Origin of the sequence: Pseudomonas sp. YL2 (assembly GCF_023063025.1) — a bacterium.
GTDB lineage: Bacteria > Pseudomonadota > Gammaproteobacteria > Pseudomonadales > Pseudomonadaceae > Aquipseudomonas > Aquipseudomonas putida_A.
Window position 1 is genome coordinate 82639 of the sequence record NZ_JAJSLU010000008.1, and the last position, 57671, is coordinate 140309.

The 57671-nt window shown below is 60.9% G+C and carries 51 protein-coding genes (1 of these 51 running past the window's edge); 24 read left to right on the plus strand and 27 right to left on the minus strand.

Annotated features, from left to right (window positions below):
- Positions 1–265: 265 nt before the first annotated feature.
- The 5 genes from gshA to tauD all read left to right on the plus strand — a co-directional run bounded on the left by gshA (position 266) and on the right by tauD (position 5672).
- Positions 266–1849, plus strand: coding sequence for a glutamate--cysteine ligase (gene gshA, locus LVD08_RS13760; RefSeq protein WP_247268395.1), 1584 nt, complete (start codon positions 266–268; stop codon positions 1847–1849).
- Positions 1850–2069: 220 nt separating this feature from the next.
- Positions 2070–3047 (plus strand): taurine ABC transporter substrate-binding protein, encoded by a 978-nt coding sequence (gene tauA, locus LVD08_RS13765; RefSeq protein ID WP_027611203.1) that lies wholly within the window; start codon positions 2070–2072, stop codon positions 3045–3047.
- A 16-nt stretch (positions 3048–3063) separates the two neighbouring features.
- Complete coding sequence (gene tauB / locus LVD08_RS13770) at positions 3064–3858, plus strand: taurine ABC transporter ATP-binding subunit (RefSeq protein ID WP_027611202.1); 795 nt, start codon at positions 3064–3066, stop codon at positions 3856–3858.
- A complete protein-coding gene (tauC, locus tag LVD08_RS13775) occupies positions 3855–4688 on the plus strand; it encodes a taurine ABC transporter permease TauC (protein WP_247268396.1) in 834 nt (277 codons plus the stop codon). The genes tauB and tauC overlap by 4 nt, the downstream gene beginning before the upstream one ends.
- Positions 4689–4829: 141 nt before the next feature.
- Positions 4830–5672, plus strand: coding sequence for a taurine dioxygenase (tauD, locus tag LVD08_RS13780; RefSeq protein ID WP_247268397.1), 843 nt, complete (start codon positions 4830–4832; stop codon positions 5670–5672).
- Between the two features lie 164 nt (positions 5673–5836).
- Here the strand turns inward: tauD and mgrA are convergent, their stop codons facing one another.
- The 3 genes from mgrA to LVD08_RS13795 all read right to left on the minus strand — a co-directional run bounded on the left by mgrA (position 5837) and on the right by LVD08_RS13795 (position 10611).
- Positions 5837–6874, minus strand: a complete 1038-nt coding sequence (mgrA, locus tag LVD08_RS13785; protein WP_115988448.1) for an L-glyceraldehyde 3-phosphate reductase — start codon at positions 6872–6874, stop codon at positions 5837–5839.
- 190 nt (positions 6875–7064) lie between these two features.
- Positions 7065–8384 carry an LLM class flavin-dependent oxidoreductase gene (locus tag LVD08_RS13790; protein WP_247268398.1) on the minus strand — a complete coding sequence of 440 codons (1320 nt, stop codon included), beginning with the start codon at positions 8382–8384 and terminating at the stop codon, positions 7065–7067.
- 1 nt (position 8385) lies between these two features.
- A complete protein-coding gene (locus LVD08_RS13795; RefSeq protein ID WP_247268399.1) occupies positions 8386–10611 on the minus strand; it encodes a TonB-dependent receptor in 2226 nt (741 codons plus the stop codon).
- A gap of 205 nt (positions 10612–10816) precedes the next feature.
- Here LVD08_RS13795 and LVD08_RS13800 point away from each other — a divergent pair, with 205 nt between their 5' ends.
- Positions 10817–11854: a LacI family DNA-binding transcriptional regulator gene (locus tag LVD08_RS13800; protein ID WP_027611196.1), complete on the plus strand. Its 1038-nt coding sequence runs from the start codon at positions 10817–10819 to the stop codon at positions 11852–11854.
- Between the two features lie 35 nt (positions 11855–11889).
- Here LVD08_RS13800 and LVD08_RS13805 read toward each other — a convergent pair whose 3' ends face one another.
- Both LVD08_RS13805 and LVD08_RS13810 read right to left on the minus strand, forming a co-directional pair.
- Complete coding sequence (locus LVD08_RS13805) at positions 11890–12291, minus strand: type II toxin-antitoxin system HicB family antitoxin (RefSeq protein WP_247268400.1); 402 nt, start codon at positions 12289–12291, stop codon at positions 11890–11892.
- Positions 12292–12350: 59 nt separating this feature from the next.
- Positions 12351–12533 carry a type II toxin-antitoxin system HicA family toxin gene (locus tag LVD08_RS13810; RefSeq protein ID WP_027611194.1) on the minus strand — a complete coding sequence of 61 codons (183 nt, stop codon included), beginning with the start codon at positions 12531–12533 and terminating at the stop codon, positions 12351–12353.
- Between the two features lie 395 nt (positions 12534–12928).
- On the opposite strand from LVD08_RS13810, the gene LVD08_RS13815 reads away from it, so the two are divergent.
- On the plus strand, positions 12929–13189 hold the full coding sequence (locus tag LVD08_RS13815; RefSeq protein ID WP_025110994.1) for a hypothetical protein: 261 nt from the start codon (positions 12929–12931) through the stop codon (positions 13187–13189).
- Positions 13190–13213: 24 nt separating this feature from the next.
- On the opposite strand, the gene betT is transcribed toward LVD08_RS13815, so the two are convergent.
- Complete coding sequence (gene betT, locus LVD08_RS13820; protein ID WP_166496387.1) at positions 13214–15175, minus strand: choline transporter BetT; 1962 nt, start codon at positions 15173–15175, stop codon at positions 13214–13216.
- A 402-nt stretch (positions 15176–15577) separates the two neighbouring features.
- Positions 15578–16504, minus strand: coding sequence for a serine O-acetyltransferase EpsC (gene epsC / locus LVD08_RS13825; protein ID WP_027611192.1), 927 nt, complete (start codon positions 16502–16504; stop codon positions 15578–15580).
- Positions 16505–16694: 190 nt separating this feature from the next.
- Between epsC and LVD08_RS13830 the strand changes: the two genes are divergently transcribed.
- The 12 genes from LVD08_RS13830 (at position 16695) to LVD08_RS13885 (ending at position 29174) form a co-directional block, all read left to right on the plus strand.
- On the plus strand, positions 16695–17693 hold the full coding sequence (locus tag LVD08_RS13830) for a D-cysteine desulfhydrase (RefSeq protein WP_247268401.1): 999 nt from the start codon (positions 16695–16697) through the stop codon (positions 17691–17693).
- 342 nt (positions 17694–18035) lie between these two features.
- The gene (gene tcyJ / locus LVD08_RS13835; protein WP_086794003.1) at positions 18036–18836 is read left to right on the plus strand and encodes a cystine ABC transporter substrate-binding protein; all 801 of its coding nucleotides are present in this window, start codon (positions 18036–18038) and stop codon (positions 18834–18836) included.
- Complete coding sequence (gene tcyL, locus LVD08_RS13840) at positions 18836–19501, plus strand: cystine ABC transporter permease (RefSeq protein WP_003220607.1); 666 nt, start codon at positions 18836–18838, stop codon at positions 19499–19501. Before tcyJ ends, tcyL begins: the two co-directional genes overlap by 1 nt.
- Before the next feature lie 3 nt (positions 19502–19504).
- Positions 19505–20254 (plus strand): L-cystine ABC transporter ATP-binding protein TcyN, encoded by a 750-nt coding sequence (gene tcyN, locus LVD08_RS13845; RefSeq protein WP_247268402.1) that lies wholly within the window; start codon positions 19505–19507, stop codon positions 20252–20254.
- A gap of 465 nt (positions 20255–20719) precedes the next feature.
- The gene (locus LVD08_RS13850; RefSeq protein ID WP_247268403.1) at positions 20720–21484 is read left to right on the plus strand and encodes a hypothetical protein; all 765 of its coding nucleotides are present in this window, start codon (positions 20720–20722) and stop codon (positions 21482–21484) included.
- 395 nt (positions 21485–21879) lie between these two features.
- Positions 21880–23121 carry an SfnB family sulfur acquisition oxidoreductase gene (locus tag LVD08_RS13855; RefSeq protein WP_247268404.1) on the plus strand — a complete coding sequence of 414 codons (1242 nt, stop codon included), beginning with the start codon at positions 21880–21882 and terminating at the stop codon, positions 23119–23121.
- A 23-nt stretch (positions 23122–23144) separates the two neighbouring features.
- Complete coding sequence (locus LVD08_RS13860) at positions 23145–24338, plus strand: SfnB family sulfur acquisition oxidoreductase (RefSeq protein ID WP_247268405.1); 1194 nt, start codon at positions 23145–23147, stop codon at positions 24336–24338.
- On the plus strand, positions 24338–25696 hold the full coding sequence (locus LVD08_RS13865; protein WP_247268406.1) for an LLM class flavin-dependent oxidoreductase: 1359 nt from the start codon (positions 24338–24340) through the stop codon (positions 25694–25696). Before LVD08_RS13860 ends, LVD08_RS13865 begins: the two co-directional genes overlap by 1 nt.
- Positions 25697–25818: 122 nt before the next feature.
- A complete protein-coding gene (locus LVD08_RS13870; protein ID WP_098966650.1) occupies positions 25819–26628 on the plus strand; it encodes a MetQ/NlpA family ABC transporter substrate-binding protein in 810 nt (269 codons plus the stop codon).
- A 2-nt stretch (positions 26629–26630) separates the two neighbouring features.
- Positions 26631–27752 carry a methionine ABC transporter ATP-binding protein gene (locus LVD08_RS13875; RefSeq protein WP_247268407.1) on the plus strand — a complete coding sequence of 374 codons (1122 nt, stop codon included), beginning with the start codon at positions 26631–26633 and terminating at the stop codon, positions 27750–27752.
- Positions 27742–28386, plus strand: a complete 645-nt coding sequence (locus LVD08_RS13880) for a methionine ABC transporter permease (RefSeq protein ID WP_027611182.1) — start codon at positions 27742–27744, stop codon at positions 28384–28386. Before LVD08_RS13875 ends, LVD08_RS13880 begins: the two co-directional genes overlap by 11 nt.
- A gap of 158 nt (positions 28387–28544) precedes the next feature.
- Positions 28545–29174, plus strand: coding sequence for a class I SAM-dependent methyltransferase (locus LVD08_RS13885; RefSeq protein ID WP_247268408.1), 630 nt, complete (start codon positions 28545–28547; stop codon positions 29172–29174).
- Positions 29175–29275: 101 nt separating this feature from the next.
- Here the strand turns inward: LVD08_RS13885 and LVD08_RS13890 are convergent, their stop codons facing one another.
- The 3 genes from LVD08_RS13890 to LVD08_RS13900 are packed head-to-tail and all read right to left on the minus strand — an operon-like array spanning position 29276 to position 34490.
- Positions 29276–32329 carry an efflux RND transporter permease subunit gene (locus LVD08_RS13890; protein WP_027611180.1) on the minus strand — a complete coding sequence of 1018 codons (3054 nt, stop codon included), beginning with the start codon at positions 32327–32329 and terminating at the stop codon, positions 29276–29278.
- On the minus strand, positions 32326–33390 hold the full coding sequence (locus LVD08_RS13895; RefSeq protein WP_247268409.1) for an efflux RND transporter periplasmic adaptor subunit: 1065 nt from the start codon (positions 33388–33390) through the stop codon (positions 32326–32328). The genes LVD08_RS13890 and LVD08_RS13895 overlap by 4 nt, the downstream gene beginning before the upstream one ends.
- Positions 33387–34490: an efflux RND transporter periplasmic adaptor subunit gene (locus tag LVD08_RS13900; RefSeq protein WP_096797448.1), complete on the minus strand. Its 1104-nt coding sequence runs from the start codon at positions 34488–34490 to the stop codon at positions 33387–33389. Before LVD08_RS13900 ends, LVD08_RS13895 begins: the two co-directional genes overlap by 4 nt.
- 202 nt (positions 34491–34692) lie before the next feature.
- Between LVD08_RS13900 and LVD08_RS13905 the strand changes: the two genes are divergently transcribed.
- Positions 34693–35889 (plus strand): AAA family ATPase, encoded by a 1197-nt coding sequence (locus tag LVD08_RS13905; protein ID WP_247268410.1) that lies wholly within the window; start codon positions 34693–34695, stop codon positions 35887–35889.
- 93 nt (positions 35890–35982) lie between these two features.
- Here LVD08_RS13905 and LVD08_RS13910 read toward each other — a convergent pair whose 3' ends face one another.
- From LVD08_RS13910 to LVD08_RS13980, 15 genes are all read right to left on the minus strand, one after another.
- The gene (locus tag LVD08_RS13910; protein ID WP_247268411.1) at positions 35983–36891 is read right to left on the minus strand and encodes a transporter substrate-binding domain-containing protein; all 909 of its coding nucleotides are present in this window, start codon (positions 36889–36891) and stop codon (positions 35983–35985) included.
- Positions 36888–37670: an amino acid ABC transporter ATP-binding protein gene (locus tag LVD08_RS13915; protein WP_247268412.1), complete on the minus strand. Its 783-nt coding sequence runs from the start codon at positions 37668–37670 to the stop codon at positions 36888–36890. The genes LVD08_RS13910 and LVD08_RS13915 overlap by 4 nt, the downstream gene beginning before the upstream one ends.
- On the minus strand, positions 37667–38326 hold the full coding sequence (locus tag LVD08_RS13920; RefSeq protein WP_095137883.1) for an amino acid ABC transporter permease: 660 nt from the start codon (positions 38324–38326) through the stop codon (positions 37667–37669). Before LVD08_RS13920 ends, LVD08_RS13915 begins: the two co-directional genes overlap by 4 nt.
- Complete coding sequence (locus LVD08_RS13925; protein WP_123375646.1) at positions 38307–38972, minus strand: amino acid ABC transporter permease; 666 nt, start codon at positions 38970–38972, stop codon at positions 38307–38309. Before LVD08_RS13925 ends, LVD08_RS13920 begins: the two co-directional genes overlap by 20 nt.
- Positions 38973–39569: 597 nt before the next feature.
- Positions 39570–40367, minus strand: a complete 798-nt coding sequence (locus LVD08_RS13930; RefSeq protein WP_027611172.1) for a MetQ/NlpA family ABC transporter substrate-binding protein — start codon at positions 40365–40367, stop codon at positions 39570–39572.
- Positions 40368–40534: 167 nt separating this feature from the next.
- Positions 40535–41467 carry a sigma 54-interacting transcriptional regulator gene (locus tag LVD08_RS13935; RefSeq protein WP_247268413.1) on the minus strand — a complete coding sequence of 311 codons (933 nt, stop codon included), beginning with the start codon at positions 41465–41467 and terminating at the stop codon, positions 40535–40537.
- A gap of 56 nt (positions 41468–41523) precedes the next feature.
- Positions 41524–42105 (minus strand): alpha/beta hydrolase, encoded by a 582-nt coding sequence (locus LVD08_RS13940; protein WP_003220572.1) that lies wholly within the window; start codon positions 42103–42105, stop codon positions 41524–41526.
- A 290-nt stretch (positions 42106–42395) separates the two neighbouring features.
- A complete protein-coding gene (locus tag LVD08_RS13945; protein WP_003220570.1) occupies positions 42396–42797 on the minus strand; it encodes an ExbD/TolR family protein in 402 nt (133 codons plus the stop codon).
- A 1-nt stretch (position 42798) separates the two neighbouring features.
- Positions 42799–43524: a MotA/TolQ/ExbB proton channel family protein gene (locus tag LVD08_RS13950; RefSeq protein WP_027611170.1), complete on the minus strand. Its 726-nt coding sequence runs from the start codon at positions 43522–43524 to the stop codon at positions 42799–42801.
- A 44-nt stretch (positions 43525–43568) separates the two neighbouring features.
- Positions 43569–44384 carry an energy transducer TonB gene (locus LVD08_RS13955; protein WP_247268414.1) on the minus strand — a complete coding sequence of 272 codons (816 nt, stop codon included), beginning with the start codon at positions 44382–44384 and terminating at the stop codon, positions 43569–43571.
- A 274-nt stretch (positions 44385–44658) separates the two neighbouring features.
- A complete protein-coding gene (locus LVD08_RS13960) occupies positions 44659–44994 on the minus strand; it encodes a hypothetical protein (protein ID WP_247268415.1) in 336 nt (111 codons plus the stop codon).
- A gap of 50 nt (positions 44995–45044) precedes the next feature.
- Positions 45045–45368, minus strand: coding sequence for a hypothetical protein (locus tag LVD08_RS13965; RefSeq protein WP_007963450.1), 324 nt, complete (start codon positions 45366–45368; stop codon positions 45045–45047).
- A 162-nt stretch (positions 45369–45530) separates the two neighbouring features.
- Positions 45531–45857, minus strand: a complete 327-nt coding sequence (locus LVD08_RS13970) for a hypothetical protein (protein ID WP_247268416.1) — start codon at positions 45855–45857, stop codon at positions 45531–45533.
- A 189-nt stretch (positions 45858–46046) separates the two neighbouring features.
- Positions 46047–47390 carry an aryl-sulfate sulfotransferase gene (locus tag LVD08_RS13975; protein WP_247268417.1) on the minus strand — a complete coding sequence of 448 codons (1344 nt, stop codon included), beginning with the start codon at positions 47388–47390 and terminating at the stop codon, positions 46047–46049.
- 23 nt (positions 47391–47413) lie between these two features.
- Complete coding sequence (locus tag LVD08_RS13980) at positions 47414–49774, minus strand: TonB-dependent receptor (protein WP_247268418.1); 2361 nt, start codon at positions 49772–49774, stop codon at positions 47414–47416.
- Between the two features lie 165 nt (positions 49775–49939).
- On the opposite strand from LVD08_RS13980, the gene LVD08_RS13985 reads away from it, so the two are divergent.
- Both LVD08_RS13985 and LVD08_RS13990 read left to right on the plus strand, forming a co-directional pair.
- Positions 49940–50884 (plus strand): LysR family transcriptional regulator, encoded by a 945-nt coding sequence (locus LVD08_RS13985; RefSeq protein ID WP_247268419.1) that lies wholly within the window; start codon positions 49940–49942, stop codon positions 50882–50884.
- 190 nt (positions 50885–51074) lie between these two features.
- Positions 51075–52691, plus strand: a complete 1617-nt coding sequence (locus LVD08_RS13990) for an alkaline phosphatase family protein (protein WP_247268420.1) — start codon at positions 51075–51077, stop codon at positions 52689–52691.
- Between the two features lie 110 nt (positions 52692–52801).
- On the opposite strand, the gene LVD08_RS13995 is transcribed toward LVD08_RS13990, so the two are convergent.
- Positions 52802–53722, minus strand: coding sequence for a TauD/TfdA dioxygenase family protein (locus LVD08_RS13995; protein ID WP_097086838.1), 921 nt, complete (start codon positions 53720–53722; stop codon positions 52802–52804).
- 181 nt (positions 53723–53903) lie between these two features.
- Between LVD08_RS13995 and LVD08_RS14000 the strand changes: the two genes are divergently transcribed.
- The gene (locus LVD08_RS14000) at positions 53904–54824 is read left to right on the plus strand and encodes a LysR family transcriptional regulator (protein WP_247268421.1); all 921 of its coding nucleotides are present in this window, start codon (positions 53904–53906) and stop codon (positions 54822–54824) included.
- Positions 54825–54946: 122 nt separating this feature from the next.
- Here LVD08_RS14000 and LVD08_RS14005 read toward each other — a convergent pair whose 3' ends face one another.
- Positions 54947–55960, minus strand: coding sequence for an ABC transporter substrate-binding protein (locus tag LVD08_RS14005; RefSeq protein ID WP_247268422.1), 1014 nt, complete (start codon positions 55958–55960; stop codon positions 54947–54949).
- 408 nt (positions 55961–56368) lie between these two features.
- Between LVD08_RS14005 and LVD08_RS14010 the strand changes: the two genes are divergently transcribed.
- A protein-coding gene (locus LVD08_RS14010; protein WP_247268423.1) for an ABC transporter permease crosses the window boundary here: on the plus strand, positions 56369–57671 show its 5' portion. The gene runs 296 nt beyond the window's last position; 1303 of the gene's 1599 nt are visible here — the first part of the coding sequence; it begins with the start codon at positions 56369–56371; its stop codon lies off the right edge, out of view.

The following is a 57671-nucleotide window of genomic DNA, read 5'->3' on the forward strand; positions in this document are numbered from 1 at the left end:
TGTGGGGGGGGGGGGCGGGGCCGGGGGGGGGGGTGGGACAGCAATTTTGTTTTGCCCCCCCCCCCCCCCTCGGGGAAAACCCCCCCTCCCACAGGGATCGCATAATCTTCGCGTGCATCTGCCAGATTCAGGGATTGAAGTCGGCGGTTCGAAAGGGGCTTCGTGAGCCCGAAAAACCAGGCGAAAACGCCAGTTTCAACTTCACCCTTGTAGACCGTCCTGCCCACCCCCATATTGGGGCGACTGACGCGTGAAGGAATCCAAATTGAGCGAACTTCTCAACCGCCGCCTGGCTCTGCTCGGCGAGCGCGCCAACCTCTCTCTGCTCGAACAGTGCCTCCACGGTATCGAACGTGAATGCCTGCGCGTGACCAGTGAAGGTCGTCTGGCGCAAACGCCGCACCCGGAAGCCTTGGGTTCCGCGCTGACCAATGAACAGATCACCACCGACTATTCCGAGTCGCTGCTGGAATTCATCACCCCTGCCCTGCCCGATCCGGCCGATACGCTGGCGAGCCTGGACAAGATTCATCGCTTTGCCTACAGCAAGCTCGGCAACGAGTACCTGTGGAGTCCATCGATGCCGTGCCCGTTGCCGGCCGAGGAAGACATCCCGATCGCCTATTACGGCACCTCCAACATCGGTCAGCTCAAGTACGTCTACCGCAAGGGCCTGGCCCTGCGGTATGGAAAGACCATGCAGTGCATCGCCGGGATTCACTACAACTTTTCCCTGCCGGAAAAGCTCTGGCCGCTGCTGCGCGAAGCCGAAGGTTTCGTCGGCACCGACCGCGATTTCCAGTCGTCGTCGTACATCGCGCTGATCCGTAACTTCCGCCGCTACAGCTGGCTGCTAATGTACCTGTTCGGTGCTTCGCCAGCGCTGGACGCAGGCTTCCTGCGCGGCCGTTCGCACCAGTTGGAACAACTGGATCCGGACACCCTGTACCTGCCGTACGCCACCAGCCTGCGCATGAGCGACCTCGGTTACCAGAGCAACGCCCAGGCCGGCCTGACGCCGTGCTACAACGATCTGGCGAGCTACACCGACAGCCTGCGCAAGGCCGTGGCCACGCCATACCCGCCGTACGTGGAAGTCGGCACGCACCAGGATGGCGAGTGGGTACAGCTCAACACCAACATCCTGCAGATCGAAAACGAGTACTACTCCAATATCCGCCCGAAACGCGTGACCTACACCGGCGAGCGGCCGATCCAGGCCCTGATGGCCCGGGGCATTCAGTACGTCGAAGTGCGTTGCCTGGACATCAACCCGTTCCTGCCGATGGGCATCGACGTCACCGAATCGCGCTTCCTCGACGCGTTTCTGCTGTATTGCGCGCTGAACGACAGTCCGCTGCTGACCAACACTTCGTGCGGCAATGCCACTTCGAACTTCCTCAGTGTGGTCAAGGAAGGTCGCCGTCCGGGCCTGCAATTGCAGCGTGACGGCGAAGCGGTCGAGCTGAAGGTTTGGGCAGCCGATCTGCTGGAAAAAATCGCACCGCTGGCGGCATTGCTCGATCAGAGCCATGGCGGCGACGCACACAGCAAGGCGCTGGACGCGCAACTGGCCAAGGTCAAGGATTCGTCCCTGACCCCGTCGGCCCAAGTGCTGGCGGCCATGGCCGAGCACAAGGAAAGCTTCGCGCAATTCTCCCTGCGTCAGAGCCAGGCGCATGCCGAGTTCTTCCGCAGCGAGCCGTTGGCTGCTGATGAACAGGCGAAGTTCGAGGAGCTGGCGCGCTCGTCGCTGGCGCAACAGGCGGAGCTGGAGCAGAACGAGGTCGGCGATTTCGATGTGTTTGTCGGGTCGTATCAGGCGAGTATTCTGGCGATCAGCAACTGACATCAGAAGGTTCTTCGAACCTTTTCGCGAGCAGGCTCGCTCCCACATTAGATTGCAATCTCCTGTGGGAGCGAGCCTGCTCGCGAATGACCGCGCAGCGGCCAGGCTTAGATTTTTCCGCTCATAAGCTAAGTCTAAAAAGTTATTTATTTTTAGATTCTTAGATCATTTAGTCTCCTTTCACGCCGATCGTCGGTCGCCTGATTTGGAGCACTCCCCCATGAAACTGAATTTCCCGCTTCGCCTGCTGGCCGTGGCCTCGTTGGCTGCTGCGAGCTTTCTGGCGCAGGCTGCCGACCTTACCGTCGCCTACCAGACCACCGTTGACCCGGCGAAAGTCGCCCAGGCCGATGGCGCCTACGAAAAAGCCACCAAGGCCGACATCAGCTGGCGCAAGTTCGACAACGGCGCCGACATCATCGCCGCGATCGCGTCCGGTGACGTGCAGATCGGCTACCTCGGTTCCAGCCCGCTGACCGCTGCGATCACCCGCAAGGTTCCGGTGGAAACCTTCCTCATCGCCACCCAGATCGGCGCCGCCGAAGCACTGGTCGCTCGCGACGGTTCCGGAATCAAGAGTCCGCAGGATCTGGTCGGCAAGAAAATCGCCGTGCCGTTCGTGTCCACCGGTCACTACAGCCTGCTCGCGGCGTTGAAGCACTGGAACATCGACCCGTCGAAAGTCACCGTGCTCAACCTCGCCCCGCCAGCGATCATCGCCGCGTGGAAACGCGGTGATATCGACGCCACTTACGTGTGGGATCCGGCCCTCGGTGTGGCCAAGGAAAACGGCAAAGTGCTGATCACCTCCGGCGAACTGGCCAAGTTCGGCGCGCCGACCTTCGATGCCTGGATCGTGCGCAAGGACTTCGCCGAGAAGCACCCGGAAATCGTCACCGCGTTCGCCAAGGTCACCCTCGACGCCTACGCCGATTACCGCAAGGATCCTAAAGCCTGGCTCGCCGACCAGTCCCACGTCGACAAGCTGGTGAAGCTTTCCGGCGCCAAGGCCAGCGACATTCCATCGCTGCTGCAGGGCAACGTCTACCCGCTGGCGGCTGATCAGGTGATCAGCCTCGGCGCGCCGACCACCAAAGCCATTACCGACACCGCCGCGTTCCTCAAGGAGCAAGGCAAGGTCGAAGCCGTACTGCCGGACTACGCGCCGTACGTCAGCGCCAAATACATCACTAACTGATCGGGAGTTGACTGCGATGGCCTTGCTACAGCTGGAGCGCATCAGCGCACAGTATCCCGGCAGCCCGGAACCGGTGCTGGCGGACATTTCCCTGACCCTCGGGCCTCAGCAATTGCTGGTCGCCCTCGGCCCGTCCGGCAGTGGCAAGACTTCGCTGTTGAACCTGATTGCCGGCTTCGTTGAACCCAGCGCCGGGCGCATCACCCTCGACGGCGTGCCGGTCAAAGGCCCGAGCGCCGAACGTGGCGTGGTGTTCCAGGATGATGCGCTGCTGCCTTGGCAGGATGTGCTGGCTAACGTGGCTTTCGGTCTGGAACTGGCCGGTGTTGCCAAGGACAAACGCGAAAAGATCGCCCGGGAAATGCTCGCGCTGGTCGACCTTTCCGGTTTCGAAAATCGCCGCATCTGGCAACTCTCCGGCGGCCAGAAACAGCGCGTCGGCCTGGCCCGCGCCCTCGCCGCCGACCCGCGCGTGCTGCTGATGGACGAACCCTTCGGCGCCCTCGACGCATTCACCCGCGAGCAGATGCAGGAGCTGTTGCTGCAAGTCTGGCAGCGCACTGCAAAACCGGTGTTCCTGATTACCCACGACATCGAAGAAGCGGTATTCCTCGCCACTGACCTGATTCTGCTGGCGCCGAATCCGGGGCAGATCGTCGAGCGTCTGCAGCTGGATTTCGGTCAACGCTACGCTGCCGGTGAGTCGGCGCGGGCGATCAAATCCGACCCGCGTTTTATCGAAACCCGCGAGCACGTGCTGAGCAAAGTGTTCTCGCAACGCAGCGCCGTACAACGGCAGGAGCGCGCATGAGCAGTTACGACGTTTCCGCCCAGGCAGTGAAAACCCCATCGGTGGCGATTCCCGTGCGGCGCAGCCTCAGCACGCGGTGGATCAGCCTGCTGACCCTGTTCGCCTTGCTGGTGATCTGGTGGGCCGTGACCGCCACTGGTTTGATCGAACCGCTGTTCCTGCCACCACCCTCCGCCGTGCTGCAAAAAGGCTGGTTGCTGGCGACCACGGGCTATATGGATTCAACTCTGTGGCAGCACCTGGGCGCGAGCCTGAGCCGCATCGGTCTGGGTCTCGGCTTCGCGATTCTGACCGCGGTGCCGGTGGGCATTGCCATCGGCGCCAACCGTATTGCCCGTGGCGTGCTTGATCCGTTGATCGAGTTCTACCGGCCGATTCCGCCATTGGCTTATCTGCCGCTGATCGTGATCTGGTGCGGCATCGGCGAGTTGTCGAAAGTGCTGCTGATCTACCTGGCGATTTTTGCGCCGATCGCCATCGCTACCGCGACCGGCGTGCGCACTGTAGACCCGGCGAAATTGCGCGCTGCGCAGTCGCTCGGTGCCACTCGCGCACAACTGATCCGCCATGTGATTTTGCCGAGCGCCCTGCCGGACATCCTCACCGGTGTGCGCATTGGTCTGGGCGTTGGCTGGTCGACCCTGGTCGCCGCCGAACTGATCGCCGCCACCAGCGGTTTGGGGTTCATGGTGCAGTCGGCTGCGCAATTTCTGGTCACCGATGTGGTGGTGCTGGGGATTCTGGTGATCGCCCTGATCGCCTTCGCCATGGAAATGGGCCTGCGCGCCCTGCAGCGCAAACTGGTGCCGTGGCACGGCCAAACCCACTGACAAATTTCATGTGCCCCCTGTGGGAGCGAGCCTGCTCGCGAAAGCGTCGGATCAGTCACCGCACTCTCGCCTGACACTCAGCATTCGCGAGCAGGCTCGCTCCCACAAAAGCATCACACCCCGAATTCGAAGAGAAAGACCATGAGCAGCCTGACCATCACCCCATTAAGCTCGGCCCTCGGCGCGCAGATCAGCGGCGTCGACGTCAGCCAGCCGTTGAACCTGGAACAGCGCGACGCCATCGAGCAGGCGCTGCTCAAGTATCAGGTGCTGTTCTTCCGCAACCAGCCGATCGAGCCTTCGCAACAGGCACGTTTCGCCGCGTACTTCGGCGACCTGCACATTCACCCGATCTACCCGAACGTGCCGGAGCAGCCCGAAGTGCTGATCCTCGACACCGCGGTCACCGATGTCCGTGACAACGCGATCTGGCACACCGACGTGACCTTCCTGCCAACGCCGGCGATGGGCGCGGTGCTCAGCGCCAAACTGCTGCCAGAGTTCGGCGGCGATACGTTGTGGGCCAGCGGGATTGCCGCGTATGAAGCACTGTCGGTACCGATGAAAAAGCTGCTCGAAGGGCTGACCGCGACTCACGATTTCACCCGTTCGTTTCCGCTGGAACGCTACGGCAATACGCCGCAAGCCCTGGCGCAGTGGGAAGAAGCAAGGCGCAAGAATCCGCCGCTGTCGCACCCGGTAATCCGCACTCACCCGGTGAGCGGACGCCGTTCGTTGTTCGTCAACGAAGGCTTTACCTCGAAGATTAACGAGCTGTCGGAAACCGAGAGCGAAGCGATTCTGAAATTCCTGTTCGCTCATGCAACGCGGCCGGAATTCACCATTCGCTGGCGCTGGCAGCAGGACGATATTGCCTTCTGGGACAACCGCGTGACCCAACATTACGCGGTGGATGATTACCGTCCGGCACGACGGGTGATGCAGCGGGCTACGGTGTTGGGGGATGTGCCGTTCTTCAAATAAGGCCTGATTGCTGTGTTGTTTTCAAAGGCCCCTTCGCGAGCAAGCCCGCTCCCACTGTGGGATTGTGGTGCACACGAAACCAGTGTTCACCATCGATCCAATGTGGGAGCGGGCTTGCTCGCGAAGGCGTCAAAGCAGGCGCCGAATAATTCGGCGCCAGTCACTTATTCAGCAGTCGACGGCTTCTCCCACAGATTGATCCCGCCCTCTTGGGCAAACCGGTCGATCTCCGCCAGTTCCTCAGCACTGAAACTCAGATTCTTCAACGCCCCGACGTTCTCGATGATCTGCTCCGGCCGGCTCGCGCCGATCAGCGCCGAGGTCACCCGTGGATCACGCAGGGTCCAGGCCAGTGCCAGTTGCGCCAGGCTCTGGCCGCGACGTTTGGCGATCTCGTTCAACGCGCGCACGTGGGCAATGTTGGCCTCGGACAAGTGCGAAGCCTGCAGCGAACCGCCACCTGGGCGGTTGACCCGCGCATCCGCCGGCACGCCGTTGAGGTACTTGTCGGTCAGCAGACCTTGCGCCAGCGGGGTGAAGGCGATCACGCCAGTGCCGAGTTCTTCGGTGGTGTCGAGCAGGTCTTTTTCCACCCAGCGATTGAGCAGGTTGTACGCCGGCTGATGAATCAGCAGCGGTACCTTCCATTCCTTGAGCAGCGCAGCGATCTCGCGGGTTTTCACCCCGGAGTACGACGAGATGCCGATGTACAGCGCCTTGCCCTGTTGCACGGCAGTGGCGAGGGCGCTGGCGGTTTCTTCCAGTGGGGTGTCCGGGTCGAAGCGGTGCGAATAGAAGATATCCACATAGTCCAGACCGAGGCGCTGCAGGCTCTGGTCCAGACTGGCCAGCACGTATTTACGCGAGCCGCCGCCCTGGCCATAAGGGCCGGGCCACATGTCCCAACCGGCCTTGCTTGAAATGATCAGTTCATCGCGGTACTGCTTGAAGTCTTCGCGCAGCAGGCGACCGAAATTGATCTCGGCGCTGCCGTACGGCGGGCCGTAATTGTTGGCCAGGTCGAAGTGGTTAATGCCCAGGTCGAACGCGGTGCGCAGCAGGGCGCGCTGGGTGTCGATCGGCGTGCTGTCGCCGAAGTTGTGCCACAGGCCCAGCGACAGCGCCGGCAGCACCAGACCGCTGCGGCCGACGCGGCGGTAAGGAATGGAGTCGTAGCGGTTTTCGGCAGCGGTGTAAGTCATCGAATCCTCTCTTGTTTGATTGACAGCAAATTGAGGGTGAATCCCAAACCTGTGGCGAGGGAGCTTGCTCCCGCTCGGTTGCGCAGCAACCGCAAACCCATCCAGCGCGGTATGCCTGGCTGAATGCGATTGCAGGTTTTAGGCCTGCTTCGCAGACCAGCGGGAGCAAGCTCCCTCGCCACAAAAGTCTTTACACAAATTTGTTTATGGGTCGGGCAAGCCCCAGGTTTTCGCGCAAGGTCCGGCCCTCATACTCGGTTCTGAACAGCCCACGCCGTTGCAGTTCCGGCACCACGCCGTGGGCGAAGTCTTCGAGCCCGCCCGGCAGGTGCGGCACCAGCACGTTGAAGCCATCCGCCGCGCCCTGTTCGAACCACTCCTGCAAGCGATCAGCGATCTGCGCCGGTGTGCCGACCAGACTGTAATGCCCTCGTCCGCCGGCAATCCTGCGGCCCAATTCGGCGAGGGTCAGATTCTCCCGCCCCGCCAGTTCAGTCAGTAATTTTTGCCGGCTCTGCTGGCCGCTGTCGGTCAGTGGCAACTCCGGTAACGGGCCGTCCAGCGGGTACTTCGACAAGTCGAAGTTGCCCAGCATACGCCCAAGCAACGCCACGCCAACCTCCGGTTCGACCAATTGCTGAAACGTTTCACATTTTTCCTGCGCTTCGGCTTCTGTCTGGCCGACGACGACAAACACCCCGGGCATGATTTTCAGCGAATCGGCACTGCGTCCGTACTTGGCCAGACGCCCCTTGAGGTCGGCGTAGAACGCCTGTGCGCCGGCCAGCGAAGTCTGCGCGGTGAACACCACCTCAGCGGTCTGCGCCGCCAATTCACGCCCGGTTTCAGACGAGCCTGCCTGCACGATCACCGGTTGTCCCTGCGGCGAGCGCGCCACGTTCAGCGGGCCTTTCACCCGAAAATGCTCGCCGACGTGATCCAGCACGTGCAGCTTCGACGGGTCGTAATACGCGCCACTGGCCTTGTCGCGGACAAAGGCATCGTCCTCCCAACTGTCCCACAGCCCGGTGACCACCTGATGAAACTCCCGGGCGCGGCTGTAGCGTTCGGCGTGGCCGATGTGCTCATCGCGACCGAAATTGAGCGCTTCGGCGGCGTTGTCAGAAGTCACCAGATTCCACCCCGCACGCCCGCCGGACAGATGATCGAGCGAGGCGAATTTGCGCGCCACGTGATACGGCTCGTTGTAGCTGGTGGTCGCCGTGGCGATCAGGCCGATGTGTTCGGTCACCGCGCTCAGGGCCGAGAGCAAGGTCAGCGGTTCGAAGTGATCCGAGCGCGCCATGCGGCTGGCGATGTCCTGAGTCGGCGCGGCAACACTGTCGGCGACGAACAGCGTGTCGAACTTCGCCGCCTCGGCAATCTGCGCCAGACGCTTGTAGTGGACGAAATCCAGCCCGGCATTGGCCGGTACCTCCGGGTGCCGCCACGCGGCGACGTGGTGCCCGGTGGCCATGAGAAACGCGCCGAGTTTCAACTGTCTGCTCATCTCAGAAATCCTTGCGCAATTGCACGCCGAAGTAACGCTCGTCATCCCGTGGCACGGCGCGGTAGATGTAGCTGCCGCCGCTGGCCAGCAACGGTGAGTAGGACTTGTCGGCGAGGTTCTTGCCCAGCAGCGCCACGCGCCAGCCGTTGCTGTAATCGGCCAGCGCCACACTGGCATTCCAGATGCCGTAGGCGCCCTGCTTCGTATCGGCGTTCTGGCTGATGTCGTACTGCACTTCGCTCTGCCAGCTGTAGTCGGTGCCGAGTTCGATATCGAGGCCGTTGTCCAGCGGGATGGTGTAGTCGGCGCGCACGTAACTTTTCCAGTCCGGGCTGAACGGCAGCGGCTTGCCATTGACGTTGCACGACGCCGCCGCACCGGCGGGGCAGCTGAACTGGTCGATGCGCGCGCGGGTGTAGGCCAGCGCCCCGGAGAACTTCAGTTGCTGGGTCGCCTGCAAGGCGTAATCGAGTTCGACGCCTTCGGTGCTGACGCTGCCGGCGTTGATCAGGCGCGTCACCACTTGCCCGGCGACGGTGTCGAAAAAGTTCGCCTGATAGTTGTCGTAATCGCTGTGGAACACCGCGAGGTTGGTGGTCAGCCGATTGTTCCAGCTCGTCGCTTTGATCCCCGCCTCCCAGGTGTTGGAGGTTTCCGGTTTCAGCGCCTCGGTGTCACGCGGCTGCATGTTGAAGAACACGTTGTAGGCGGGGCCTTTGTAGCCACGCGAATAGGTCAGATACGTGGTGACCGCATCGCTGAGGTCGTACTGCACACCTAGCCGACCGGACCAGCCGTCCTCGTCTACCGAACCGGAACTGCTGGTTGCAGGTTGAATACCACTGACCGTGGTCGCCGATGTCGAGACGCGACGGTGATCGTATTCCAGATCGTCGTGGGTGTAGCGCAGGCCGGCGATGCCACGAAAGTCCGAGGTGAAGTTCAACGTGGCTTCGCCGAACGCGGCGTAGCTGTCGCTGGTGGTGCTGTAATCGGCGACGCCACGGTCGGTGCGTGTGGTGGTGGTCAAGGTGCGTTGATAGGTCTCGTCATCCTTGCCGTGCATGTAGAACAGGCCGCCAACGTATTCAAGGAACTCACCTTTCGGCGAGGCCAGGCGCAGCTCCTGCGAGTACTGGTCGAAGGCCAGCTCGCCCTTGTCGGCGGTGCCGGGGAACGCTGCAGTGATCGTGCTCAGCCGATCGCCGTCCTGATACTGGGTGTTGTCCCAGCCGCGCCACGCGGTGATCGAGGTCAGTGTGTAATCGCCCAGTTGCCAGTCGAGCTGGCCGGACAGGCCCTTGTTGGTGTCCTCGACATGGCTGCGGGTATCGGTGTTGATGTCGCGGTTGTGGTTGCTCGCATAGACCGGGCTCAGCGCGTTGGCGAAGGCCGGGGTCAACGACTTGCTGACGACGCCGTTGGGACCGTCGTCGTGGGACTGCATGTAGTCGGCGATCAGGGTGAAGGTGACGTCATCGTTCGGAGTAAATTCGAGTTTGCCGCGCACCCCGCGATGGTTGTAGCCGTTGACTTCCTGGCCGTTGTGCTTGTTATCGACGTTGCCGTCGTAAGTGCCGAACAGGGTGCTGATCGACCCCTTGAGCGTGTCCGGAATCAGGCTGCCGCCAATGCCGAAGCGGGTGCGGCTTTCATTGCCGCTGTAGTACGACTGGTCGATGTAACCGTGGGTCTCGTTGGTCGGCGCCTTGCTGGTGATGTTGAGCACACCAGCCGAGGCGTTCTTGCCGAACAGCGTGCCCTGCGGGCCGCGCAGCACTTCGACGCGCTCCAGATCCAGCAAGTCGAGAGTGGATTGGCCGGGACGCGCATAGACCACGCCATCGATCACCGTGGCCACTGTTGGCTCGACGCCGGGCGAGGTGGAAATCGTGCCGACGCCTCGCACAAACAACGAGGTGTCCTTGTTCGACGCACCGGTACGGAAATTCAGCGACGGCACTTGCTGGACGATGCTCGCCACGCCGTTGCGGTTGTCGCGTTCCAGTTGTTCGCCGTCGATCACCGAGACTGCCACCGGCACCTTCTGCAGCGACTCTTCACGGCGGGTGGCGGTGACCGTGACGGACTTGAGGGTCGGCTCTTGTTCGCTGCTGTCGGCGGCGAAAGCCGTGGGCAGCGGCAACGCCGCCAGCCCGGTAAAGATCCAGCCAGCGGCGCGAATCGACTGCGCCAGTTTGTGTGTCGCCCCAGGAATGTTGTGCATGATTGCCCGCTCAAAATTGGCCCTGAACCGCTGCCGTTCTGCGACGACAGCGCCTGAATCGGTGTCTTGGGCATTCGCTCGAGCGAGTAGCAGACAATGCGCTTTGTTAGCGCTAACATCGCCAGTATTGGCAACCTCGGCATAGAGCGTCCAATACTGAAAAATTACTTTTATATGCGTTTTGGTTTTTAAGAAGGATCGAGCCTTGACCCAGGAAAAGCCCCGCAAACGCCGTGGCGCCGGACGCGTGACCCTCAATACGGTAGCGCGCGAGGCCGGGGTGTCGGCGATTACCGTGTCGCGCTATTTCAATCAGCCGGAAACCGTCTCGCCGGAGCGCCGCGAGCGCATTGCAGCAGTAGTTGCCGAGCTGGGTTATGTGCCGAATCTGGTGGCCGGTGGCCTGGCCTCGGCGCGAGGAAAAATCGTCGGCATGGTGATTCCGAACATCTCGGGGCCGATCTTTGCCAACACCATTCAGGGTTTCAGCGACACCCTCAGCCGCCACGGTTATCAATTGCTGCTGGCGTCGAGTTACTTCAGTACCGAACAGGAAGAAAACGCCGTGCGCGCATTTCTTGGCTGGTCGCCAGCGGCGCTGGTGCTGACCAGCCATTTCCATAGTGCGGGCACGGAAAAGATGATCGCCGAAGCGGAGGTTCCGGTGATCGAAACCTGGGATTACCAGCCGGATCGCGAGCCGATGCAGATCGGCTTTTCGCACTATGAAGTCGGCGTGACCGCTGCGCGTTATCTGCACGACAAAGGCTATCGCCGTATCGCCTTTGTGCAGAACAGCGCCCCTGGTGACCTCAGTGCCCTCGAACGTCGCGACGGTTACGCCGCCACCGTGCGCGAGTTCGGACTTCAACCGTGGGTGTTCGCCCCGGACGCCGACCGCGCGCCGTTCGAAGCCGGCAAGCAAGCGATGGAAGCGCTGATGAACGCCTCCCCGCGCCCCGACGCGATCATCTTCGCCAACGACAACCTCGCCGCCGGCGGCTTGCTCGCCGGGCAACGCGCAGGCATCAAGATCCCCGAAGACTGCGCCGTGCTCGGCTTCGGCGATTACCCGTTCGCCGAGATGCTGTTGCCGAGCCTGAGCACGATCAAGCCACCGGCACTGGAGATTGGCGTACTGGCGGCAACGCGGGTATTGGAAAGCCTTGGGGTGTTGCCGAGCGATGATGTGCAGCGGCTGAATCTGTTGCAGTGCAACGTGATCGAGCGCGAGAGCACCTGACATACATGCCTGCGGCAGCCCCTACAGGTTGTTCGTCATGCCGACAATTCGCGTAACGCAGCTGCGGCCAGAAATCCGGAGCGGGAACTGTAGCGTTGATCACGCCGGACTGTTTGATCAATACGCTCCAGCAGTTGCTCGGGCAGCGTGGCGTTGAAGCGTACCGACTTGCCGAAATAGGGTGTGATATCAAAGTCGACAACACCCCAGATTCCACCCGCGTAATCCGGGTTGTCGAGATGTGCATCAATATCCTGAACTCGAGGCAACGGTGCACCATCAACCACCAGCCCCTCATAGTGCAGGGCCAGAGCCTCCTGAGTGTTTTCAAAAGCTTCGGCTACCGTGCTCCCTGCGGAGAAGCACCCCGGTACATCCGGGACAATCACTCCGTAGTCCGAGTCGGCATCCTTGTGCAAAACGACCGGGAATTTCATAAACGTGAATCCTTCCTCTGACGTGTCCATAAAAGGACTTTCACTTCCAATAACGGGCTTCATTTCAACCCCGCCTGTTTCAAAATGCTGTTGATCGTCCCTTTGGGAAGGTCTGAATCCGGATGCTTGATCGTCACCCGACCCGGCTTGCGCGGATGCTTGTACTGATGGTGACTACCCTTCACTGCAACCAGATACCAACCATCCTCCTCGATCATCCTGATCATTTCCCGACTACGCATTTCCTTCGCCCTTTTCGACAGCAAGAGCTGGTCACTCTAGGGCGTGGACAACCGATTCATACACACAATACACACTCGGATAAATATTAGCTGAGTGAACAAACACCCGATTATTGGTTCGACCAACGGCAGACGCGGGCCAGCGAGAAAGGGCCTTCTCGTCCAGATACATTTGAATGAGTCGCGAAATATGTCGATCGAGAAGGGTTGGCTAGTATGGTTGTGGGCTGACTTGTCTATGCTCTAAATGACACCGAGGTGGCCCTTTCGCGGGCAAGCCCGCTCCCACAGGATCTTGGTTGTACGCAGAATCTGTGAATGACCGAGATCACTGTGGGAGCGGGCTTGCCCGCGAAGGCGTCCGATCAAGCACCGCATGACCCGCAGGCACGCCTATGCACACCGCAATCATCATCTTCTTCGGTCTGGTCCTGCTCGCCCTGATGCTCTACATCGGCGAGCGCATTGGCTTCAGCCGGCAGACCCTGGCCTACAGCTTCGCCGCGCTGTGGCTGGCGTTGACGGTGATCAATGGTGCGGTGGGGGTGGTGCATGCCGGGCAGCCGCTGGGTTCGGAGATCGCGGTGGGCAGTGCGGTGTTCGGGGTGCCGATGGCGGCGATGGTGTTGTTCATGGTGCTGAGCGCCGAGTCGTGAAACGTCCCGGCGCTCAGTTGCCGATCAACGCACCAGATGCAGGAACTGCATGTGGCGTTCGTACTGGTCGAGGATGTCGTTGATGATCTGCTCCTTGGTGTAGCCGACCAGATCGTAGTCCTGACTGCCCTCGCTCAAGTGCACTTCAGCGCGGTAGTAGCGGCGGTTGTTGAGTTGCTTGGACCCCATGCCACCCCGGGCGAACGACGGCGTGAAGTAGCCGCGCATCTGCACCTGATAGATGAACGGATGCTGCTCACCGTGGCCTATTTCCAGGCTGATGTTGTCGTGCGCCGGGTCCGGCTGGGTGACCACGTTCAGACCCTTCTCGACAAATACCGCCGTCACTTCTTCAATCGCCGGGCGCACCGTGGTGTCCATGAAGCGGTACACCTCGTCGCGTGACGGGAAGTGCACCGCCTGACTGAGACGTTGGCGCCAGCCGCCCGTGCCTCGCCGCGAACCGGAGACCGGTGCCAGCGAATGCAGTTGCGCGATCTGCTTCTGCGACTCCAGATAGAACGCCTTGTGCAGGCCCCACATCATCAGCAGCAAAATCATCGAGAACGGCAGCGAGGTCAGTACCACCGCCGATTTCAGCGCATCGATGCTGCCGGAGAACAGCAACGCGCTGGTGATCAACGCGGTCATCGCGCCCCAGAACACTCGCAGCCATTTCGGCCCGTCTTCGTCCGGGTTGCCGCCTTTGGCCGACAACGTCGACAGCACCACGGTGCCGGAGTCGGCGGAAGTGACGAAAAACACGAAGCTGATGAACACCGTCACCGCGATGACAGTCTTGCTCCACGGGTAGGTTTCCAGCAGCAGGTAAAGGCTCATCGACGGATTGTCGAGGGCCGACATGCCCAGTGCCGACATGCCGTGGTTGAGGACCTGATCGATCGCGCTGTTGCCGAAGATCGACATCCACGCCAGGGTGAAACCGAGCGGAATCAGCAGCACGCCGAAGACGAATTCGCGGATGGTGCGGCCACGGGAAATCCGCGCGATGAACAGGCCCACGAACGGCGACCATGCGATCCACCAGGCCCAGTAGAACACGGTCCAGCCGCCGAGCCAGTCGCTTGGTTTGTCGTAGGCGTAGAGGTCGAAACTCTTCATCGGCAACGCGCCGAGGTAATCGCCGAGGTTCTGGATCAAGGTGTTGAGCAGGTGCTGGGTGGGCCCGGCGAACAACACGAACAGCAGCAGCGCACAGGCCAGCAGCATGTTGATGTCGGACATCACCCGCACACCCTTGTCCACACCCGACACGGCGACGATGATCGCCGCACCCATCATCAACGTGATCAGGCCGACCTGAATCCACTGGGTGTGAGCGATGCCGAACAGGTAGTCCAGACCGGAATTGAGGTGCAATACGCCGAAGCCCATGTCGGCGCCCAGACCGAACACCGTGGCGATGATGCCGAAGCCGTCCACCGCGTAGCCGATGGGGCCGTTGATGCGCTTGCCGATCAGCGGGTACAGGGCCGAACGCAAGGCCAGCGGCAGGTTATGCCGGTAGGCGAAATAGGCCAGCGCCATGCCGACGAAGGCGAACACGCCCCAGCCGTGCAGGCCCCAGTGCAGAAACAGAATCTGCATCGCCTGCCGCGCCGCATCGGCGGTGCCGGCCTCGCCTTGCGGCGGTTGGGCCAGGTGCGTCAGTGGCTCGGATACGCAAAAGAAAAACAGCGTGATGCTGATCCCGGCGGCGAACAGCATGCCGGCCCAGGACAGGTAACTGAACTCGGGTTCGTCGTGGTCGGCACCGAGTTTGATCTTGCCGTAGCCCGATAACGCGGTGACCACCACGAAGACCAGATACAGGGTCATCGCGAGCATGTAGTACCAGCCGACCGTATTGGCCGCCCAGTTTTGCGCAGCCAGCAACCAGGCTCCGGCCTGCTCCGGCATGGCGATGACAACCAGACCAAACAGCAGAATCACCGTCGCGGCGAAGTAGAACACCGGCGGATTCATGCGGACCAGGCCGCTGGTGGGAGTAGACGATGCACTCATGAAACGTGCACCTCGAGGGGTTGAAACGTGGCTGAAATGATCGGACTCAGCAAAGGTAAGCCTCCTGTTGTGAGCGGGCAGCGAACCACCGGTTTAACTTGAATGAACGTTCAAGTTAAACATGGATAGGGTGGTAAGGACTAATCGCAGGGCCAGGCGGTAGTTTTCCTACAGTAGCCCAAGGAGGGGTATGACGCGGGTTTGAGGGGATTCGTTCAATGGAGAATTGGCTGAATGCCATTATCTCGATCTGACCCAAAAAACCATTCGCGAGCAGGCTCGCTCCCACATTTGAAACGCATTCCAGTGTGGGAGCGAGCCTGCTCGCGAAGAGGCCTGACGCGGCAACGCAGATTCAGGAACTTACTTCTGCGTCCCGTCATCATGCTGCAGATTGGCCTGAGTCAGGTTGCTCCCTGCCGGCACGCTGCGCGTCAGCCACACATTACCGCCGATGGTCGACCCCTGGCCGATAGTGATCCGTCCCAGAATCGTCGCGCCGGCATAAATCACCACGTCGTCCTCGACAATCGGATGGCGTGGATGGCCCTTCTGCAACTGCCCGTCTTCATCCGCCGGGAAGCGCTTGGCGCCCAGAGTCACGGCCTGATAGATCCGCACACGCTCGCCGATGATCGCGGTCTCGCCGATCACCACACCCGTACCGTGGTCGATGAAGAAACTGCGGCCGATCTGCGCGCCCGGGTGGATATCGATACCGGTGGCCGAATGCGCAATCTCCGAACTGATCCGCGCGAGTAACGGCAGCCCGGCGCGATACAAATGGTGCGCCAGACGATGGTGAATCACCGCCAGAATCCCCGGATAGCACAGCAACACTTCATCGACGCTGCGCGCCGCCGGATCGCCGTGATAGGCGGCCAGCACGTCGGTATCGAGCAGGCTGCGCAGGCCCGGCAAGGCCAGGGCGAAATCCTGAATGATACGGATCGCCTGAGCTTCGACGTCGGCATCGCCTTGAGCGCTGTGCCGCGCGACATAACGCAACTCCAGCCGCGCCTGCGCCAGCAAGGCATTCAATGAGGTATCGAGGGTGTGGCCGACATAGAAGTCCTCACTTTCCTCACGCAGATCCACCGGCCCCAGCCGCATCGGGAACAACGCACCACACAGCGCCTCGAGAATCTCGGCCATCGCGGCGCGAGACGGTAACTCACGGCCACCCTGCTCGCCGCTGGCCCGGCCATTCTGGGTACGCCACTGATCCCGCGCGGTACGCAGTTGGCTGACGATGGTCTGCAATTGCCAATGGCTGGAACGCTCGCTCACGGTAAAGACTCCTCACGGGCGGCCGGACGGTCTGGCCGCGTCAACGGCGACTACTTTACGGCATGCCCGCGAGTGCGAATTAAGAACCGATAGTGCTGGCCTAAGCACATTTGGCTATAAGCAATTCACGGTTGCCCCGCTAAAACGGCCTGCCTATAGTCCTGTCATCTTCCTCCGCCAGTACGGGCTCATGATCAAACAACAGCTGGATCGCTTTAACCGTCTCGACCTGCTCGGCCAACCCACGCCACTGGAAAAACTCGAACGCCTGTCCGCCTGGCTGGGCCGCGATGTGTACATCAAACGCGATGACCTGACGCCGCTGGCCATGGGCGGCAACAAGCTGCGCAAACTCGAATACCTCGCCGCCGATGCCCTCGCTCAGGGCGCCGACACGCTGATCACCGCCGGCGCCTTGCAATCGAATCACGTACGCCAGACCGCCGCATTGGCGGCCAAACTCGGCTTGGGTTGCGTGGCGCTGCTGGAGAATCCGCTGGGCACCGACGACAGCAACTACACCGGCAACGGCAACCGCCTGCTGCTCGATCTGTTCGACACCAAGGTCGAGTTGGTGGACAACCTCGATAACGCCGACGAACAACTCGCCGCACTCGCTGTGCGCCTGCGCAGCAATGGCAAAAAACCGTATCTGGTGCCGATCGGTGGCTCGAATGCCCTCGGTGCCTTGGGCTACGTACGTGCCGGCCTGGAACTGGCGGAACAGATCAAGGATACCGGCCTGAATTTCGCCGCTGTGGTGCTGGCCTCGGGCAGCGCCGGGACCCACAGCGGTCTGGCGCTGGCCTTGAGCGAAGCGCTGCCGCAGTTGCCGGTGATCGGCGTGACCGTCTCGCGCAGCGAAGAAGATCAGCGCCCGAAAGTGCAGGGTCTGGCCGAACGCACGGCGGAGCTGCTGGGTGTGAAATTACCAGTGAACTTCAAGGTCGAGTTGTGGGACGAATACTTCGGCCCGCGTTACGGCGAACCGAATGCCGGGACACTGGCGGCGGTGAAACTGTTGGCCAGTCAGGACGCGGTGCTGCTCGACCCGGTATACACCGGCAAGGCCATGGCCGGCCTGCTCGACGGGATCGGCCGCCAGCGTTTCGACGAGGGCCCGATCATCTTCCTGCATACCGGTGGGGCGCCGGCGTTGTTTGCCTACAAGGACGCTCTGAGCGGTTGAAGCGCCTTTGTGGCGAGGGAGCTTGCTCCCGCTGGGGCGCGCAGCGCCCCCAAACTTGCTTCCCCATTTTCAGTTGAACACTGGCGGCAGGTATTGCGACTGCTGCGCAGTCAGGCGGGAGCAAGCTCCCTCGCCACAGGTCAAGGCCTCATATTCCATATATGAATATCAAATTAGATATTAAGTATTTTCAAGTCTAAAGCAGACATCTTATAGTCTCGCCGCAGGCGAATTTCGGGCAAGACGCATAAGCTGCTTTAGGGCACGATAACGCAGTCGTTCAATTCCCGGATTCGCCAACTTTCCTTAAGCGTCTTCCATAAGAAAACACAGGGGCTTGTCATGAATTTTTCCGCACTACGTCGCACTCTGCTGGTAGGTTCGCTGGGCCTTGCACTGAGCGCCGGCCTGATCGGCCAGGCAACCGCCGGTGAGCAGCTGCAACAGATCAAGGACAAAGGCGTTATCAACGTCGGTCTGGAAGGCACTTACCCACCGTTCAGCTTCGTTGACGAGAACGGCAAACTGTCCGGTTTCGAAGTCGAACTCTCCGAAGCCCTGGCGCAGAAACTCGGCGTCAAAGCCAAGATTCAGCCAACCAAGTGGGACGGTATCCTCGCTGCGCTGGAATCCAAACGTCTCGACGTCGTGGTCAACCAGGTGACCATCTCCGACGAACGCAAGAAGAAGTATGACTTCTCCGAGCCGTACACCGTATCCGGGATTCAGGCGCTGGTGCTGAAGGACAAGGAAGCCAAGTTGAACATCAAGACTGCCGCCGACCTGTCCGGCAAGAAAGTCGGTGTCGGCCTGGGCACCAACTACGAACAGTGGGTCCGCGCCAACGTGCCGGGCGCTGACGTGCGTACCTACGACGATGATCCGACCAAGTTCGCCGACCTGAACAACGGCCGCACCGACGCCATCCTGATCGACCGTCTGGCTGCACTTGAATACGCCAAGAAAGCCCCGAAAACCGTGGCTGCCGGTGAAGCGTTCTCCCGTCAGGAATCCGGTATCGCCCTGCGCAAAGGCGAGCCTGAGCTGCTGGCTGCGGTGAACAAGGCTCTCGACGAACTGCGTGCCGACGGTACCCTTGAGAAGCTGTCGAAGAAATACTTCAACGCTGACGTCACCAAATAATGGAAGAAGCTTTCCAACTCGCACTGGACTCCGCGCCCTTTCTGCTCAAGGGCGCGTATTACACGGTCATCCTCAGTCTGGGCGGCATGTTCTTCGGCTTGCTGCTGGGCTTCGGCCTGGCCTTGATGCGCCTGTCGCGCTTCAAACTGGTGAGCTGGATTGCCCGCATCTACGTGTCGTTCTTTCGCGGCACGCCGTTGCTGGTGCAACTGTTCGTGATCTATTACGGCTTGCCGCAATTGGGTCTGGAACTGGATCCACTGCCAGCGGCGCTGATCGGCTTCTCGCTGAACATGGCTGCCTACGCCTGTGAAATCCTCCGTGCGGCAATCGGTTCGATCGAGCGCGGCCAGTGGGAAGCCGCCGCAAGCATCGGCATGACCCGCGCGCAAACCTTGCGCCGGGCCATTCTGCCGCAGGCCATGCGCACGGCACTGCCGCCGCTGGGCAACAGCTTCATTTCGCTGGTCAAGGACACGGCACTGGCCGCCACCATTCAGGTGCCGGAACTGTTCCGTCAGGCGCAACTGATTACCGCCCGGACTTTCGAAGTCTTCACCATGTATCTTGCCGCCGCGCTGATCTACTGGATTCTGGCCACGGTGCTGTCGCACCTGCAGAACAAGCTGGAAGAGCGGGCCAATCGGCATGACCAGGAGTCCTGACCCATGATTGTCGTGGAAAAACTGACAAAGCAGTTCAAGGGTCAAGAGGTGCTCAAGGGCATCGATCTTGAGGTGAAGGAAGGTGAGGTCGTGGCCATCATCGGCCCCAGCGGTTCGGGCAAGACCACGTTCCTGCGCTGCCTGAATTTCCTTGAGGAGCCCACCAGCGGCCGGATCAAGGTCGGCGATATCGAAATCGATACCCGCCGCCCGCTGAGCCAGCAGCAGAGTCTGGTGCGCAACCTGCGCCAGCACGTGGGTTTCGTGTTCCAGAACTTCAACCTGTTCCCCCACCGCACCGCACTGGAAAACGTCATCGAAGGGCCGATCGTGGTCAAGAAGATGCCGCGCGAGCAAGCCGTTGCCCTAGGCATGAAGCTGCTGGCCAAGGTCGGTCTGGCCGGCAAGGAAGATGCGTATCCGCGTCGTCTGTCCGGTGGTCAGCAACAGCGCGTGGCGATTGCCCGGGCGCTGGCGATGGAGCCGGAAGTGATCCTGTTCGACGAGCCGACCTCGGCCCTCGACCCGGAACTGGTGGGCGAAGTACTGGCGACCATTCGCGGTCTCGCGCAAGAAAAACGCACCATGGTCATTGTCACCCACGAAATGGGTTTTGCCCGCGACGTGGCCAACCGTGTGGTGTTTTTCGACAAGGGCGTGATCGTCGAGCAAGGCGAAGCCAAGGCGTTGTTTGCAAATCCGAAAGAAGAACGCACTAAACAGTTTCTCAGCAAGTTCCTGAATCACGCCTGAGATACTTATTGCCTTGAGTCATCAACTTCCATGGACGGAAGTTTTACTTACCCCGCCTGAAAACTTCCAAATCCCTCCAGCTTAAACCTGTCAAAACAATACATATATGTTCTGCAACAGATACAAGTAATCTGCGGCGCGCTATCGTGCCTGTGAAATGATCTAAATCGACCGGCACAAAAATCGCAAAACTCGCGAAAAACCGTAGTTCCATTCGCCATCACCGCTAGGCAGGATGCCTCATCAGCGTAGGACGCTTCTGATTAATCGGTAATTCACAGATTAACTAAGGCACTCTATTGACACTCTTTCCGGCACGCTCTTATCTAGTCGACAACCGGCACCCATTAGTTGAATCAACGCTTGCTCAGCCCGAACAAAGTTCACGGTTGTATTACCGATTCATCACGCCTTTTGTTGTTTCAAGAAACGGACTTCGCCGCAAGACTTCAAGGAGAGAACCCGATGACCCGCACTTCGCACGCCCCCGAACTGGCAGCGCCGAATCTGGCGTCCGCATCCAAAAACGCCATCAATCTGGCCGCTGCCGCGCATTTGCTGATCGATGTCCTGCCCTACTCCGGCATGGACGTCGGTGATCTGATCGAACTGTTCTGGAACAACTGCTACGTCGCCTCGCGGGTCTTGACCAGCGAAGACATCGGCGCCTCGATCAGCCTGCGGGTGCCGGAAAGCTTTATCGCCAGTGGCACTGCACGGATCCACTATCGGGTAATGCAGATCGGTCAGGGACCGGCGCTGTCGGCGGCCACGCGGGTGCAGGTCAAGCTCGACTGCCCTGGCGGCCAGCCTTCGCCGCTGTGCGGTGACGAGAATCAGCAACTGGCACCCGTCTCGCTGCCCGACACCATTCGCCGCCAGGGCGTGAACCCCAATCAGATCAAACGCGGTGTGCCACTGACCATCGAACCCTACCTGAACATGGCCGAGGACGACGCCATCACCTTGCGCTGGGGCGACGTGCGTATGGACCTGGCCCGGATCACCGCTGCCGATGTCGGCCTGCCGATTCAGGTCTGGGTGCCACCGGCAGTGATCGTCGAGGGGGGTGAGGATCTGCGTCTGGACGTGACCTACTGCGTCATCGACTGGGTGGGCAACAACTCACGCTGGGCGCCGCCCCGGACGCTGAAGATCGGTTGCGTGAATCCTTATCTGAAGGTGCCGCTGCGCCAAGCGCTGAAGGCTGCTGAATCGACCAAGGATTGATGCCGCATTCCTGTGCTCATGGGGCTTTGTAGTGAGGTGATTTAGCGAAACGTCGCACCGCCCCGATGGACTGCGAAGCAATCCCGTTTTTTATGACTCAGAAAAGGCCGCTGCGCGGCCTGTCGGGGATGAATCCCCTCACCACGGGTTGTATTGCCACGGCTGAGAGACTGTTAACCAACCCGACCACCGCCCCTTCTATACATATTCCTAAAAGTTAGTTTATTTAATATTTATACACGCTTAGGGTATATGAACCGGACCACCGGACATTCTTTCGTTCGCCGCACTTTTGCGGCGTTTTTCATAAGATGTGAGGTAGGTAGTATGGTCCGGAACACAATCACCCCAGTGCAGATCGCCAGGGCATTGCGTGCAGCCAAGGAGCGGCACTGATGTCCAGTCTGGCAGACGCAAACGTCCAGTCGGATCTGGACATCGCCCCGTTGTTGTTGCCCGCGCAGGTGTTGCGCAACGACGCCCAAGCCATCAAGGCTGCCCACGATCTGGCGCAAGTCGCCCGCGCGCAGGCCGCCAAACGTGATCGTCAGCGCAAGCTGCCGTGGTCGGAAATCGAACAGTTCACCCGCAGCGGCCTCGGCAGCATTGCCATCCCGCGTGAGTACGGCGGCCCACAGGTTTCATTCGTCACATTGGCCGAAGTGTTCGCGATCATTTCCGCGGCCGATCCGGCGCTGGGACAGATCCCGCAGAACCAGTTCGGCATCATCAATCTGGTACTCGGCAGCGCCACCGAAGCGCAGAAAAAACAGCTGTTCCAGAGTGTTCTGGAAGGCTGGCGCATCGGCAATGCGGGTCCTGAGCGCGGAACCAAAAATACCCTGGAATTGAAAGCCCGCATCACCGCCGACGGCGATGACTACGTGATCAACGGCCAGAAGTTTTATTCCACCGGCGCGCTGTTCGCGCACTGGGTGGCGGTCAAGGCGCTCAATGACGACGGCAAACAAGTGCTGGCCTTCGTCCGCCGTGGCACCCCGGGCCTGCGCATCGTTGATGACTGGTCGGGCTTCGGTCAGCGCACCACCGCCAGCGGCACGATTCTGCTGAACAACGTGCGCGTAGAGTCGAGCCTGGTCGTCGATAACTGGAAAATCAACGAGAAGCCAAACACTCAAGGCGCCGTGTCGCAGCTGATTCAGGCGGCCATCGACGCCGGTATCGCCCGTGGCGCCATCGACGATGCCATCGAGTTCGTCAAAACTCGCGCGCGGCCCTGGATCGACGCCAAGGTCGAGCGCGCCAGCGATGACCTCTACGTGATCGCCGACATCGGCAAACTGAAAATCGAACTGCACGCGGCTGAAGCACTGTTGCGCAAGGCCGGCAACGTGCTCGACCAAGTCCATGCCGCGCCGCTGACCGCCGAGTCCGCCGCCCGCGCTTCAATTGCGGTGGCCGAGGCCAAAGTGCTGACCACCGAGATCTCGCTGCAGGCCAGCGAAAAACTCTTCGAACTGGCCGGCAGCCGCGCGACCCTCGCCGAATTCAACCTCGACCGCCACTGGCGCAACGCCCGGGTGCACACCCTGCACGACCCGGTGCGCTGGAAATATCACGCGGTCGGCGCCTATCGCCTCAACGGCACTCTACCGGCTCGCCATTCCTGGATTTAACGACCAGACATCTGGAGAAGCATATGACTTATTCTCACCCCGTCGCGGTCATCACCAGCGATGAGCAAGCCCTGATCGTCGCCAGCGACCTGGCCGAAGATTTCAAACGCGACAGTGCCGTGCGCGACCGTGAACGCCGCCTGCCATTGCCGGAACTCGACGTGTTTTCCCGCTCCGGCCTGTGGGGCATCAGCGTGCCCAAGGAGTACGGCGGCGCCGGCGTGTCCAACGTGACCCTGGCCAAAGTCATCGCCCTGATCGCTCAGGCCGACGGTTCTCTGGGACAGATTCCGCAGAACCATTTCTACGCCCTCGAAGTACTGCGCGTTAACGGCAGCCACGAGCAGAAACAACGTCTGTACGCCGAAGTCCTCGCCGGTCAGCGCTTCGGCAATGCCCTGGCAGAACTGGGCACCAAGACCGCCCATGACCGTGTCACCAGCCTCAAGAGCGACGGCAGCGGTTATCGCATCAATGGCCGCAAGTTCTACGCGACCGGTGCAATTTACGCCCAACGGATTCCAACGTCGGTAGTCGATGAAAACGGCGTGCAGCAACTGGCCTTCGTCCCGCGCGACAGCAAAGGCCTGACCGTGATCGACGACTGGAGCGGCTTCGGCCAGCGCACCACCGGCAGCGGTTCCGTGGTGTTCGAAGACGTCTATGTCGCTGCCGAGGACGTGATCCCCTTCCAGAGCGCCTTCGAGCGTCCGACCACGGTCGGCCCGCTGGCGCAGATTCTTCACGCCGCCATCGACACCGGCATCGCTCGCGCCGCTTATGAAGATGCGCTGCACTTCGTGCGCAGCAAGACCCGGCCATGGATCGACTCCGGTAACGACAAGGCCACCGAAGACCCGCTGACCCTGAAGAGCTTCGGCCACTTGAGCATTCGTCTGCACGCCACCGAAGCACTGCTGGAACGCTCCGGCGAATTCCTCGACAAGGCCCAGGCCGAGACCAATGCCGAAACCGTCGCTGCCGCCTCGATTGCCGTCGCCGAAGCACGGGCGATCAGCACCGAAATCTCCTTGGCCGCCGGCAGCACTCTGTTTGAACTGGCCGGCAGTCAGGCGACCCTGATCGAGCACGGCCTCGACCGTCACTGGCGCAACGCCCGGGTGCACACCCTGCACGACCCGGTACGCTGGAAGTATCACGCGGTGGGCAATTACTACCTCAACGATGAAAAGCCTCCGCTGCGAGGAACGATCTGATGAGCGGCGCAAAAAAGAAGATCCTGCTCAACGCGTTCAACATGAACTGCATCGGCCACATCAACCACGGCCTGTGGACGCATCCACGCGACACGTCGACCCGCTACAACACCATCGAGTACTGGACCGAGCTGGCGCAGTTGCTGGAGCGCGGTTTGTTCGACGGACTGTTCATCGCCGACATCGTCGGCGTGTACGACGTCTACCAGAACTCGGTGGACGTCACGCTCAAAGAGTCGATCCAGTTGCCGGTCAACGACCCGCTGCTGCTGGTGTCGGCAATGGCCGCCGTGACGAAAAACCTCGGCTTCGGCCTCACCGCCAACCTCACTTACGAGCCGCCCTATCTGTTCGCCCGGCGCATGTCGTCGCTCGATCATCTGAGTCGTGGTCGGGTCGGCTGGAACATCGTCACCGGCTACCTCGACAGCGCCGCCAAGGCCATGGGCCTGCGCGAACAGGTCGAGCATGACCGTCGTTATGATCAGGCCGACGAGTACCTCGAAGTGCTCTACAAACTCTGGGAAGGCAGTTGGGAAAACGGCGCGGTGCTCAATGACCGTGAGCAGCGCATCTATGCGCAGCCGGAGAAGGTGCACAAGGTCGAACACCACGGCGAGTTCTATCAGGTCGAGGGTTATCACCTCTGCGAGCCGTCGCCGCAGCGCACACCCGTGCTGTTCCAGGCCGGCAGTTCGGACCGCGGTTTGCTGTTCGCCGGGCGTCACGCCGAATGCGTGTTCATCAGCGGCCAGAACAAGCCGTCGACCAAAGTGCAGGTGGACAAGGTCCGCGCCAGCGCCGTCGAAGCCGGACGCAATCCCGAGGACATCAAGGTGTTCATGGGCCTCAACGTGATCGTCGGCGCGACCGAAGAGGCCGCGTGGGCCAAGCACGCCGAGTACCTGAGTTATGCCAGCGCCGAGGCCGGCGTCGCGCATTTCTCGGCGTCCACCGGGATCGATTTTTCCCAATACGAAATCGACGAACCGATCCAGTACGTCAAGAGCAATGCCATCCAGTCCGCGACCAAGAACCTGCAGAACAACGACTGGACCCGGCGCAAGTTGCTCGATCAGCACGCCCTCGGTGGCCGCTACATCACCGTGGTCGGCTCGCCTGAGCAGGTGGCGGATGAACTGGAAGCGTGGATCGCCGAAACGGGACTCGACGGCTTCAACCTGACGCGCATCGTGACCCCGGAAAGCTATGTCGATTTCATTGAGCTGGTGATTCCGGAGTTGCAGCGGCGCGGGTCGTACAAGACTGCGTATGAGAGTGGCAGCTTGCGCGAAAAGCTGTTTCACGGGGCGGCGCAACTCCCTGAGCAACACATCGGGTCTTCATTTCGCCGCTAAAAGCTTCGCGAGCAAGCCCGCTCCCACAGGGGGGAACGCATTCCAAAATGTGGGAGCGGGCTTGCTCGCGAAGAGGCCCGACCAGACACCACAAAATTCATGCACTGACTGGAAAAACCACCATGACCAAGAAACTCCTGTCCCACCCAGTCAAAGCACTGGCCCTGGCCTTCGGCCTGTTCAGCTCGGCGGTGTTCGCCGCCGATGCACCACTGAAAATCGGCACCACCGCCGCCTTCGCCATTCCACTGGAAGCCGCCGTCGAAGAGGCCTCCAAACAAGGCCTGAAAGTCGAGCTGGTGGAGTTCACCGACTGGATCGCACCGAACGTCAGCCTCGCCGCCGGCGACATCGACGTGAACTACTTTCAGCACATCCCGTTCCTCGAAAACGCCAAGGCCGCCTCCGGTTTTGACCTGGTGCCATTCGCCCCGGGGATCATCAACAACGTCGGCCTCTATTCGAAAAAATACAAAAGCTTCGACGAGTTGCCGGAAGGCGCCAGCGTCGCCATCGCCAACGACCCGATCAACAGCGGTCGCGGTCTGCAACTGCTGGCCAAGGCTGGTCTGATCACCCTGAAACCGGGGGTCGGCTACAAGGCCACCGAAGACGACATCGTCGCCAACCCGAAGAAGATCAAGATCCTGCAAGTCGAAGCCGTGCAACTGGTGCGCGCCTACGATGACGCCGATCTGGTCCAGGGCTACCCGGCCTACATCCGTCTGGCGAAAACCTTCGATGCCGGCTCGGCGCTGCTGTTCGACGGTCTCGACCACAAGGAATACGTGATCCAGTTCGTCATCCAGCCCAAGAGCAAAGACGACCCGCGTCTGATCAAATTCGTCGACATCTACCAGCACTCGCCGGCCGTTCGCGCCGCGTTGGATAAGGCTCACGGCAAGCTGTATCAGGCCGGTTGGGAAAGCTGAACATGACGGCCGCAATCCAACGGCGACTGGAGATTCCAGAGCCAGAAAATGCTGAAAAAACCGAACTGCATCCCGAGCTGAATCGCGCCCATGTGCGCTTCATCGGCCTGGGTAAAACCTACGAGGGGCGGCAAGGCCCGGTGGCGGCCCTGCAAGGCATCGATCTGGCGATCCAGCGCGGCGAGGTGTTCGGCATCATCGGGCGCAGCGGCGCCGGCAAGTCGTCGCTGATCCGCACGATCAATCGTCTGGAACAACCGACTGCGGGGCGGGTGCTGATCGATCAGGTCGACATCGGCGAGTTCGATGAAGACCGGCTGGTCGCCCTGCGCCGACGCATCGGCATGATCTTCCAGCACTTCAACCTGATGTCAGCCAAGACTGTATGGCAGAACGTCGAACTGCCGCTGAAAGTCGCGGGCGTGCCGAAGCCGCAACGTGAGCAGAAGGTGCGTGAACTGCTCGAACTGGTCGGCTTGCAAGCCAAGCACAAGGCCTATCCGGCGCAGCTTTCCGGCGGGCAGAAGCAGCGTGTCGGCATCGCCCGCGCATTGGTGCATGACCCGGACATTCTGCTGTGCGACGAGGCCACTTCGGCGCTCGATCCCGAGACCACTCAGTCGATCCTCGGCCTGCTGCGCGAGATCAACCGACGCCTCGGCCTGACCATCGTGTTGATCACCCATGAAATGGCGGTGATCCGCGAAATCTGCGACCGCGTGGTGGTCCTGGAACACGGGCGGATCGTCGAGCAAGGCCCGGTCTGGGAAGTGTTCGGCAATCCGCAGCACGAGGTCAGCCAGACCTTGCTCGCGCCGCTGCAACACGCACTGCCGGAAGAATTGCAAAGCCGTCTGCATGCTCAGCCACCCTCCCCGGGCGCGGCGGTGGTGCTGCGTTTGCAGTTCACTGGCAGTGCCGCCGACGAGCCGGATCTGGCGGCGCTGTTCGCCGCTCTCGGCGGACGCGTGAAGTTGCTGCAGGGCGGCGTCGAACGGATTCAGGGGCATGCGCTGGGACAAATGTTACTGGCGGTCAGCGGCTCGGCCCTGAGCGCCGAACAATTGCGCGAGCGCGCCGGGCAGTGGGCGCAACGAGTGGAGGTATCGGGTTATGTGGTTTGATCGTTTGCTGCAGGGATTCATCGACACCTTCCTGATGGTCGGCGTGTCGTCGCTGATCGCGTTGCTGGTGGGGATCCCAATGGCGGTGATTCTGGTCACCAGCGACAAGGGCGGGATCTATCAGGCGCCGCTGCTCAACCGGGCGCTGGGCGCGTTCGTCAACCTGTTCCGCTCGATCCCGTTTCTGATTCTGATGGTCGCGCTGATTCCATTTACCCGACTGATTGTCGGCACCACGTACGGTGTGTGGGCGGCGGTGGTGCCGCTGACCATCGCCGCGACGCCGTTCTTTGCGCGTATTGCCGAAGTGAGTCTGCGTGAGGTCGATCACGGCTTGATCGAGGCGGCGCAGGCCATGGGCTGCCGACGCTGGCACATCGTCTGGCACGTGCTGTTGCCTGAAGCGCTGCCGGGGATTGTTGGCGGGTTCACAATTACGCTGGTGACGATGATCAACTCGTCAGCCATGGCCGGAGCGATTGGTGCCGGCGGTTTGGGCGATATTGCTTACCGCTACGGCTATCAGCGCTTTGACAGCCAGATCATGCTGACGGTGATTGTGTTGCTGGTGGCGTTGGTGGCGGTGATTCAGTTGGGTGGAGATCGTCTGGCACGGGGCCTGAACAAGCGTTAAGGCATGCCGCGCCTCTGAAACCGCTATCGCGAGCAGGCTCACTCCTACAGGGGAACGCATTTCAAATGTAGGAGTGAGCCTGCTCGCGATGGGCTGCGCAGCGGCCCCGCTGGTTGGCGTATATTCGGCAAATCCCAACTGCCGCGCAGCCCTCGACCATGAAGCAAACGCCCTCCGATCTGGAACAGATCACCGCCACCACCCTCGGCCACTACAACTCGGTGGCCGAAGACTTCCGCGAAGGCACCCGCGATCACGATGTCAGCCAGAACATCGACGCGCTGCTACGGCATATCCACGGCACTGCGCCGTTCACCCTTCTCGATTTTGGCTGCGGCCCGGGACGCGACTTGCAGGCGTTCACCCGCCTGGGCCATGTCGCGGTCGGTCTCGATGGCGCGGAAAAATTTGCGCAGATGGCCCGGGAAGACAGTGGCTGCGAGGTGTGGTGTCAGGACTTTCTGAAACTCGATCTGCCAGCCGAGCGCTTCGACGGGATCTTCGCCAATGCGGTGCTGTTTCATGTGCCGTTGCAGGAGTTGCCGCATGTGCTCGGGCAGCTGCATGCCACGCTGAAGCCGGGCGGGGTGTTGTTCAGTTCCAATCCTCGCGGGGATAACCGTGAGGGCTGGAACGGGCCGCGTTATGGCTCATATCACGACCTGGACGCGTGGCGCGGGTTGCTGACGGCAGCGGGGTTTGTCGAGCTGGAGCATTACTACCGGCCGGCGGGATTGCCGCGCGAGCAGCAGCCTTGGCTGGCCAGCGTCTGGCGTAAATCTGCGTAGTCAGTTCTGACGCCTTCGCGAGCAAGCCCGCTCCCACAGTTGGAATGCGTACCCCCTGTGGGAGCGGGCTTGCTCGCGAATAGAGTGCGCAGCACTCGCTTTTAGCGGGTTTCTTTCTGCGGTTCGCGAATCTTGTACCAGGCCACATACAGCGCCGGCAAAAACAGCAGGGTCAGCAACGTCGCCACCACGATCCCGCCAATCATCGCGTAGGCCATCGGCCCCCAGAACACTTCCCGGGCAATCGGAATCATGCCCATGCTCGCCGCCGCCGCGGTCAGCAGGATTGGTCGGCGCCGGTGCTCGGTCGCTTCCACCACCGCATCCCACGGCGCGGAGCCGTTGCGCTCGAACTCATCGATCTGCGTCACGAGGATTACCGAGTTGCGGATGATGATACCGATCAGCGCCAGAATCCCGAGGATCGCCACAAAGCCCATCGGCGTCCCGGTCGGCACCAGCGCCAGCACCACGCCGATCAGCCCCAGCGGCGCGACACTCGCCACCAGGAACATCTTCTGCACGCTGTGCAGCTGGATCATCAGGAAGGTCGCCATCAAAAACAGCATCAACGGCAGCACCTTGGCGATCGGCCCTTGGGCCTTGCCGCTTTCCTCGACCGTACCGCCGGTGGCGACTTTGTAGCCGACCGGCAGTTTTTCAGCGAAGGCATCGATCGACGGCTTGAGCAGTTTCACCAGATCGGTCGGCTGGATCTCGTCACGCACCGAAGCCTTGATGGTGATGGTCGGCAAGCGGTCGCGACGCCACACCAGCGGCTGCTCGAGCTCATACCGCACGGTGGCGAACGCCAGCAGCGGAATCGACGTGCCGTTGGGTGTGACGATCTGCAGGTTCTGCAGGGTTTCCGGCGTGCCGCGTTCCGAGTTCACCGCCCGGCCGACCACGTTGATCAGGTAAATGTCGTCGTTGACCTGGGTCAACGGCGAGCCGCTGACGATGCTGTTCATCAACTTCGCCACATCTTCCGAGGACAGCCCGAGCTGACGCGCCTTGTCCTGGGCGATGTCGATGCGCAGGACTTTGCCCGGCTCGTTCCAGTCGTAAATGATCTCGCCGATGTGTTCGTTCTTGTCCAGCTCGGTCGCCAGATCGATGGCGTGCTTGCGCACCTGATCGATGTCCTTGCCGCTGACCCGATACTGGATCGGACGTCCCACCGGCGGGCCCATTTCCAGCGCCTGCACGTAACTGCCGATGCCGACGAAGTCTTTGTGCAAACGCTCGCGCAGGCGTTGGCTCAGCGCCTCACGGGCCTCGAAATCCTTGCTGACGATCACCAGTTGCGCGTAGTACGGGTTCTGCAATTGCTGGTCGAGCGGCAGGTAGAAACGGATCGCACCCTGACCGATGTAGGTGCTCCAGCGCACGATGTCCGGATCGCCCTTGAGCGTGGCTTCGAGCTTGTCTACGGCCTTGCGGGTTTCGTCGATCGAGGCGTTTTGCGGCAGGTTCAGGTCGACGAGAATTTCCGGGCGATCCGACGACGGGAAGAACTGGTTCTGCACAAAGCGCATGCAGAACACCGCCAGCACAAACAGCAGCACAGTGATGCCGATCGCCCACCAGCGATTGCGCATGCACCACAGCAAACCACCGTTGAACGCCCGACCGATGCGGCCCGGCTCGGCTTCATGGGGTTTCACGTTGGTGCTGAGGATGTGCACGCCGATCACCGGCGCAAAGAACACCGCCACCACCCACGACACCAGCATCGCCACCGCGATCACCGCAAACAGGGTGAAGGTGTACTCGCCGGCGGAGCTGGCGTTGAGGCCGATGGGCACGAAACCGGCGACGGTCACCAGCGTACCGGTGAGCATCGGGAATGCGGTCGAGGTGTAGGCGAACGTCGCCGCCTGCTCCTTGGTCTCACCCATTTCCAGGCGCGTGACCATCATCTCCACGGTGATCATCGCGTCGTCCACCAGCAGGCCAAGGGCGATGATCAGCGCCCCGAGGGAAATCCGCTGCATGGTGATGCCGCTGTATTCCATGAACACGAAGACCATCGCCAGCACCAGCGGAATCGAGCACGCCACCACCAGCCCGGCGCGCACGCCGAGGCTGATGAAGCTGACCACCAGCACGATCACCACCGCTTCGAACAGCGCACTGGTGAAACCGCCGACCGCCTCTTCCACCACCACGGCCTGATCGGACACCGTATGGACGCCGACGCCAACCGGCAAATCAGCGGTGATCTGGTCGATCCGCTGGTGCAGCGCCTTGCCGAATTCCTGGACGTTACCGCCCTTCTGCATGGCAATCGCCAGACCGATTGCCGGCTTGCCGTCGAAACGGAATTCCGGTGTGGCCGGGTCGACGTAACCGCGACTGATGTCGGCGACATCGGCCAGACGATAGAAGCGGTCATTGAGCTTGAGATTGACCTCGGCCAGATCCTTCTCCGAAGCGAACTGCCCCGAGGTGCGTACCGAAATGCGCTCCGGGCCGGCCTCGATCACCCCCGCCGGGGTCACGGCGTTCTGCGATTGCAGGCTCTGCACCACCTGACGCTGGTCGATGCCCAGCGCGGCGAGCTTGCGGGTGGAGAAGTTCAGGTAAATCACTTCGTCCTGCTGGCCGATCATTTCGATCTTGCCCAGCCCCGGGACGTTGCGAATCTCGGCGCGGGCCTGCTCCACATAGTCGCGCAACTGGCGCATGGTCAGGCCGTCGGCGGTAAACGCGTAGACCGAGCCGTACACATCGCCAAACTCGTCGTTGAACCCGGGGCCTTGAATGCCCTGGGGAAACTGCCCGCGAATGTCATCGATCTTCTTGCGCACCTGGTACCAGATCTCCGGGATGTCCTTGGCGCTGGTGGTGTCGCGCAGGTACACGTAGACCGTAGATTCACCGGGGCGTGTGTAGCTTTTCACGTAGTCGAGAGAATCGAGTTCCTCGAGTTTTTTCTCGATGCGGTCGGTAACCTGCTTGAGGGTTTCCTCCTGGGTCGCACCCGGCCATTTGGTCTGGATGACCATGGTCTTGATGGTGAACGAGGGGTCTTCTTCGCGGCCCAGATTGAAATACGAAAACACCCCCATCAGCAGCGCGACGAACATCAGGTACCAGACAAACGACTGATGCTTGAGGGCCCATTCGGAGAGATTGAAAGAGCCTTTCATTGACTGTCCTCGTCGAGTTTCACGGCTTGTCCGGGTTTGAGACTGTTAACGCCTGCGGTGACCACCTGCTCGCCGGACTTGACCCCGCCGGCCAGCACCACCGTGCCGTCGGCGCGGCTGATCACGCTGACGTCACGGGGCGCGACGGTTTTGCTTTGGGTGTCGATCACCCAGATGCGGGTCTTGCCGTCGGCTTCCTGCAGGGCGGTGGCAGGTAATTCGATGCGCGGCTTGATCGCTGAACTGAGGGTCACGCTGATCGCCGTGCCGAGGCGGAAACCGTCCGGCGTGTTGGCCAGGGTCAGCCGCGCACGGCGGGTGCGCGTGGCGCTTTGGGCCTGCGGTTCGATTTCGCGAATGGTTGCAGTGGTGTTGATACTCGGGTCGAGTTGCCCGGCCACCAGAAACACCACGTCGGAAGGAATTTCATCGACCAGCGTGTCCGGCAGATCGATCACCGCCTCCTTGATGTCCGGTTGCGCCAGAGTCACCACTTGCTGACCTGCTGTCACCACTTGACCGGCCTCGGCATTCCACGCGGTGACCACGGCTTTGTGGTCGGCGCGCAATTCGGTGTAACCGAGTTGATCCTGGCTCTGGTTGACCGCCGCCCGCGCCTGATCGAGCGAGGCCTGGGTGGTTTTCAGGTCGGTGGTGGCGATGTCCAGTTGCGCCTGCGCGCCAACCCCGCGATCGAACAGCGCCTGCTGCCGACGGGCATTGGCCTGGGCGTTGATCAGTTGCGCCTGGACCTTGGCCAGGTCGCCTTGGGCCGAACGCAACTGGTTCTGCTGATCGGACGGATCGAGGGTCGCCAGCAGCGTACCCTTTTGCACCTCGGCGCCGACATCGACGTTGCGACTGGCAATGCGCCCGCCGACGCGGAACCCGGTGTTGCTCTCGTAACGCGCCTGAATGCTGCCGGCGAAACGCCCGAGGGTTTCCTCGTTCAGCGCCTGTACCTTGATCGACAATACCGGCCGAACCGGCTCCGGCGGTGGCTCGCTTTTCGAGCAGGCGGCCAGCAGCACACCAATGGACAACAGCCCCAGACGCTTCATGGCTGCGCTCCCGGTTGCAGACCTTCGTAGGTGTTTTCGGCGATTTCGACTTTCATGCCCGGGTGCAGCAGTTGCCCACCCGCGACAATCACTTTCTCACCGCCCTTGAGGCCGTCGCTGATGATGACCTTGCCGATCAGGTAGCGGCTGACGGTGACGTTGTGCAGCTGCGCTTCGCCCTTGTCGTCAACCATCCACACCGCCGGATCGCTGATGTTTTTGGTCAGCGCCGACCATGGCAATTCCACCGCCGACTTGCCGCTGCCCTTGGCCGTGGCGCTGACCACCGAGCCGAGCTGCATGCCCTGTGGCAGGCTGTCGAGGGTGACCTTGACTTGCACCGTGCCGGACTGCGCCGACACCGCCGGGGTGATTTCACGCACCGTGCCGGTGGTCTTGATGTTGGGGTTGTCGAGCAGGCTGACGACAATCGAACGCTCCGCCGGGCGCTCAGCCAGCAACGACTCATAAACGTTGAACACCGCGTCACGATCGCCATCGCGGGCCAGTTTGAAAATCGGCGCGGTGGCCTGGACCACCTGGCCGACTTCGGCCTGGCGCTCGGTAATGATGCCGGGGGCGTCAGCGACCAGCGAGGTGTAACTGAGTTGATCCTTGGCATTGGCCAGTTGCGCCTGCGCCGCGCTCAGGGCGCTCTGGCTGCTGCGCAACGCGGCTTGTGCGGAATCGAATTCGCTCTGGCTGGTGTAGCCCTTGGGCAGCAGCTTCTGCTGACGCACGAACGCCGCCGCACTCTGCTTGACCCGCGCCTGTTCGGCGATGACCTGGGCTTGTGCGGAATCGACGTTGGTCTGCAAATCCTTGGGATCGAGCTTGGCCAGTACCTGTTTGGCGCTGACCCGGTCGCCGACATCGACCATGCGCTGAATGATCTTGCCACCGACCCGGAACGACAGTTCGGTCTGCACCCGCGCCTGCACGTCACCGGTGAGAGTCACGGCAGCGGCATAGTCCGCCGGTTTGACCTCTTGCACAAAGACCCGTGGCAGGTACTCCGCCGGGGCTTCTTTCTTGCCGCAAGCGGTCAGCAACGTGAGCAGGCTCAGCACGACAACTGTTTTCAATCCGGGACTCGCCATGCAGACTCCTTCCTGTGTACGAACGTGCAAGTGACGATACGACTGTGAGCTTAGAACAGGGTTCAACGTTCGCCTGCGTGATCTCTATATTTCCCCTGTAGGAGCTGCCGCAGGCTGCGATCTTTTGACTTTACAAAAGCAAGATCAAAAGATCGCAGCCTTCGGCAGCTCCTACAATGGTCGCCTCAAGAGAAGGATTTTCATGCTCAAGACCCTCGCGGTGGCCAATTACCGCTCGATCAACAAACTGGTGATTCCGCTGGGCCGGCTGAACCTGATCACCGGCCCCAACGGCAGCGGCAAGTCCAATCTCTATCGGGCCTTGCGGCTGCTGGCGGAGACCGCCCAGGGTGGCGTGGTCAATGCGCTGGCCCGCGAGGGCGGGCTGGATTCGACCTTCTGGGCCGGGCCGGAAACCATCAGTCGGCGCATGCGCAACGGCGAAGTGGCGATCGAGCCGACGGTGCGTCAGGGCGTCAAACGTCTGCGCCTGGGGTTTGCCGGCGAGGATTTCAGCTACTCCATCAGCCTCGGATTGCCCGACTCCAACGGACATTTCATGCTGCCGGGGGACAGTCGTCCAAGCCCCTCGCGCTTCAGCCTCGATCCGCAGATCAAGCGCGAATGCATCTGGGCCGGGCCGCTCTATCGCCCGGCCAGCCTGCTGGTGGATCGCAACGGCCCGATGATTCGCGCCCGCGAAGGACGCAGCTGGGACGTGCTGGCGCAGCACACACCGAATTTCGACAGCCTGTTCGATCAGATCGGCAGTCTGCGCGGTTCGCCGGAAGTGTTCCAGATGCGCGAGTTCATTCGCCGCTGGCGCTTCTACGATCACTTTCGCAGCGACGCCGACGCCCCGGTGCGCCAACCGCAACTGGGTACGCGTACGCCGGTGCTGCACCACGACGGTCGCGACCTCGCCGCAGCCCTGCAGACCATCAATGAAATCGGCGACCCCGAGGCGTTGCAGGCGGCGATCAGCGACGCGTTTCCCGGCGCAAGACTGAACATCGCACCGCTGGCCGGCGGACGCTTTGCCATCGAGTTCTTTCAGGAGGGGTTGCTGCGGCCACTGTCGGCGGCGGAGCTGTCGGACGGCACCCTGCGTTATCTGTTGCTGATCGCCGCGCTGCTGACGCCACGCCCGCCGTCATTGATGGTGCTCAACGAACCGGAAACCAGTCTGCACCCGGATCTGTTGCCGGCGCTGGCGCGCTTGATCATTCGCGCTTCGCAGGCGTGTCAGGTGTGGGTGGTGTCCCATGCGCGACGGTTGATTTCGGCGTTGCAGGAAGATCCCGAATGCAACTGCATCGTGCTGGAGAAGACGCTGGGGCAGACCGGAATTGTCGGGCAGCGGGTGCTGGATGAGCCGGCGTGGAACTGGCCGGATTGAGCGGCACCTGAGCGAGCGCTTTCGCGAGCAGGGTCGCCCCCACAGTTGGAATGCGGTCCCCTGTGGGAGCGAGCCTGCTCGCCAAGGGGACCTTCAGGTCTGCGCGCGTTTAACGGCCAAACACCCCTGCCACTTGCCACCCTCGACAATCACACTCTCAGGCTGGGTGTCATCGCTCAGTTCTTTACGCACATATTGGTCATACAGCTTGAGCAGATATTTCTCCTCACCCAACTTGGCCAGCTCGGTATTCACCCAGTCACGCAGCTCGACGTTGCCCTTCTTCACTGCCGGGGCAATCGGTGCTTCGGCGCCGAGTTTTTCGTCCAGCACGCGGTAGCCCGGGTTCTGCTTGGCCCAGCTGAACAGCACCAGATTGTCCTGCGCGTAGGCATCGCCGCGACCGTTGGCCAAGGCTTGCAACGACTCGGAATTTTTCTCGAACTTCAGCAGTTTCCAGTCCGGATGATTCTTGGTCAGCCAGATGTCGGCGGTGGTACCGGTGGTAACGATGGTGGTGCGAGTGGCCAGGTCATCCAGATTTTTTACCGCGCTGCTTTGCGGCACCAGCGCCTGCACCGCGACCTTGAGGTTCGGGTTGGTGAATTCCACCGCCTCCTTGCGCTCCGGGGTCACGGTCATGTTGGCGAGGATCAGGTCGACCTTGTCGCTCTGCAGGAACGGAATGCGGCTCGCCGGTTCCACGGCCACGAACTCGACCTTGTTCTCGTCGCCCAGCAGATCCTTGGCGAAACGCCGACCGATATCGGTGTCGAAGCCGACGTAGCGCCCGGCTTCATCGACGAAACCGAACGGCGGCTTGTCGGTGAATACGCCGACGATCAGTTTGTCGCGGGCCTTGATCTTGTCCAGGTAACCGGCTGGCGCGGTGCTTTCGCTGGCGACTTTCGGCTTGGCCGGTTCTTCGGATTTGTTGCAGCCGGCGAGCAGCGCGAGCCCCAGCAGCGGCAGTAAAAACAGGGATGACTTGGCAGTTTTCATAGCGGTTCCAGTTCCTTTGTCGGATTCGTTTCAGGCAGTGTTGCAACGAAGGAGAACTTCTCCAGAAACTGCTGCGCGCGTGCGGTTTGCGGGTTCGTAAAGAAAATCTCGGGCGGGTTCTGTTCAAGGATGCGTCCGGCATCCATGAACACGATGCGGTCGGCCACCGCGCGGGCGAAGGCCATTTCGTGGGTGACGATCAGCAGGGTCATGCCCTCGCGGGCCAGGCCCTGAATCACTTGCAGCACTTCCTTGACCATCTCCGGATCGAGGGCGGCGGTGACTTCATCAAAGAGCATGACCCGTGGGTTCATGCACAACGAGCGGACGATGGCGATGCGTTGCTGCTGGCCGCCGGAGAGCTGGCGCGGGAAGGCGTCGCGCTTGTCCGCCAGGCCCACGCGCTCAAGCAAGGCTTCGGCTTGCTGCTGCGCTTCACGGCGCTGGCGCTTTTGCACCTTGAGCGGGCCTAGCAGCAAATTGTCGAGCACGCTCATGTGCGGGAACAGGTGATAACTCTGGAACACCATGCCGATCTGCTGGCGCACTTCGCGCCAGTCGGTGGCCTTGTCCAGCAGCTCGCGCCCGGCAAATTTGAGGCTGCCGCTGTGTGCGCTTTCCAGGCCGTTGAGGCAACGCAGCAACGTGCTTTTGCCACAACCGCTGGGGCCGAGGATGACGATCACTTCGCCGCTGCGCACTTGCAGGTCGATGCCCTTGAGCACCTGCTGCTCGCCATAGAATTTGTTGAACCCCTGAAACTCGACCAATGCGCTCATGCTTGCGTCCAGCGCCGCTCCAGCACGCGCGAAGCGGCCGAGAGCGGGTAGCAGATGAAAAAGAAAAACAGAAACAGCGCGCCGTAGATCAGCACCGATTCGTAAGTGCGCTCGATGATCTGCTGGCCGACCTTGATCACATCGACCACGCCAATCAGCACCGCCAGCGAGCTGGTCTTGATGATTCGCGTGTAGACGTTGATGGTCGGCGGCGTCATGCGTTTCAGCGCCTGCGGCAGCAGCACGTAGCCATAGAGTTGCGCCGCATTGAGACCGATCGACAACCCTGCTTCACGCTGCCCGCGCGGCAAAGAATGCAACGCACCGCGCGCTACTTCGCCAACCTCGCTGGCACCCCACAGCGACAGCACCAGCACCGCGCACCAGAAGCTCGGCAGGCTCAGGCCGAAGAAAATCGGCAGGCCGAAAAACAGCAGGTACAGCCAGACCAGCACCGGGATCGCCCGGAACAGTTCCAGATAGATCCGCAGGATCGCGTTCAGCCACGCCACATTGAGCGTGCGCAATACGCCGTAGAGCACGCCGCCAACGGTGCTGATGGCGATGCTCAGGAACGAAATCGACAAGGTTTGCCCGGCGCCTTTTGCCAGTTGCGGCAACGACACCCAGAGCAGCTCAAGACCCGAACTGGCCATGCTGGAGCCTCCTTTCCAGACGGCTGAGCAACAGCGACAGCGGCAAGAACAACAGCACGCAGATCAGCGTCAGCACGGCGAGCATTTCGTAGGTTTTGTAGTAGAGCGCGATGTAGCTTTTGGTGGTGTAGAGGATTTCCGGCACCGCCACCGCCGAGACCACGGTGGTTTCCTTGAGCAGGAAAATGAAATTGGCGAACAGCGACGGCAGGCTGAGAATCCCCGCTTGCGGCAGGATTACGTAGCGCAGCAACTGGCCGTGGGACAGGCCGATGGAACGCCCCGATTCGAGCTGCGCCTGCGGCACCGCGTCGACGCCAGCGCGCAGCACTTCAGTGAGGTAGGCGCCACCGAGAAACGTCATGGTGATGATCGCCGCGGTGAACCCGGAAACCTTGATCCCCAGCGCCGGCAGGGCGAAGTAGACGAAGAACAGTTGAATCAGCAGCGGCGTGTTGCGCGCCAGTTCCACATAAAGGCCCACCAGTTTTTGCAGGTACGGTGTGCGGAACACCAGGATCGTTGCATTGAGCAGCGCCACCAGCAGCGACGTGCCAATGGCGATGAACCCGACTTGCAGCGTCACGCCCACAGCCTTGAGAAAGGCCGGCAGGGTACTGAGGATAAATGCGTAATCGAAAGTCATGAAGCATCCTGGACGTCGCTCGGTAAGCGACGGTCATGCAGTCCATGGACAGCGGGTAACTGTCCGGCAGGCGCTGACTTTATAGGTATAAAAACAAGAATTTAAATACCGTTAAAGCATATTGATATCACGCAAAAAACTATCCTGTGGGTTTGCCGGGAAGGAATAAGAAGGCTATTTTCCCTTGCGCTGTAGGAAGGATCTTTTTTGCACGAAAGCCCTCCAAGGACGAACAGCTTTTGGCCAGACTCCCCCGGCCAAACCATTACAAGGAAGACAACATGGACGTAAAAGTGCCGCAGCGACTGGATCCGCAGGACATCGTGAAATTGCTCGTGGCGTTGCGCCGGGCGTTGAAGGCTCAAGTGGCCTGCACCCGATCTGGCTTTTGATATTTTGTGGCTAGGAGCTTGCTCCCGCTCGGCTGCGCAGCAGTTGCAAACCGGGCACGCCATTGGGAGTCCTTCGGCCTCCAGCGGGAGCAAGCTCCCTCGCCACAGGAATGTCGATCCCATAAATCGAGCACGCACAAAAACGCCGATGACCATCACTGGCCATCGGCGTTTTCATACCTTGAAGGGGTGGTTTAGCGTCGGATCAGAACGCCGGCAATACCGCGCCGTTGTACTTCTTCTCGATGAACGCTTTGACTTCAGGGCTGGTCAGGGCAGCGGCCAGTTTCTTGATGGCGTCGCTGTTCTTGTTGTCCTCACGGGCTACCAGGAAGTTCACGTAAGGCGAGTCAGCGCCTTCGATCACCAGCGCATCCTTGGTCGGGTTCAGCTTGGCTTCCAGCGCGTAGTTGGTGTTGATCATGTCCAGATCAACTTCCTTCAGCACACGTGGCAACAGGGCCGATTCCAGTTCCTTGAACTTGAAGTTGTGCGGGTTCTTGGCGATGTCCTTAGGGGTCGCCAAGGCGTTTTTCGGATCTTTCAGTTCGATCAGGCCAGCCTTCTGCAGCAGGATCAGCGCACGGCCGCTGTTGCTGCCTTCGTTCGGGATGGCGATGGTCGCGCCGTCTGGCAGATCAGCCAGTTTCTTGTACTTGCTCGAGTAGCCACCGAACGGTTCAACGTGGACGCCTTGCACGGTCACCAGGTACTTGGACTTGTCGTCCTTGTATTTGCCGGCGTTGAAGCTGTCCAGGTAAGGCTTGGTCTGGAAGTAGTTGGCATCCAGACGCTTCTCGCCTACCTGCACGTTTGGCTGCACATAGTCGGTGAAGACCTTGATTTCCAGATCCACGCCTTCTTTGGCCAGGGTCGGTTTGATCAGCTCGAGAATTTCCGCGTGCGGCACCGGAGTCGCCGCCACCACCAGTTTCTCGCCAGCCTGGGCCAGGGAAGCAGTCAGAGCAGCCGCCAATGCGGTAAACAACAGAACCTTTTTCATGCAGTGTCCTTATCGAGAATCACGGTCGCGAATGGCGACGGCTATTAATACGAGTGCCAGTGAAGTGCTATCCCCGGCGTGAAGCGGACAATACCGGGATTTTTTATTCCCGCACAATAACGTTTATTCACTTTGATATTCCATTTCGTTCATACAGAACCGAACGGCTACAACTGCTGGCTCAAACCAATCAGCAGATCTTTCAAAGCCTTACGTTCGTCGACGCTCCCGCCGATGGTGATTTGTGCCACCAGTCGTTCGATCTGAAGCTGCGGCCCAGACACTTCGGGCAGGTTCAGGTGCTCCGGCAGGATTTCATCGCCGGTGCTGACCAGCAGCGCAAAGTGAATGACGTTTTCCAGCTCACGGGTGTTGCCCGGCCAACTGTGGCGCTCCAGCAGGTGCTGCGCCGCTTCGCTGATCAACGGCACCGGCAGATCAAGGCGCTGGCTGTAGATACCGAGGAAATATTCCGCCAGCGACAGGATGTCGCCGATTCGTTCGCGCAGGGCCGGCAATTCCAGCTGACCTTCGCTAAGGTAGTGGTAAAGCCGTTCGTGGAATTTTCCGGCGTCCACCGCTTGCGCCAGATCAATGCTGGTTGCCGCCACCAGCCGCACATCCACCGGGCTTGGCTGATGTGCGCCGACGCGGGTGACTTCGTGGTTTTCCAGGGCGGCGAGCAGTTTGATCTGGATCGGCAACGGCAGATCGCCGATTTCGTCCAGATACAAGGTGCCGCCATTGGCCGAACCGAACCAGCCGGCGCGACTGCTCGCCGAACCGGTGTAACTGCCGGCGGCATAGCCGAACAGTTCGGCATCGGCGTAGGTCGGACTGATCGCGCCGCAATTGACCGAGACGAACAGACCGCTGCGATCACTGGCACGGTGGATGTGGCGCGCGAGCAGCTCTTTACCGGTGCCGGTCTCGCCACGAATCAACACCGAAATGGCACGCGGCGCGAGGTGCTCCAACTGCTCGCGCAACTGGCGGGAGCGGGGATCGACGAACACCAGCGCCTTGGCGCGAATGCTCAGGGGACTTTTTTCCGCATCGGGAAAGGTCAGCAACGGCTGACCGAACGTTTCGAAACTCATGGCAGACTCCCGCCCAGAACCGCCGGCAGACGGGGGCGTTCAGAAAAGAAAAAGGTTCAAGCGCGACGCCGGGCGTGGTGTTCCATACGGTTTTGCAGGCGATACAGATAAGCGAAACCCTGCTCCCAGCGCTGATGCCCAGACTTGACGTTGATGTGCCCCGCCCCGGCAAGAATTCCCGCCTCGGCGCCCCAGTTGCGCGCCAGCTCAAGAGCGCGCGGAGCGCTGACGGCGGCGTCGTTGTCGGAACTGACCACCTGGCTGGGGAACGGCAACAGATCGGTCGGGATCGGCGCGAAATTGCGCAACGCAGGCGCGCAGGCCGGACGCTCGACATCGGCCGGTGCGACCAGCAACGCACCGCGCACCTGACGCAGGTATTGCACGGGCGCGGTGGCAGCCCAATGTGCAACGGTGATGCAACCCAGGCTGTGAGCAATCAGGATCACCGGCGTGCTGTCGGCAGCAATCGCTTCGGCCAGCGCCGCGACCCAGTCTTCACGGCGCGGCGTCAGCCAGTCGGCCTGCTCCACGCGTGCGCTGTTGGGCAGACTGTTCTGCCAGTGGGTTTGCCAATGATCTTCTGGCGATCCTTGCCAGCCCGGCACAATCAGGTAGCGGATTGATTCGTTGCGCATGGGGAGCTCTCCTGCGTCGTGTCTGTTCCTGATCGAGTATAGGGACGGGATTTATATTCGTTAAGGAATAAGAAGCTATTTATTAAGACCCGAAAAGAATATTAGAGATACTCCTGTGGGAGCGGGCTTGCTCGCGAATGCGGTGGCTCAGCCAACATCGATGTCGATGCAGCTGACGCTTTCGCGAGCAAGCCCGCTCCCACAATGGGTCGGTGGTGAGGCTAGTTTTGCGGAATAAAAAAAGGGCCGCACCCTGCCAAGGAGACGGCCCCGGAAAAACGTAAATCCTGTTACCGCGCGGTGATCACCGACAATTTGGTAATTCCCGCCCGCTCGATCGAAGCCATGGCCCGCGCCACTTCGCCGTAGTTCACCCCGTCGTCGGCCTGCAGTTGCACGCGCACTTCCGGGTCCTTGGCCTTGGCCGATTTGAGGTTGAATTCCAGCAAGTCCGGCTGAATTTCATCCTTGTTGATAAACAGTTTGCCGGCGCCGTCGATGCTCACCACCAGCGGATCTTTCTGCTCGACCGGCGCCACCGCTTCGGTTTTCGGCAGGTTGATCGGGATCGCATTGGTCAGCAGCGGCGCGGTGACGATAAACACCACCAGCAGCACCAGCATCACGTCCACCAGCGGTGTCACGTTGATCTCGCTCAGCACCTCGTCGCTGTCTTGTGTGGAGAAGGCCATGTCAGGACGCCTCCTTCACTTTTGTCGCGTTGCCCGGTGCCGCGACCTTGTGCGCCGTCGGGTGGATCAGCACGCGAAACGAGCTCTTTTGCGCCAGGCTGTAGAAGTCGTGGGCGAAGTCATCCAGGTCCGCCGCCGTCAGTTTCAGACGACGCAAAAAGTAGTTGTAAACCAGCACCGCCGGTACCGCGACGGCGATCCCCACACCGGTGGCGACCAGTGCCGCGCCAATCGGACCGGCGACGGTTTCCAGGCTCGCCGAGCCTGCCGCGCTGATGCCTTTGAGCGCCTCCATGATTCCCCACACCGTGCCGAACAGACCAATGAACGGCGACGTACTACCAATACTCGCGACCACCGCCAGACCGGTTTCCAGCGAACGCCGTTCGCGGACGATCTGCTGGCGCAGGGCACGCTCCAACCGATCCTGATGGTTGATCGCCTGACTCAGGTCATTGGCCTGCGGCGCCTCGCCCACCTGAATCGCCGCGTAACCGGCTTGTGCCACCCGGGCCGCCGCGCCGGGTTGGGTTTCGCTCAACTCGGCGGCGGAATCCAGACTCGAGGCCGCCCAGAAGCGTTTATGAAACTTGCGATCCTGCGCCTTCAGACGACCAAACTGCACAGCCTTGAGCAGCGCCAGTCCCCAGGTGGCAACGGAAAAAACCACCAGCAGCCAGATCACCGCGCTTTCGATGGATTCCAGTGGAGAGGCCAGTAACGTCATGATGTATTCCCTCGTGTAAACATTTAGCGCGAATAGGTTTCGGTTTAATGAATCTTGAAATCGATGGGCACGCTGACCCAGCCGTCCTGGGCGACATCACCCTGCTTGGCCGGCACGAAGCTCCACTGTTTGACGGCATTGAGTGCCGCATCGTCGAGCTGTTGCCGACCACTGCTTTTCTGAATCTGGATCTCGCCCGGTTTGCCATTGGCCAACACGTGCACCCTTAACAACACCGTGCCTTCCCAGCCGCGACGCTGGGCCAGCGACGGATATTCCGGCGCCGGGTTCTTCAAATACGCGGCGTTGGCCGAGGCCGGTGTCACTGGCGCGGGAGCCGGTGGGGCGGGCGGTGCCAGGGCGGCAACCGGAGCGGCCGGTTGCGGCGGCGCGGGCGGTTGTTCAACAGCTTTGGGCGCCGGTTTCGGCACCGGTTTGGCCACCGGTTTCGGCTTGGGTTTGGGAATCGGTTTGGGTGGCGGAGGCTTCACCGCCAACTCGTCTTCAACCGGCGGCGGTGGCTCAACGACCGTTGCCGGTGGCGGCGGTTCGACCACTGGTGGCGCGGGTGGCGCCGGCCGCGAAAACTCGATGGTCATCGGCGGAATTTCCGGCGGCACGATCGGCAACGCCGGCGTCGGATGCTGGTTGATCCAGTAGATCACCGCACCGTGCACCAGCAGCGCCAGCACGCCGAGCAGAATGGTTTCACGGCGGCTCAGAATGCCCTTGGGCGCACGCTGCAAACGCAACTGCCCCAGCGGCACACGATGCGGCCGGCCGAGATCGACCAATTCGCCACTCGGCGTCTGACGCCACAGCAATTCCTGTGCGCTGGCGGCGGTCTGGACATTGCCCATTGATTCACTCCCTGCAGTCTTTTTGCGAAGTACCCGACAGGTCGCCGCAAACATCCCCCGGGCGACCGGTCGTTGGGTGAATCATTGGAGCAATCGCTTATCTCCGAAAGTAACTTTTATCGATGTGTTTAGATTTTTTACGAATATAGGTTTTCGTAGATTGTCGCAAAGCCACGGCCTGCAAGGCCTGGCGCCGAGGGCTGAATTTACAATGCTTTTCAAGCATGAAAAATATTCGGCGAAGGCATGCGAAACCCGCTCATTTCGCGCTTCTTCAGCGGTTTTGCCGGATGAATTCCAGGCCATTCAACCCGGTGTTGCCCATCATGTCCGCCGCGCTGCCCATTGACCGCAAGCGTGTGTAGGCGTGATCGGGCGAAAACATCACCCAGGCTTGCGCCGTGCCATCGGCCGTCAGCGTATTGAAAGAGATAGCGACCGGGCCTGTTGAAAAGCCATGCCTGAAATGAAAATTGCCAAATGCGATCGGGTAATCGGTGCCGGACACGGACAACGTGCCGGTAAAACTGCCGGTGCGGTCATCGCCCTCGGTCAGGGTCAAGGTTGTATCTGAAGGTTCATGACGATAAACGCCATTGATCGTGGACATGTGCAGCATCCTTGCTTGTGTTTGCGAAGAAATCTGGCGCTGGCTGCGCCTCATGCGTGGCGAACGAAGTCGCCCGGCAGGCTGCTGACCACGCCGTCATAGGTAACGCGCACGCAGTGCCCCTGCAGTTCATGAGTGCCGCGACTTGGCGAGAACAGGGTCAGGGCGAAATAACCGTGATCCTGGTTATTGGCAATCAGCGTGACCACGGTTGGCGGCTGGTAGCCGTTGAGGCTGGCATAACGGCCACTGACAATGCCGTAGTTGATGCCTTGGTGATGCAACGTGCCGCCGAAGACCCCGGTGCGGTCATCGGAATCGACAATGGTCAGAGAGGGCCCATCGAGGGTGTTGGAATAAAGCGCGTTTTGCATGTAAGCGTCCTGCTCGAATGATTGAGTTCACCTCGAGCTTAGAATCAGACGCCAGCAAACGCTGTCATCCACAGGAAACACAACCAACATGAAAATGACTTATTTCATGTAAGAAAAAAGCCGCCAGGCTCAATAGCATGACGGCTTTTTTGTGACACAAAATTACTGTTTAACAAACTCTCCAGCCAGGCCAACAACATCACCATCAAAGTTGGTACGCGAACCCACCGCACGAACTTTTGAGTAGTTGTGATCCGGCGAGAACAGCGTCCAGGATTGATAACCGGTGCCGTCATTCAGAGCCGCGAAGGTGATGATCGTAGGCTGCCCGGTGCTGTTCTGGAAATGGTAATGCCCGTAAGCGATGTCGTAGTTCACGCCGTTCTGACTGAACTTGCCGCTGAAGGTGCCGCTGGAATCGTTGCCATCGGTAATCGTCAGTTTGGCGCCAGCGTTAGCGTTTACATAATTGCCATTAATGCTCGACATAACGTGATTTCCTTTATCGTTGGATAAGTGTCTTCCGATGAGAGCAAGTTCCCTCCTGGAAACTCACGACACTCAGGATGGTTGGCCATTCACTTATTGTCCACGCGACTTTTCAACGAAATTGCAATAAGCAGTATTCAAACCGCACATAACTTATCGCCATTCATTCGAGCATTAATTCCTTTTCAACTAACGACTGGCACTGGTCTGCTGCACTGCCGATGTCGGGGCAATCACGGCGGTCTCGGAGCGCGGCGTACCCTTCGGCACCCAGTCGTAACTCACGGGCAACGCCCGATAGACCCAGTTGCTGATCGCGTCGCTGCCCGGTGCTTTACCCAGATAAGGACTGACGTATTCCCAGACGTTTTCGCCGCCGGCCGTAACCTGGAAAAAGCGCCCGTTCATGCCTTCGTCGATCAGCGTATTGCCGTTGGGCAAACGTCGCGCGCTGCTGATGAACGAGCTATAGAACGCCCACCCCGGCTGCTTCGAATTCGCCGCGCTGTACTGCCAGACGATTTCATTTTTCTGCGGGTCGATTTCCAGCACTCGCGAGCCGGAAATAAGCCCGAGGGTGACGTTCGGATACCCCGCCGAACCCTGGTTGTCGAACACCAGCAGGTTGCCCGCACCGGGCAGCCCGGCAGGGATGATGTGCGCGTCGTGCTGGCCGACAAATTGATCCACCGGACGCGGCAGTTTCTGTGCGGTTTTCGGGTTGATCAGCGGCAGGTTCGGGCCGAGGCGCCAGACCACTTTGCCGCTGTGTTTGTCGATGATCGCGATGAAGTTGGCGTTGCGTGAATCGAGCAACAGGTTATCTGGATTGAAGCGCTTGTCCCCGGCATCGAACCACTTGTTCGGCCCGACCACGCTGAGGTTGTTGATGTGCAGGTAATCCGGGTTGTCGCTGGCGCGCACCAGCTTCAGTTGCTCCTGGGTGAAGCCGAATTCGTTGAGGTGTTCCGAGGCCAGCCACTGCCATTTCACCTGCCCGTCGGGGCTGACTTCGTAGATCGCATCGTCGATCACCTCGGGCACTTTGAAGCCTTTGACCTTGTGCACCTTGTTCGCCAGCACCACGGTGTTGCCGTTGCTCAGGCGCCGCTGATCATGGTGTTGCTGCGCTGCGCCGCCGGGCGCCTTGTCGCCCCACTGCCAGACCACTTTGCCGTTCCAGTCCAGCTCGCCGACGCTCTGATTGCCCAGGCCGTTACCGGCGGAGCCGAGCTTGCCCGGATCCTTGTCGCTCAGTTGCAACAGCACATGCCCGCGCTCGCCGCCGACCAGTTGCGGGTCGATGATCGCCGACGGAAACCCCGCCTGCGGCCAGGTTTTCACCTCGTTGCCGTTCATGTCGATCAGGTGCGTCTGCTTGTCGGCACCACTGAAGATCACGTACTGATTGAACGCCTTGTCCGGGTCGTAACGGGTGACGCCGGTCGGGTACACGCTGGGTGCGGCGAACACCGTGGTACTCAACGCTGCGCCGGATAACAACAGCGCTAAAGCGGTTTTGCCTGGCAACATGATGCAGCTCCTTGAATGACAGATCAGAAGTCGTAGCGACCGGTAACGCCAAGGGTGCGCGGCGTACCGAGCAGGCCTTCATAACCGCCGTTGCCGCCGGTCCACAGGGTCGTGTAGTAGGTCTTGTCGAAGGCGTTTTTCAGCCACAGCGAAACGTCCCACTGGCCCTGATTGAAATCGCCGCGCAGACCGGTGGACAGGTTGACCACCGCGTAGCTCGGGATCTGCCCGTAATCGGAATCCTCGACCGTGCCCACCGCTTTGGAGCGGAACGCGTAACTGCCGGTGACGTAGGGTTGCAGACCGTTGGCCAGATTCCATTCGTATTTGCCGTTGGCGTTGCCGATCCATTTCGACGCGCCGACCACCTGGTGGCCGCTGAGGTCGCAAGAGGCCGGTGCGCCCGGTGCCTGGCTGACTTCCGGCGGGCACGGTGCATCTTTGTACGAGAGGTAGCTGACGTCGTTGTACGAGCCGTTGAAGTTCAGGGTCAGGCCGCGCAACGGGATCACCGTGCTTTCAAATTCGACGCCGCGCGAGCGCACCGAGCCGGCGTTGGTCAGGTATTGCACGCGGTTGAGGTCGTCGTAGGCGTTGGTCTGATAGGCGTTGACCTGAGTCCAGAAAACGTTGGCGTTGAGCTGCAGACGCCGGTCCCACAAGGTGCTTTTGAAACCGAGTTCGGCGTTGTTCGCGCGTTCGGTGCCGATCAGCAGCGAGTCGGCGCCGGCGGTTGGCGCCGAACCCACTGCGAGGTTCACCCCACCGGATTTTTCGCCGTGGGACAGCGTGGCGTAACCGAGCAGATCATCGGTGATGCGATAGCTGAGGTTGAGCAATCCGGAGGGGCTTGAGCTGTACTGATTGAGATCGCCGGAATCGTAGGCGCCAGTGCGTCCGCGGCGTGCCGTGGCCGCTGCACCGGTGACAGTGGCGCCACCGACCGGCGCATCGCGGGTGACCCAGGCGTTCTTCTCTTCATAGGTGCCACGCACCCCGGCAGTGAAGTCCAGGCGCTCGGTGAGGTGCCAGGTGCCTTGGGCGAACAGGGCGAAGCTGTCGGTCTTGATGTGGCCGTTGCCGACGCTGCCGACGTTGGCCAGGGCACCGCGTGGCGTGCCGTTCCAGATGTCGGCCTGCGGGCCGTAATAGGCGAAGGATTTGTTGTCCAGATCCGAGCCGAAGTAGTAAGCGCCCACCACGTAATCGAAGAACTCGCCCTTGGGCGAGGCCAGGCGAAATTCCTGCGAGTACTGTTTGTCTTCGACCGAAACCCCGGCATTGTAGGTCGCCGCGACGTTGAGACCGTCGTCGTTGGCCGGGGTGAAATTCCAGAAGCGATAGGAGCTGATCGAGGTCAGGGTGAAATCGCTCGGCAGCGTCCAGTTGGCCTCCACCGACGTGCCGCCCTGATGCACGGTGACGTGCTGGTCGTTGTCCAGATTGACCTTGCGGTGCGAGCCGTTGACCAGCGTCGCGCCGGCGGCATTGGCCCGCGATTGGTAGAGGTTGACGCCGTTGATGGTCGGCCCGGTGTTGTACAGCACGCGGGTGCCGGCGCTGGAGTCCTCTTCGTTGTAATCGCCGATCCAGCGCAGATTGAAATCTTCGTTGGGCTTGAACAGCAACTGCGCGCGGAAGCCATCGCGCGAGCCACCGTTCAGGTCATGGCCGTTGTATTCGTTCTTGATGTCGCCGTCGCTGCGGGTGCGATAGGCCGAAAAGCGTCCGGCCAGTTGATCGTTGAGCGGCCCGGAAATGGTGCCCTTGGTCTGGAAGTAGCCGTCCTCGCCGAACGAGGTTTCGATGCTGCGCTCAGGGGTGAAGGTCGGCGCGCGGGTGCTGATGTTGATCACCCCGGCGGTGGTGTTCTTGCCGAACAGCGTGCCCTGCGGCCCGCGCAGGACTTCGAGCTGTTCGATGTCCATCAGGTCGAACACCGCCATCCCCGGACGGCCCAGATACACGTTATCGATGTACAGACCGACGCTGCCTTCCAGGCCGTCGCTCGCCGGGTTGTTGCCCAGTCCACGAATCGACACGCTGGACTGGCGCGCGTGCATGTAGGCGACGTTGACGCTCGGCACCAGTTGCTGCAAATCCTGAATCCGGTAGACCCGCTGCGTCTCCAGATTCTGCCCGCTGACCACGCTCATCGGCGTCGGCACGTCTTGCGAACTTTCTTCGCGCCGGCGCGTGGTGACGGTCACGGTTTCCAGCTGCGAGCTGTTGGCCGCCGGTTTGCCGGCCGGCGCCGGTGGCGGTGCTTCGGCCTCGGCGGCGTAGCTGTGAGTCCAGCTGGCGCTCCCCGCCAGCAACAGGGCCAGAGGCAGGCGTTTGAGCCGTCGTGGCGTTAAGGGTGACGCAAGGTTCAACGGACTCATGGCGCGGCTCCTGGTCAAAAAACACACAGACATCTTCAGTACTGCATATTCTTTTCAGTTATTTATTTATGGATTTACAAATATTTACTGCATAAGAGATTGCCTTTATAAGGAGTCGACCTAATGCATATCCAATGCATTTCCCGGATATTTTTTATGTGAAAAATGCATATCGACTTGCGCCAACTTCGACACTTCATCGCCCTCGCCGAACAACGCAGCTTCGTCGCCGGCGCGCAGGCGGTGAACCTGTCGCAGTCGGCGTTCAGCCGCAGCATTCAGGCGCTGGAACACAGCGTCGGCTGTCAGCTGGTCGATCGTGGGCGCAAGGACCTGCCGCCGACCAAACAGGGTCAGGTACTGCTCGAACATGCACGCCGACTGGTCAGCGGCGCACAGCAGATGGCCAACGAGATCAGTCAGTTCAATGGTCTGGAAGCCGGCGAGCTGCGCTTCGGTTGCGGCCCGGCGCCGGCAGCCGGATTGATCCCGCGCGCGATCGGCGCGTTCATCGGGCGCTACCCGAAAGCGCGGGTGCAATTTCAGGTCGATGACTGGCAGAGCCTGAGCAAACGCCTGCTCAATGAGGAATTCGAATTCTTCGTCGCCGACACCCGGCACTTCGAAGCCGATCCGGATTACCTGACGTATCGCTTGCGGCCGCGCAAATGGCATTTCTGTTGCCGTGCCGGGCATCCGTTAGCGGCACTTGAACGGGTTTCGGCCGAACAATTGATGAGCTATCCACTGGCGGTGAGCATTCGTCCGCCGAACTTGCGCAAGGTCATCGTCGACCTCAGCGGTCGCCCGGATTTCACGCCAAATGTGGAATGCGAAAACAGCTCGAGCCTGCTCAGCGTGGTGCTGCGTTCGGATGCGATCGGCATTGTCGGGGCGTATTCCGATGCGCTGCATCAGGCCAAGGGTGAGCTGGTATGTTTGCGGATCGACGGCCTGGCGGATGATCTGGAGGAGCTGTACACGCGCTACGGGATTGTCAGTCGCGCGGGGTATCGGTTGTCGCCGCTGGCCGAGGCGATGATTGAGCAGATCAAGGCAATTGATGCGGTGGATGAGGAGGTGTGTTCGCTGGAGAATTTTGCAGTCTGATCCACCGCCTTCGCGAGCAAGCCCGCTCCCACATTTGGAACGCGTACTCCTGTGGGAGTGGGCTTGCTCGCGAAGGCATCGCCACAGGCACCGATGCATCCACTGCATAAAACCCATTCCCCAAATGCACTTGCCGAACACCCCCGCCGAAAGCGAAAACCCTCGCCTGTCTTTCTGACCGGTGAACCCCATGTCCAACCCGCAAAACCCTGTGCGCAATGTGCTGTACATCATGTGCGATCAGCTGCGCCGCGATTACCTGTCCTGCTACGGTCATCCGCATCTGCACACGCCGAACATCGATCGCCTGGCCGCCGCAGGCGTGCGCTTCAGCCGTGCCTACACCCAGGGCACGATCTGCGGCCCGTCGCGGATGTCGGCCTACACCGGGCGCTACGTCAGCAGCCATCAGGTCGCATGGAACGCCGTGCCGTTGCCGCTGGAAGAACTGACGATCGGCGATTACCTGCGCCCTCACGGCATTCGCACCGCGCTGGTCGGCAAGACCCACGCCACGGCCAATGTCGACGCCTTGCAGCGTCTGGCGATCAACCCGGACAGCGCGCAGGCCGAGGTGCTCAACGAGGTCGGTTTCGAGCCGTACTTTCGCCACGACGGGATCTTCCCCGACGACCCACTGTTCGACGACAAGCGCGAATCCGCGCCCTACACCCATTACCTGCGCGAGCAGGGCTTCGACGGGCGCAACCCCTGGCACGACTGGGCCAACGCCGCCGAAGGCGAGAACGGCGAAATCCTCAGCGGCTGGCAGATGCGTCATGCGCATTTGCCAGCGCGAATTCCCGAGCAGTTCTCAGAGACTGTCTACACTACAAATCGAGCCATCGACTTCATCACCGAGCAAGGTGAGAAATCCTGGTGTTTACACCTCTCCTACATCAAACCGCACTGGCCCTACATCGTACCGGCGCCATACCACGCCTTGTACAGTACGAAATCGATTCTCGAACCGGTCCGCGCGACGCCCTCCGAAGCGAGCAAACACCCCGTATACGCGGCGTTTCGCCAGCATGAGGAAAGCCTCAACTTCTCCCGTGATTCAGTACGATTGAATGTAATCCCCACCTACATGGGCCTGATCAAGCAAGTGGATGATCAGCTCGGGCGGCTGTTCGATTTTCTGCAGAGCAACGGTCGTTGGGATGACACCTTGATCGTGTTCACCAGCGATCACGGCGACTTTCTCGGCGACCACTGGCTGGGCGAGAAGGAGTTTTTGCTGGAACAGGCAGTGGGCGTGCCCCTGATCGTGCGCGACCCGCGCGCCGCGGCGGACATCACTCGGGGCACGGTGGATGAGCGGCTAGCGGAAACCATTGATGCCTTGCCAACGTTTCTCCAGGCGCTGGGCCTTGCGGGCGCCGAGCATCGGCTGGAAGGACACTCGCTGATCCCGCTGTTGCACGGGGAAAATCCCGACTGGCGCCGCTACGCCATCAGCGAATACGACTACGCCTTTCAGGCCCCGGCACGCGAGCGACTTGGCCAGCCGATCGACCGTTGCCGCATGACCATGGTGCGCAGCGAGCGCTGGAAATACCTGGCGTACGACGGCTTCCGGCCGCAGTTGTTTGATCTGCTGAATGATCCGCAGGAGCTGCGCGATCTGGGTGAGGATCCGGCCTACGCGGCGGTGCGCGAGGAGCATGCGGGGTATCTGTTCGAGTGGGTGCGCGGCTTGAAGCGGCGGACCACGATCAGTCATCAGGAGATTGATTTGCGCGGGCAGCGGTTTCGCTATGGCGAGCCGGAGACCGAGAAAGTCGTGCAGATTGGCGTTTGGTGAATCAAAAGCTTCGCGAGCAAGCCCGCTCCCACAGGGCCATATGTTGTTCACATCCATCGTGTTCAACACACCTCCACTGTGGGAGCGGGCTTGCTCGCGAAGAGGCCCGATCAGACGCCGCCGATATCAAGTCCTTTGATTGTTTGACTGCGCTGCCCATTCACCCCAACCGGCACTTCACCCTTGAGCGTCACCCGCCGCACGATGCGATCCTGAGTGCCGTAATCATCAATCGCATAATGCTGAGTCGAACGGTTATCCCAGATCGCCACATCACCCGCCTTCCAGCGCCAGCGCACGGTGTTTTCCTGACGGATCACATGGCTCTGCAACAGGCCAAACAAATGTGCCGAATCGGCTTGCGAATAACCCTTGATGCGTTTGACGAAGTGCCCCAGCAACAAACTTTTCTCGCCGCTGATCGGATGCACACGCACCACCGGATGCTCGGTCTCGTAGACGGTCGAGGTGAAGACCTTGCGATAGCGCTCCAACTTCTCCGCCGACACGTCCGGCTTGGCCCCGGCGTAGTCGTATTCGTTGCTATGTACGGCGACCAGTTTGTCCGCCAGCTCGCGCAGTTCGCTCGGCAGTTCGTTGTAGGCGGTCGCGGTGTTGGCCCACAGGGTGTCGCCACCGAAGGCCGGCGCCACCACCGAGCGCAGGATCGAGGCTTTCGGGTAGGCGTCGACGAAGGTCACGTCGGTGTGCCAGGAGTTGGCGCGCTGGCCCTCGGCCCCGTCCAGCTCCAGCAGATACCGCGTGCCCTCACGCACCGGTACGGTCGGATGCGCCACCGGCTCGCCGAGCAGATGGGCGAAGGCTTCCTGGCGCTGATCGTCGAGCTGGGTCTGCTCGCGGAAAAACACCACCTTGTACTGGATCAGCGCTTGCTGAATGGCTTCGACCGTGGCGGCGTCCAGTTCACCGGACAGGTGCACGCCACGAATCTCGGCGCCGATACGGCCGGCCACCGGATGGATTTCCAGCGCGTGGACAGCAGGTTTTACAGCGAGTGCGGCATTGCTCATGGGTAGACCCTCATCGACTGCTTGCGGTTGGGCGACAGCGAAACATGGCTCTATCTATATTCCATTTACATCTAATAGATATTCACATGCTTCGTTGACGGAATAAGAGCTTGCATTTAAAACCTCAAGCAACCCTCGTCGCAAATGCCTTCGAGCTATTTTTAGGATGCCGGGAAAGCATATGGATCTTCGCCAGTTGCGCTACTTCATCGCCCTCAACGAACACCGCAGTTTTGTCCGTGCGGCGGACGCGATGGGCATCACTCAACCGGCGTTCAGCCGCAGCATTCAAGGGCTGGAGCAAGAATTCGGCTGCGTGCTGGTGGATCGCGGCAACAAGGATCTGCGCCCGACACCCGAAGGCCAGGTGGTGCTGCAACACGCCCTGACCCTGGTGCAGGGCGCGGCGTTGCTCAGCGCTGAAGTGACGCAAATGACCAAGCTTGATGCCGGGGAGCTGCACTTTGGTTGCGGCCCGGCGCCAGCGGTGAAACTGGTCCCGGATGCGGTGGCGCAATTCATCAACGCGCACCCGAAAGTACGCACCTGTTTTCAGGTGGATAACTGGGAAAAGCTCAGCCGCGCGCTGAGCCGCGAAGAGATCGAATTCTTCATCGCCGACATCCGCCATTTCGAGGCCGATCCAAACTTCCAGACCCAGGCCCTTACGCCCAAGCGCGGGGTGTTTTTCTGCCGGCCCGGGCACCCGCTGCTGGCCAAGGAGAGCTTGTCGACCAACGACATGTTCGACTACCCGCTGGCGACCACATTGATCCCGCCGGGGATTCGCAAACTGCTGGCGAACCTCAGCGGCCGGATCGATTTTTCCCCGACCATCGAGACCGAGCATTTCCCGGCGCTGGTGAAAGTGGTGCTGCAATCGAATGCCATCGGCATCGGTACGGAAGAGGCGTTTTACGAGGACATTGCTCAGGGTTCGCTGGCGCTGTTGCACTGGCGCAATCTGCCGCAGAACCTGGAGAGCATGAACGCGCGCTGCGGGATTGTCAGTCGTACCGGGTTTCGCTTGTCGCCGGCAGCAAGAGCGATGATCGAGACATTGGTGGCGGTGGATAAGCAGGAAGTCTGCATCGCGGTTTGAGGACGCCTTCGCGAGCAAGCCCGCTCCCACGGTGAATTGTGGTGAACACAGATTTTGTATTCACGCCGATCCACTGTGGGAGCGGGCTTGCTCGCGAAGAGGCCCGTCCAGACACTGGAGATTCAGAGCTTGGCCGCCGCCAGTTCAGGCGCCACCCAATCACTGACCTTGAACGGCTTGCGAATCAGCTTCTGCTGCGCCGCCAGATCCACCGAGTCCTGTAACTTGCCGAGGAACACCGGGTCCAGCGTCGACGGGAACACCTCGCTGAGTTTCTGATCCGCCAGATCCTGGGTCAGGATCACCGGTGGATAACTCGCCAGCCCCGACACCAGTTGCACATAAGCGTCCTTGTTGCTGTCCTGAGTCAGCCAATCCACGGCCTGCTGCTGCGCCTTGAGCAGTTTCGCCACGACCTCCGGGTGCCCGTCGACAAACTTGCCGGTGCCAACCAGCACCGATTGCACACTGCCGGCACCACCCAGATCCTTGGTGTTCAGCGGCAATTCCGCCAGCCCCTTGGCTTGCAGCGCCGTCAGCCCTGAGCTGCCCCACGACGCGTCGATCTGTTTCGCCGCCAGTGCCGCGACCGCGCCGCTGAAGTCGAGATTGATCACTTTCAGGTCCTTCTCGCTCAAGCCCTGACTGGCCAGCGCCGCATCAAACGACAGCTGCGTGGCGGTGCCACGGAAGATCGCCACGCGCTTGCCTTTCAGATCCTGCAGGGTCTTGATCCCCGACCCCGGCACCACGCCCAGATACTGTTTCACCCCACGCGCACTGGCGCTAAGCAAACGCGTGTCGAGGCCATTGGACTTGCCGATGATCGCCGCGAGGTCGCCCAGATATGCCAGATCGACCTGACCATTGGCAAACGCTTCGTTGATCACCGGCCCGGCGCCCTTGAAGAAGCTCCACTGAATCTTGATGCCTTGATCGGCGAAGGCTTTTTCGAAGATCTGCTGGTCACGCAGCACGTCCACCACACCGCCGCCGCTGTGCTGGGTGCCGGCGCTCAGGTCAGGCACGGCGATCCTGATTTCCTTGAGTTCGTCAGCCTGCGCGTTAAACGCCAGCAGGCCCGCCAGTGCCGGAATGGCAAACAGACTGAAGACTCGTTTGAAGGGACGGTTCATGGGTACGGCTCCTTGATCACGACAGGCGTTGAGGAGCCGAAAGTAGGCCGAAGCATGACCTTCGCTTAAATACTATAAATGCACATTTTTATAGCCTTTAGCGCTAAGCGTGAAATCACGCGGGCTGCAGCGGCGTATGCATTAACAGCATCGAAAATATTCTTCGAATGCATTGGATGCGCGTCGCGCTGCAAGCCTTAAATGGTCTTGCTTATCTCTCAATAGAATTGATTTAAATTTTTATAGATCGATTTTGCATATACCGCTAGCCAATTGTGGGAGCGGGCTTGCTCGCGAAGAGGCCGTGTCATTCACCATCATCGGTGCCTGACACTCCGTCTTCGTGAGCCAGCCCACTCCCACACAGGCACAGCGGTTCGCCATGCAACCCGACAACGGAGGTCACCCATGGCCCGTGATTCCCTGCTCAGCCTGCCGCTGCCCGCGCCACCTCTGAAAAGCCGGCGCGCGTGGCCGAGCCTCAACCAACGTCTGTTGCCATGGCTGTTGCCGATCAGCCTGTTCGCTCTGTGGTGGCTGGCCGCACGCAATCAATGGATGAGCGAGCAGATCCTGCCGGCGCCATCGCTGGTGTGGAACAGCGCCATCGAGCTGTCCCAGGGCGAGTTGTGGAGTCATTTGTGGATCAGCCTGCAACGTCTGCTCTGGGGCTTGCTGGCAGGGATCTCAGCTGGTGCGCTGCTGGGTGCCGCGCTGGGCTTCAGCCGTCGCCTCGAACGCCTGGTCTTCCCGACGTTCGCCGGTCTGGCACAGGTACCGACGCTGGCGTGGATTCCGCTGTTCATGGTGTTTTTCGGCATCGGCGAAGTGCTGAAACTGGTGGTGCTGATCAAGGCCATCGTGGTGCCGGTGACCCTGCACACCCTGGTCGGCGTTCGTGATGCGCAACCGAAACTGCGCGAAGCCGCCGCCGTACTGCGCCTGCCGTCGTACTTGCTGATCCGGCGTCTGGTGTTGCCTGCCGCACTGCCGGCGTTCATGGCCGGCGTGCGTCTGGCCCTGGCCGCAGGCTGGACTTCATTGCTGGCGGTGGAGCTGTTGGCGTCCAGCGAAGGCATCGGCTACCTGATGGTCTGGGCACGGCAACTGTTCATGCTCGACATCGTGTTCGTGTGCATCGTGGTCATCGGTGTGCTCGGTGTAGCGATGGATCGCGGCATCGGTTTTCTCGACCGCAAACTGGTGCACTGGCCGCACCCGGCGACTGCGGAAATCCGCCGTGGCCCGCACTATCAAGGCTGGCAGAGGCTGCAACCGTGGCTGTTGCCCCTGAGCCTGATTGGCGTCTGGCAAGTGGCGAGCGATCAGCAGTGGGTCGATGCGAACATCCTGGTCAGCCCGCTGGCGGTACTGGAAACGACCAGGAACGGTCTGCTCGACGGCACGCTGATCAGCGGCATGGCCTTGAGCCTCGGTCGTACCCTTGGCGGGTTGCTGCTGGGCGGCGGACTCGGTTTCGCCCTCGGCCTGTTGCTGGGTCTGTCGCGCACCAGCGAACGGCTGCTCGGCCCGACTCTCGCCGCCATTCGCCAGATCGCGATTTTCGCCTGGGTGCCGCTGCTCACCGCGTGGTTCGGATTGGGTGAATTGGCGAAGTGGGTGTTCGTCGCCCTCGCCGCGTTTTTCCCGCTGTTCATCGCCACCCAGCGCAGCGTCGCCAACCTCTCGCCACAACTCAACGAAGCCGCGC

Coding starts and splice junctions, on each gene's coding strand:
- tauD (WP_247268397.1), top strand. CDS start 4,830: ATGAGCAGCCTGACCATCACCCCATTAAGCTCGGCCCTCGGCGCGCAG.
- LVD08_RS13965 (WP_007963450.1), bottom strand. CDS start 45,368: ATGCAAAACGCGCTTTATTCCAACACCCTCGATGGGCCCTCTCTGACC.
- LVD08_RS13950 (WP_027611170.1), bottom strand. CDS start 43,524: ATGACGTTACTGGCCTCTCCACTGGAATCCATCGAAAGCGCGGTGATC.
- tcyN (WP_247268402.1), top strand. CDS start 19,505: ATGATTGTCGTGGAAAAACTGACAAAGCAGTTCAAGGGTCAAGAGGTG.
- betT (WP_166496387.1), bottom strand. CDS start 15,175: ATGAATCCGCCGGTGTTCTACTTCGCCGCGACGGTGATTCTGCTGTTT.
- LVD08_RS13830 (WP_247268401.1), top strand. CDS start 16,695: ATGATCAAACAACAGCTGGATCGCTTTAACCGTCTCGACCTGCTCGGC.
- LVD08_RS13900 (WP_096797448.1), bottom strand. CDS start 34,490: ATGGCGAGTCCCGGATTGAAAACAGTTGTCGTGCTGAGCCTGCTCACG.
- LVD08_RS13975 (WP_247268417.1), bottom strand. CDS start 47,390: ATGTTGCCAGGCAAAACCGCTTTAGCGCTGTTGTTATCCGGCGCAGCG.
- LVD08_RS13855 (WP_247268404.1), top strand. CDS start 21,880: ATGTCCAGTCTGGCAGACGCAAACGTCCAGTCGGATCTGGACATCGCC.
- LVD08_RS13960 (WP_247268415.1), bottom strand. CDS start 44,994: ATGTCCACGATCAATGGCGTTTATCGTCATGAACCTTCAGATACAACC.
- LVD08_RS13890 (WP_027611180.1), bottom strand. CDS start 32,329: ATGAAAGGCTCTTTCAATCTCTCCGAATGGGCCCTCAAGCATCAGTCG.
- LVD08_RS13805 (WP_247268400.1), bottom strand. CDS start 12,291: ATGAAATTCCCGGTCGTTTTGCACAAGGATGCCGACTCGGACTACGGA.
- LVD08_RS13860 (WP_247268405.1), top strand. CDS start 23,145: ATGACTTATTCTCACCCCGTCGCGGTCATCACCAGCGATGAGCAAGCC.
- LVD08_RS13925 (WP_123375646.1), bottom strand. CDS start 38,972: ATGACTTTCGATTACGCATTTATCCTCAGTACCCTGCCGGCCTTTCTC.
- LVD08_RS13870 (WP_098966650.1), top strand. CDS start 25,819: ATGACCAAGAAACTCCTGTCCCACCCAGTCAAAGCACTGGCCCTGGCC.
- LVD08_RS13945 (WP_003220570.1), bottom strand. CDS start 42,797: ATGGCCTTCTCCACACAAGACAGCGACGAGGTGCTGAGCGAGATCAAC.
- LVD08_RS14000 (WP_247268421.1), top strand. CDS start 53,904: ATGGATCTTCGCCAGTTGCGCTACTTCATCGCCCTCAACGAACACCGC.
- LVD08_RS13930 (WP_027611172.1), bottom strand. CDS start 40,367: ATGAAAAAGGTTCTGTTGTTTACCGCATTGGCGGCTGCTCTGACTGCT.
- LVD08_RS13910 (WP_247268411.1), bottom strand. CDS start 36,891: ATGAAAACTGCCAAGTCATCCCTGTTTTTACTGCCGCTGCTGGGGCTC.
- mgrA (WP_115988448.1), bottom strand. CDS start 6,874: ATGACTTACACCGCTGCCGAAAACCGCTACGACTCCATTCCTTACCGC.
- LVD08_RS13815 (WP_025110994.1), top strand. CDS start 12,929: ATGCACACCGCAATCATCATCTTCTTCGGTCTGGTCCTGCTCGCCCTG.
- LVD08_RS13980 (WP_247268418.1), bottom strand. CDS start 49,774: ATGAGTCCGTTGAACCTTGCGTCACCCTTAACGCCACGACGGCTCAAA.
- LVD08_RS13795 (WP_247268399.1), bottom strand. CDS start 10,611: ATGCACAACATTCCTGGGGCGACACACAAACTGGCGCAGTCGATTCGC.
- tauB (WP_027611202.1), top strand. CDS start 3,064: ATGGCCTTGCTACAGCTGGAGCGCATCAGCGCACAGTATCCCGGCAGC.
- LVD08_RS13955 (WP_247268414.1), bottom strand. CDS start 44,384: ATGGGCAATGTCCAGACCGCCGCCAGCGCACAGGAATTGCTGTGGCGT.
- LVD08_RS13865 (WP_247268406.1), top strand. CDS start 24,338: ATGAGCGGCGCAAAAAAGAAGATCCTGCTCAACGCGTTCAACATGAAC.
- tcyL (WP_003220607.1), top strand. CDS start 18,836: ATGGAAGAAGCTTTCCAACTCGCACTGGACTCCGCGCCCTTTCTGCTC.
- LVD08_RS13940 (WP_003220572.1), bottom strand. CDS start 42,105: ATGCGCAACGAATCAATCCGCTACCTGATTGTGCCGGGCTGGCAAGGA.
- LVD08_RS13850 (WP_247268403.1), top strand. CDS start 20,720: ATGACCCGCACTTCGCACGCCCCCGAACTGGCAGCGCCGAATCTGGCG.
- LVD08_RS13875 (WP_247268407.1), top strand. CDS start 26,631: ATGACGGCCGCAATCCAACGGCGACTGGAGATTCCAGAGCCAGAAAAT.
- tcyJ (WP_086794003.1), top strand. CDS start 18,036: ATGAATTTTTCCGCACTACGTCGCACTCTGCTGGTAGGTTCGCTGGGC.
- LVD08_RS13790 (WP_247268398.1), bottom strand. CDS start 8,384: ATGAGCAGACAGTTGAAACTCGGCGCGTTTCTCATGGCCACCGGGCAC.
- LVD08_RS13970 (WP_247268416.1), bottom strand. CDS start 45,857: ATGTCGAGCATTAATGGCAATTATGTAAACGCTAACGCTGGCGCCAAA.
- LVD08_RS13935 (WP_247268413.1), bottom strand. CDS start 41,467: ATGAGTTTCGAAACGTTCGGTCAGCCGTTGCTGACCTTTCCCGATGCG.
- LVD08_RS14005 (WP_247268422.1), bottom strand. CDS start 55,960: ATGAACCGTCCCTTCAAACGAGTCTTCAGTCTGTTTGCCATTCCGGCA.
- LVD08_RS13915 (WP_247268412.1), bottom strand. CDS start 37,670: ATGAGCGCATTGGTCGAGTTTCAGGGGTTCAACAAATTCTATGGCGAG.
- tauC (WP_247268396.1), top strand. CDS start 3,855: ATGAGCAGTTACGACGTTTCCGCCCAGGCAGTGAAAACCCCATCGGTG.
- LVD08_RS13990 (WP_247268420.1), top strand. CDS start 51,075: ATGTCCAACCCGCAAAACCCTGTGCGCAATGTGCTGTACATCATGTGC.
- LVD08_RS13810 (WP_027611194.1), bottom strand. CDS start 12,533: ATGCGTAGTCGGGAAATGATCAGGATGATCGAGGAGGATGGTTGGTAT.
- LVD08_RS13885 (WP_247268408.1), top strand. CDS start 28,545: ATGAAGCAAACGCCCTCCGATCTGGAACAGATCACCGCCACCACCCTC.
- tauA (WP_027611203.1), top strand. CDS start 2,070: ATGAAACTGAATTTCCCGCTTCGCCTGCTGGCCGTGGCCTCGTTGGCT.
- LVD08_RS13880 (WP_027611182.1), top strand. CDS start 27,742: ATGTGGTTTGATCGTTTGCTGCAGGGATTCATCGACACCTTCCTGATG.
- LVD08_RS13895 (WP_247268409.1), bottom strand. CDS start 33,390: ATGAAGCGTCTGGGGCTGTTGTCCATTGGTGTGCTGCTGGCCGCCTGC.
- LVD08_RS13905 (WP_247268410.1), top strand. CDS start 34,693: ATGCTCAAGACCCTCGCGGTGGCCAATTACCGCTCGATCAACAAACTG.
- LVD08_RS13920 (WP_095137883.1), bottom strand. CDS start 38,326: ATGGCCAGTTCGGGTCTTGAGCTGCTCTGGGTGTCGTTGCCGCAACTG.
- LVD08_RS13985 (WP_247268419.1), top strand. CDS start 49,940: ATGCATATCGACTTGCGCCAACTTCGACACTTCATCGCCCTCGCCGAA.
- LVD08_RS13995 (WP_097086838.1), bottom strand. CDS start 53,722: ATGAGCAATGCCGCACTCGCTGTAAAACCTGCTGTCCACGCGCTGGAA.